We start from the raw sequence: 57,671 nt of genomic DNA, 5'->3' as shown, positions 1-57,671 counted from the left end.
GAAAGTTGATCCCTTCCAGGCAGAAGTCGAGGACCTCTTCGGGCGTGCGGTCGGGGATGAGCGTGGTGAGTTCCAGGATGGGCACGAAGGACACACTCCATGGGTCGATAGATAACCCGGCAAGAGATACCGGAGCGTGAAGCGGATGTCGAAAAAAAATCTACGCTTGGCGCCATCTACAACAGTTTTTGTTGCCAGCCCTGTCGATTTGCCTCGCGGCCATTCGACAAGACAGTGAGTCACTCAATAACAACGGAGAGAACACCATGCGATTCATGATCATCATCAAGGCCAGTGCTGACTCGGAAGCCGGCGTCATGCCCAGCCAGGAACTGCTGACTGCCATGGGCAACTACAACGAAGAACTGGTCAAGGCCGGCGTCATGCTTGCCGGCGAAGGCCTGCACCCCAGCAGCAAAGGCGCCCGTGTAAGGTTTTCGGGGGAGCAACGCTCCGTCATCGACGGCCCCTTCATCGAAACCAAAGAACTGATCGCCGGCTTCTGGTTGTGGAAAGTGAAATCCAGGGAAGAAGCCATCGAATGGGTCAAGCGTTGCCCCAACCCGATGCCGGGCACCGAAGCCGAAATCGAGATTCGCCAGGTGTTCGAGATGGAAGACTTTGGCGCTGAATTCACCCCGGAACTGCGCGAGCAGGAAGAACGGGTGTGGGAGCAGGCGAAGAAAAACTGAATCCCCCTACAGGAGCGAGCTTGCTCGCTCCTGTATCCGAGTTGCGCCTGTCTGCGCTACATGTGTTCGTACCGTAGGGCAGCTGCAGCCGACAACCTGCTGACCGGCATTAACTTTTCAGTACACAGAAAATCCGAGAACTTGCACACAAAACGAAAGAATTAATTCATTCGACTGGCTAACCCGAGGTTAGCTGCTAACTTCATCAGACGCGTACTACATGCTTGATCGGAAAAGGATTACGCAGTAACGGCCTTACATAAAGTGCCAACTAGCCAATGAACCACCAGGGAATCGGGGGAATCATGTTGAAGAAAGCGGAGAGTCTCGCCTTGTTTTTGGCGAGTCTGCGAGCGCCCGACCTTTTTATCCGGACATACCACGACACCCTGTCAAACCTGCTGTCCACCGCCAAGTCTCCAACCGGCACACCCTCCTTTCCTGCATTCCACTTCGTCCGGATTGAATGTCCGCGACATTTTGCATTAGCCGAACCTCACATCAATAAACGGAGTCAGCCACATGATCAGGCCTTTCGTAGTGCGCCCTTTTCTGGCGCTGTGCATGGTCAGCGGTAGCCCGTTGGTCCTGGCAGCCGAGGGTGGTGTCGGGCGGCCGATTACCGGCCAGCAAGTGATCTCCAATGCCGGGATCGTCCCCCCGGGGCCGGGTTGGGTCATGTCCCTGACCAGCATCTGGTACGACGGCGATCTCAAGGGCAGCGCCCAAGTGCCGATCGTGGGTGCCCTGAGTACCGGGCTGGACATGAAAGTGTCCTACACCATGGCCAACTTCACCCATGTCTGGGACACCGGCAAGGGTCGCTGGAATTACGCTTCGGCCATCGGTGTGCCGGTGCAGTACACCGACATCACCGCGAACATCACCGGCCCTCGCGGCAGGACCCTGGGCGCCTCCGACACAGGCACCCAGTTCGCCGACATGCTGGTGACGCCGATTGCCGCCGGCTACCACTTCGACGAACTCAACCACATCTCGTTTTCGCTGCCGATCTATGTGCCCACCGGGGCCTACAACGATGATCGCCTGGCCAACCCCGGGCAGAACAATTACACCTTCATGCCCACCGTGGCGTTCACTCATCTGGATGGCAAGGGTGGCGAATTCACACTGTCGAGCGGCCTGGAGTTCTACACCGAGAACGACGCCACCGATTATCGCAACGGCAACATCTATACCCTCGATGCGCTCTGGACCCACGGCTTTGGCAACGGCTGGAACGCCGGTATCGCCGCCGGTTACATCCAGCAGCTCACCGATGACTCGGGGTCCGGTGCCAACAGCGGCTTCCGCGGCCGTTCCGTGGGTGCTGGCCCGACAGTGGGCTGGACCGGCAAGTTCGCCGACGCAAAAGCCAATTTCAATGCGCGCTGGGTGCCGGAGTTCGACACCAAGAACCGCCCGGAAGGCAATGGTTTTAGTGTCGACATGACCCTGGCGTTTTTCTAGGAGACCCCATGAGCGCACTCAATGACCTCAACGCCCTGCAAGCCAGCATCGCCGAAGCGGTGCTTGGCCAGGACCAGGTGATCCGGCAGATGCTCGTCGGCTTGCTGGCCAACGGGCATTTGCTGCTCGAAAGCTTGCCCGGCCTGGCCAAGACCCGCACGGTCAAGGCACTGGCCAAACACCTGGAGGCGAAGATGAGCCGCATCCAGTTCACCCCGGACTTGCTGCCATCGGACATCACCGGTGCCGAGGTGCTGCATCAGGTCGAAGGCAAGAACGAAATCCGCTTCCAGCCCGGCCCACTGTTCGGCAACCTGATCCTCGCAGACGAAATCAACCGCGCCCCCGCCAAGGTCCAGGCGGCGCTGCTCGAGGCCATGGAAGAACGCCAGATCACCGTGGCCGGCAATAGTCACGCATTGCCCGAGTTGTTCATCGTGGTCGCGACCCAGAACCCGATTGAACAGGAAGGCACCTATCCGCTGCCGGAAGCACAGATGGACCGCTTCCTGATGAAAGTACTGCTCGATTACCCAAGTGCGGACAACGAAAGCCAGGTGCTGCGCCTGCTGCGCGAAGAAGAACAGGCGCTTGGCGCCAGGACCGCAGCGGCGCAGGGCTTTTCATTGTCTCAGGACGTGGTGTTCGCCGCGCGCCGGGAGGTCAGCGCGGTGCACGTATCCCCGGCCATCGACCGTTACCTGGTCGACCTGATCAATGCCACCCGACACCCGGCTGACTACGACGCCGATCTCGGCCGCTGGATCAGCATTGGCGCCAGCCCCCGCGGCGGTATCGGCCTGGACCGCTGCGCCCGGGCCGACGCCTGGCTGCAGGGCCAGGATTTCGTTTCGCCGGACAACGTCCGTGCCGTGGTGCACCCGGTGCTGCGCCATCGCCTGCAACTGAGCTACGACGCGGTGGCCGATGGCGTGAGCACCGATCAGGTGCTCGACCGCCTGCTTGATAAAGTGGCGATTCCCGCGTGAACATCGATGGCCTGGTGTATGTCTCTCTGGCGCAACTGATGGCCCTGGAGTTCAAGGCCCATGACTTGAGTTTTCTGGCACGTCAGCCCCAGGGCAGCATCCTGGCCGGTAACCACGCTTCGCGTTTGCGTGGCCGTGGCTTGAATTTCGATGAGCTTCGCCGCTATCAACCCGGGGACGACTTGCGTCACCTCGACTGGCGCGCGTCCCTGCGCACCGGCAAGCCGGTGGTGCGCACATTCACCGAGGAGCGCGACCGCCCGGCGCTGATCCTCGTTGACCAGCGCATGTCGATGTTCTTTGGCTCGCAACGCAGCTTCAAATCCGCCGTTGCCGCCGAACTCGGCGCCCTGGCGGCGTGGATGGTGTTCAACGCCGGCGACCGCGTCGGTGGGCTGGTATTCAACGATCAACGCATAGACAGCATCGCCCCGCTGCGCAGCCGCAAACGCATCGAAGCGTTTTGCAGTCGCATCGCCCAGCAGAACCAGGCGCTCAATGCCGCCAACCCGGACGCCGAAGGCGAAGACCAGCTCGACAAGGTCTTGCAACACTGCCTGGCCGTGGCGGGTCACGATCACTTGATCTGTATCGTCAGCGACTTCGCCGGGGCCGGCGAACGCACCTTGCAATTGATGCGTCAACTGGCGGCCCATAACGATGTGATCGCCATGCAGGTCTATGACCCGTTGGCGCTCAACCTGCCGAAAAACGGCCGCGTGCTGATCACCCAGGGGCAATTGCAAGTGGAGCTGGCGGTGGAACGACGCCAGGTGCATCAGCCACTGGGCGATTTTCTCAGCGGCCGGCTCAAGGACGTCGCGACATTGCTGCGCCGCAGCCAGGTGCCGCTGATGATGTTCAGCACGGCCACAGAGGCCCACGAACAACTGCGCGCCGAACTGGGCAAGCTCATCGGAGGACGTCGATGAACCCCAATATCCCGAGCATCGATCAACTCAAGGAAATGCCCCTGCCGGAGCCTGTCGGTTATGCGCCGCAAACCTGGGGCTGGTGGGTGTTGCTGGCGCTCTTGATCTTTGCACTGGTGGTGACCGGCGCACGGCGCTACTGGCAATGGCGGCGTGATCGTTATCGACGCGAGGCGTTGATACGTCTGGAGAAATTGCAGCGGCGCAGCAATGACCTGAGTGCGTTGCGCGAACTTCCGGAACTGCTCAAGCGCGTGGCCCTCTCGATGCCCTCCGCATCCCCTGTGGGAGCGGCGGTGCGACGATTCGACTTGCTCGCGAAGAGGACCTTGAATTCAACATCCATGTCGACTGATCGGACGCATTCGCGAGCAAGCCCGCTCCCACAGGGATCTCCGGCGGCGTTGGGGAAAGAGGACTGGCAGGCATTCTTGCAGCAACACAGCAAACAGCCCCTACCCGCCGACTTCAGCCAACAACTCTCGCTGCTGGCCTACGCCCCCGACGCAACTTTGCGGGCCCTGCCCCCTGACCAGCGCCAACAGCTGTTCAGCACCTGCAAAACCTGGGTGGAGCGCCATCATGTGGCAGCTTGATTACCCCTGGCTGTTGATCCTGTTGCCGCTGCCGTGGTTCGGCTATCGCTACCTGCGCGATTACCGCGAAGCGCGCAGCGCCGTGCGTGTACCGTTTTTCGGGGCGATGAGCCGCGCGGTCGGCCAGGCCCCGAGCCAGACCGGCACCCGCAGCAACCGCTGGCAACTATGCCTGAACCTGCTGGTCTGGGCGCTGTTGCTGGTGGCGGCGAGCCGGCCGGTGTTCGTGGAAAAACCCATCGAACGCCAGCAACCCGTGCGCGACCTGATGCTGGCCATCGACATTTCCCAATCGATGGAAACCACCGATTTCACCGACGCCAACGGCCAGAAAATCAATCGCCTGGCGGCAGTCAAGGAGGTGGTGCACGGGTTTATCGACAAGCGTAAAGAAGATCGAATCGGCCTGATCGTGTTCGGCACCGGGGCTTATCCTCAAGCACCGTTGACCCTCGATCACGCCAGCCTGTCGCTGCTGCTGGACGACACCGGCATCGGCATGGCCGGTCCCAATACGGCCATCGGCGACGCCATCGGGTTGAGCCTGAAACTACTGGACCAGGCCCACGAACAGGAAAAAGTGCTAATCCTGCTCACCGACGGCAACGACACCAGCAGCGCCATCACGCCGGACCACGCCGCCTCCATGGCCGCGGCCAAAGGCGTGGTGATCCACACCATCGGTATCGGCGACCCGAATGCCGAAGGCGACGCCAAGGTCAACCTGCAAGGCTTGCAGGACATCGCCCGAGCCACGGGTGGACGTTTCTTCCGCGCCGAAGACCGCAGCGCCCTGGATCAGGTCTACAGCACCCTCGATAAACTCACTCCCCATGAGGTCAAGACCCTCAGCCATCAGCCCAAACGCGATCTGTTCTGGTGGCCGCTGGGCGCTGCCCTCGCCTTTCTATCGATCTATCACCTGGGTGCCCTGCTGCTTCCACGCCTGATGCTCGCGCGCCAACGGCAGGAGGCCTGAGATGGACGTCAACCTCAGCGATTTCCACTTCCTGCGCCCCCTGTGGCTGTTGCTCGCGGTATTCGGTGCGTTACTGCCGTGGCTGTGGCGACGCAACCAGGATCTGCAACGGCGCTTGCGCAACAACATCGCCGCGCATCTGCTGCCGCACCTGCTGATCACTCCGCAAGACCGGCAACGCCTGCGTCCGGTGCACCTGGTGTGTGCACTGCTGGTACTGGGTGCCATCGCTGCCGCAGGGCCGACCTGGGAACAGGATCGCCCGGACTTTCTGGAAAACCGTGCGCCGCTGATCATTGCCGTCGACCTGTCGCCGTCCATGGACGCCGGCGATGTTCCGCCCAGTCGCCTGGAAGCGGTCAAGCACAAGCTCCACGACCTCATCCAGCGCCGTGCCGGTTCGCGCAACGCCTTGATTGCCTACGCCGGCAGCGCGCACCTGGTATTGCCCGCCACCGACGACCCGGCGCTGCTCGACACCTTCATCCAGGCCCTGAGCACTGACCTGATCGGCAAACCGGGGAAAAATCTCAGTGCGGTCATCGATCAGGCCGAGCGTCTGCTCGCCGCCGAGAAAACACCCGGCACCCTGCTGCTGATCACCGATGGCGCCGACACTTCGGCACTGGCCGGGCTGGACAAGCAACTGGCCGACAGTGCGCTGCAAGTGCTGGTATTGGCGGCCGGCAGCACAGACGGCGGGATCATTCGCGATGCCAGCGGCCAGCCGCGCACCGACAGCAACGGTCGCCCGCAAATGGGCAGCTTCGATCAGGACGCCCTCAAGCAACTTGCATCAACGCTGGATGCCCCGTTGGGCAGCCTGACCCTCAACAATGACGACCTGGACTGGATCGAACTGCACGCCGAGCAACACTTCCAGTCCGCCAGTGCCGAGCAGCGCGAATTGCATTGGAAAGATGCCGGCTACTGGCTGTGCTGGCCGCTGCTGCTGATCGCGTTCTTCAGCGTGCGCCGGGGCTGGAGCGTGAACTGGATGGCTGGACTGCTGCTGGCGGCAGGCCTGGGCCTGCAACCGGCACCGGCACAGGCCAACGCACTGACCGATGCCTTCTTCACCCGCGACCAGCAAGGCCGCTGGGCCTTCGAGCATCAGCACTTTCCTCAAGCGGCGGCGCTGTTCGTCGACCCCTACTGGAAAGGCGTGGCTGCCTACAACGCGGCCGATTTCGACCTGGCGCTGGCCAGTTTCGCGCGCCTGGACACAGCGCCGGCCTATTTCTACCTGGGCAACATCTACGTGCGCCGGTTCAAGTTCGACCAGGCCATCGCCGCTTATCGGCAAGCGCTGAAGTTGCAGCCGCAGTTCCCGGAAGCCACCGCCAATCTGGCCCTGGCCATTGCCTTGCAAAAAGACACCGAAAGCGCCGAGAAAAACGCGCCAGAGGTCAAGCCCGACGAAATCAAGATGGACAAGGCGCCTGGTAAAGGCCAAAGCAAAAAGGTGGAGACCCAACAAGCGGCATCGGATGAACAGTGGCTGCAGAACCTGACCACATCACCGGCGAAATTTCTCAAACAGAAGTTCACTTTGCAAGATCAGGCGGGGGCCAAGCCATGATCAGCCTGAAATTCCGTGTCGCGGCCTTCGCGAGCAGGCTCGCTCCCACAGGGGACAAATGTGGGAGCGAGCCTGCTCGCGAAGGCGCCATATCAATCACCACAAAACTGAGCACCCTGCTCATTGCCCTGATCAGCCTCAACGCATTCGCCGACACCCCCCAACTGAAAGTCCAGGCTACCCTGCAACCCGCCGACCCCGTCATGGTCGGCAGCCTGGTCGAGTTGCAGCTCGATATCTTCACCGACTCCTGGTTCACCAGCGCCCCCACCCTGCCCGACCTGAAACTGCCCGGCGCATTGGTGATGCCGCCGGACGGCCATGCCGAACACATCAACCAGACCTTCGACGGCCAATCCTTCAGCGGCATGCGCTACAGCTACCTGATCACCCCGAACCTGGCCCAGGGCTTCGACATTCCGGCACTGACGGTACAAGCCACTCCGGATCAGGCCAGCCACGAACTCAGCGCCCAGAGCCAGCCTTTGCATTTCAACGCCGCGCAACCACCGGGGTTCCAGCCCGGAGAGACGGTACTGGTGGCTCAAGGACTGCGGTTCACCCAGAAGACCATTGATTCGGCCACGCCGTTGAAGGTCGGTGACAGCATCACCCGAGAACTGACCCTACAGGCCGACGGTGCCCTGGCCATGTCACTTCCGACGCCAGCGCTGAACGACATCAAAGGCTTGAGCCGCTACCCGAAAACGCCTCAGGTCCGCACTCTGGATGACGGTCGCGGCAACTTCAATGGCGGCCAGCGCATCGACAGCGTGACCTACCGCATCGACCGGGAAGGCCACTACAGCCTGCCAGCCGTCGAGCTGAAATGGTGGGATGCCAGCAGCCGGAAAACCCGCACGGCCACGGTGCCTGCCGTGACCTTCGACGCGGCGGCCAGCAGCGCCTACAAGCCGGTGTTTTCCATCACCGAGGACCTGAAAAAACTCGGCCAGCAGAATCGCCTGCACCTTTCCGGGCACTGGTTCGGGCTAATGGCACTGGTTGTGGCGGTAGTGCTGCTGGGCTGGTTCAGCCGCCCACTCGTACAACGCGCGCGCCTCAATTGGCAGGCGCGACGCCGCGCCCGACACGCCGCCTGGCTCCAGTCCGCCGACTACGCGTGGCGGCAGATCCCGGCGCAAATCGAGGGCAAACCGGCGCAACTGGGCGCCTTGTACCTGTGGACCCGGCGCAGCCGCCACGGCCTGAAACTGACGAATCTCGGCCCGCGCCTGCAGACCTTCCTGCGTGCCTGTTACGGTCGCGAGCCGACCCAGGATCAGGCGCTGCGCCAAATCGGTGAATCCTTGTCTACGCTGCATAGTCAGGCCGGGCGCAACAGAGAATCAGTCTCTTCTGCACTCCGCCCGCTCAACCCCGTTCACGAGAAGGATTTCCCATGACGAATTCGATATCGCAACGCCATCATCGCGCACTCGGTTTCCTGCTGACTCTGGCCTTGAGTCTGCCGTTGCTGGCGCAGGCGACCGAGCCACTGCCCTCCTGGAACGATGGCCCGTCGAAGAAGCAGATCATCGAATTCGTTCAGGCCGTCACAGACCAAGGCAGCAAGGACTTCGTCAAACCCGAAGAGCGCATCGCCGTGTTCGATAACGACGGCACCTTGTGGAGCGAACAGCCAATGTACTTTGAGGTGCTGTTCGCCCTCGACGAAGTCAAGCGCACCGCGCCGCAGCACCCGGAATGGAAAACCACCCAGCCATTCCAGGCGGTGCTGGAAAACGATCACAAGGCCCTGGCCGCCAGCGGTATGGAAGGCTTGCTGAAAATCGTCGCTGCGACTCACTCCGGCATGACCACCGAAGCCTTCGAGGACTACGCCAGGACCTGGCTGAGCCAGGCCCGCCATCCGAAAACCGGCAAGCCTTACACCGAGATGATTTTCCAGCCGATGCTGGAAATGCTCGACTACCTGCGCGGCCAGGACTTCAAGACCTACATCGTGTCCGGTGGCGACACCGGGTTCATGCGCACCTTCGCCGAGAAGGTCTATGGCATCCCGCCGGAGCAGGTGATCGGCACGACCTTCGTGACCACCTTCGATTACAAGGATGGCAAGGCGTCGATCCTGCGCACGCCGAAACTGGCCCACAACGACGATGGCCCGGGCAAGCCGGTGAGCATCGACGCGGTGATCGGTCGCCGGCCGATCCTCGCCTTCGGCAATTCCGACGGCGACTTGCAAATGCTCCAGTGGACCGCCGCCGGTCCCGGCAAACGCTTCATGGGCCTGGTGCATCACACCGACGCCAAACGCGAATGGGCTTACGACCGGCAATCGCACATCGGCCGCCTGGACAAGGCCCTGGATGAAGCAAACAAACGAGGCTGGACAGTCGTGGATATGGCTGCCGAATGGCAGCGGATCTATCCGTTCGATGCCGCCACACCCGGGCAAGTGCAGTAAAAAAATAGCGTTACGCAGGACCGTAATAAACGTAAGTCGTGCAATACCGCGACTCAAGTTAGCGAAAGGAGCAGTCAGATGACTCGCATACGCAAGTGGCTACCGAAGCTCGCCCTGGTGGCGACGTCGGTCATGGCGATCTCGGCAACCGCCGGGGCCGCCGATAAACCCAACATCCTGGTGATCTTCGGTGATGACATCGGTCAGACCAACATCAGCGCCTATTCCATGGGCGTGGTTGGCTACAAGACCCCGAACATCGACCGGATTGCCAAAGAAGGCATGATGTTCACCGACTACTATGCGGAGAACAGTTGCACGGCCGGACGCTCGACCTTCATTACCGGGCAATCGGCATTGCGCACCGGTCTTTCCAAAGTGGGCATGCCCGGCGTACCGGTCGGCCTGCAGGCCAGAGACGTGACCATTGCCCAGGCGCTCAAGGCCCATGGCTATGCCACGGGTCAATTCGGCAAGAACCACCTGGGGGACAAGGACGAGTACCTGCCCACCAACCACGGTTTCGACGAGTTCTTCGGCAATCTGTACCACCTCAATGCCGAAGAAGAGCCTGAACGTCCGTACTGGCCGAAGAATGATGCCGAGTTCGTCAAGGCCGCCTCTCCGCGCGGTGTGATCCACAGTTTTGCCGACGGCAAGATCGAAGACACCGGCGCACTCACCAAAAAACGCATGGAGACCATCGACGACGAAACCACCGCCGCCGCCCAGGCGTTCATCGAGAAGCAGGCCAAGGCGGACAAACCGTTCTTCGTCTGGATGAACACCACCCGCATGCACGCCTTCACCCATGTTCGTGAATCCATGCAAGGTCAGAGCGGCATGGTCGGTAACGAGTATGCCGACGGCATGCTCGAGCATGACGGTGACGTGGGCAAGTTGTTGAAGACGCTGGACGACCTGAAGCTCACCGACAACACCATCGTCGTCTACACCACCGACAACGGTCCCAACCAGTGGTCCTGGCCGGATGCGGCGACGACACCGTTCCGCAACGAAAAGAACTCCAACTGGGAGGGCGCTTATCGGGTTCCGGCAATGATTCGCTGGCCTGGCAAGATCAAGGCCGATGAAGTGTCCACTCAAATGTTCTCCGGACTGGACTGGTTCCCGACCTTGCTGGCTGCCGTGGGCGACACCGATATCAAGGACCGCCTGCTCAAGGGGACTGACGTCGGCGGGAAAAACTTCAAGGTGCACCTGGACGGCTACAACCAACTGGACTACCTGACCGGCAAAACCGACAAGAGCGCTCGTAGCGAGTTCTACTATTTCAACGATGACGGCGTACTGGTGAGCATGCGCTACAACGATTGGAAGGTGGTCTTTTGCGAGCAGCGTGCACCGGGTGGCTTCAAGGTCTGGAGCGAACCCTTTACCTGCCTGCGCGTGCCCAAGCTCTTCAACTTGCGCATGGACCCCTACGAGCGTGCTGACGTAGTGTCCGATCAATACTACGACTGGCTGGCAAAGAACGACTACCTGCTGTTTGACGGCATCCGCAGATCTGCGAAGTTCCTGCAGACCTTTGTCGACTACCCGCCGAGCCAGCGTCCGGCGAGCTTCAGCATCGACCAGATCCGCGAAGCGGTGGATGCGAAAATCGAAGAAAAAATGAAAGCTGCAAAATAACACCGCTGGACCGCCGCTCGCCCTCACCGGCGAGCGGACTTGTTTTCGACCTGGGACCGCATCGACTTCATTCGCGAGCAGGCTCGCTCCCACATTTGCAATGCAGCCGCTGTGGGAGCGAGCCTGCTCGCGAAGGGGCGGTGCGGTCACAGGCTATATCGAATTGGAAAAAGGCACTCCGCAATGACCTCACGTGTCGCCAGCAAGTCGTCGGCCATACCTGCCCCTCAAGTCGCCTCCCCGGCGCTGTCGATCCCCGCCCTGTTGCTGTTCGTCTCCGGTGCCGCGGCGCTGGTGTACCAGGTGCTGTGGATCAAGCAACTGTCGTTGGTGGTGGGTGTCGAGGTCTACGCCATCACCACCGGGATCAGTGCGTTCTTCGCCGGGCTGGCCCTGGGCGGCTTGCTGTTCGGGCGCTGGGCGGACCGCATGCAGCAACCGGTGCTGTTGTACGCGGGGCTGGAAGTGTTGGTGGCCGTGCTCGGCGTCGGTGCGACCTTCGCCATGGGCCTGGCGGCCAGCCCGTTTGCCTGGCTGGAAGAACAGGTGGGCCTGCTGGCCTGGGTACTGCCATTCGCGCTGGTGGGCATTCCCGCGCTGTTGATGGGCGGTACGTTGCCAGTGCTGGTTCGTTCATTGGCCAGCGCCCCACAGCACCTGGGCAAGGCCGGCGGGCAGCTTTATGCGGCGAACACTGCCGGTGCCATCGCCGGCACCCTGCTCGCTGCGTTCCTGCTGATTGCCACCCTCGGCGTGCGCGGCAGCGCGCTGGCCGCCGCCATGCTCAACCTGCTGGCCGCCGCGGGCGCCTTGTGGTTCCAGCGCCAGCGCGTGGCCGCCGTCGGTGCCCCGGTGAAACATCACAGCGAAAAAGCCCCCGATCGCCTGGCCCTGTGGCTGTACTCCATCGCCGGCGGTGTGGCCCTGGGCTACGAAGTGGTGTGGTCGCAATCGATCGTGCAGTTCATGAGCACCCGTACCTATGCCTTTGCCGTGGTGCTGGCGACCTACCTTACCGGGTTGTTCCTGGGCAGCATGCTGCTGGCCCGCCGGGTCGATCGCCTGCGCGATCCCTGGGGCGTGTTCGGTTTGCTGATCGCCGGGGCCGGGATGGTTGCACTGCTGGAAATCGCCTTGCTGGGGCGCTGGCTGGTACTCGTCCAATCCCTGACCGAATCCTGGGTACTGGCATTGGGCGGCAGTGAACTGGCGGGCATGAGCACACGCTTTGCCGTGGCCGCCTTGAGCATCGTGTTCGTACCGACCCTGCTGCTGGGCGCGGCGTTTCCCCTGGTCCTGCGCTTGAGCGTCGGCGGCGAACAGGTGGGGCGCAACGTCGGCGAAGTCGTCGCATTCAACACCCTTGGCGGGATCATCGGCGTGATGCTCTGCGGCTTCGTCCTGATCCCGATGCTGGGTCTGGTGCGGACCCTGGGCCTGTTGGCGATGATCGCCGCCGGTATTGCCTTTCTCGCTGTGCGCAAGGGTCATGGTGTGAAGAAAGGCCGGCGCCAGGCGGTGGTTGCCATCGGTCTGGTGTCGCTGGCGCTCGCCCTGTTCACGCCGGTCAACAAGCTGGCCAGCCTGTTGCCGGGAGCGCGCAATGGCACACTGACGTTCTATGAGGAAGGCCGTGGCGGTACCGTCGCCGTGGTATCCCAGGGCAAAGGCGAAAGAACCTTCCAGCGCCTGTACATCCAGGGCGTGTCCAATACTGGCGATGCCATGCCCTCCTTGCGCTACATGCGGATTCAGGCGTTGCTGCCCCTGTTGATCCACAACGGCGAGCCGCGCTCGGCGCTGGTGATCGGTTTCGGCACCGGCATCACCGCCGGCGCCCTGACCCGCTACCCCGGCCTGGAACACCGCGTGGTCGCCGAACTGCTGCCGTCGGTGGTCAAGGCGGCGCCGCTGTTCAAGGGCAACTTCAATGCCGGCTCCGATCCAGGTGTCGATGTCCGGCTGCGCGATGGCCGCCAGGAACTGCTGCGCAATCCACAGCGCTACGACCTGATCACCCTCGAACCACCGCCCCCCTCCGCTGCCGGCGTGGTCAACCTGTATTCCCGGGACTTCTACCAACTGGCCGCCAGCCGCCTGCACAAACAGGGCCTGGTCGCCCAATGGCTGCCGCTGCCGACGCAGAACATCGACGACTCGCGCTCACTGGTGCGCAGCTTCCTCGACGTGTTCCCTCACGCGACCCTGTGGACCAGCGAGTTCCACGAGATGCTGCTGGTCGGTTCGATGGAGCCGATCGAGCTGGATGCGGCGAAGATCAACGCGCGCTTCCAGCAGGACAGCGTTCGCAACGCCCTGCAGGATGTGGGCGTAGGCTCGGCCGCCGCGCTGATGGCGACCTGGGTCACGGATCGCGCCGGGCTGGAGCGTTTCGCCGCCGACGCGCTACCGGTGACTGACGATCAACCGCGCATCGAATACGCACCCTGGGTCCGCTCAAAAGAGATCAGCCGTGTGCTCCCGGCCCTGCTGGACCTGCATCAGCCTCCCGCCCTGCTCAACGCCGACGCAGGGTTCACCGAGCGCATGAACGTCCACCAGCAACGCCTGATGCAGTTCTATCGCTCCAGCCTGCATGCCTACGATGGCGACCGTGATGCCTGGGCCAGGGATATTCGCGAGGTCATGCGCGGGGATGCGGGGAATCCGTATTACCGGTGGTTTGTCGGGGAGTGATGCTGCGCCCGAAAGATCGCCATCGCGGGCAAGCCCGCTCCCACAGGTGCGTGTCGATCACAATATTTGGGTACGACATAAACCCTGTGGGAGCGGGCTTGCTCCGGGCGGCGTTCCGACGAAGGGGCCATCAGCATCACAACAACCGTCATTTGACAGACGCCGGCCATCCGGCAAAGCTGCATCGAGCTTCAACGCGCGCCGCAAGGCAATCGCACCCGGACCATGGAAGTCGTAATGTCGAAGCATAAAAATAAAGCTGCAACCCCCAACCCTGATTCGCAATCGACCCTGATCAACCGTTACCTGTTTCCAGTCATCATCGGCATTTTGCTGCTCGCTGTGGCGGGTATTGGCTGGTTTTTGCTGAGCAGCACGCCCGCACCGCTCAAGCCTGCCCCTGTCAGCACGCCTGTGGTTGAACCGGCCAAGCCGCAACCGGTCGCTCTCGCGCCGGCGAAAATGGTCGAGGAGCAACAATGCCAGGGCTGCCACGGCGATCAGGTCAAGGACTGGCAAGGCTCCCATCACCAATTGGCGATGCAGCAAGCCAGCGCCGACACCCTGCTCGGCGACTTCGACAATGTCACCTTCAAGGCCGAAAAGGAGACCACGGTATTCTCGCGCAAAGGTGACGAATTCTGGGTCAATACCCCCGGTATCGACGGCAAGAACGCCGACTTCAAGGTGGCCTATGCCTTCGGCATCGCCCCTTTGCAGCAATACCTGATCGAGGTCGGCGAAGGCCGGTTGCAAGCCCTTGGCATCGCCTGGGATACCGAGAAGCAACGCTGGTTTCACCTGTATCCGGGCCAGGGCGTGAACTTCAAGAACCCGCTGCACTGGAGCAAACCGAGCCAGAACGCCAACTTCATGTGCGTCGAGTGCCACACCACCGGCTTCAAACGCCATTTCGACGCGGCGAAAAACACCTTCGACAGCCACTGGAACAGCCTCGGTGTCGGCTGCCAGGCGTGCCATGGTCCGGCATCCAATCACCTGGAATGGACCGCAAAGAAAACCGACCTGATCCATGCCGGCTTTGCCGTCGACCTCAAGGACAAGAACGCCACCGTTGAAATCGAGACCTGCGCCCGCTGCCACTCGCGCCGAGCACCGCTGGACGACGGTTTTACGGTCGGCAAGCGCCTGATGGACGACTACCTGCCGAGTGTCCTGACCCGCGAGCTGTACGCGCTGGATGGCAAGATCAAGGACGAAGTGTTCGAACACGGCTCCTTTGCCCAGAGCAAAATGTTCGACAAGGGCGTGCGTTGCAGCAACTGCCACAACCCCCACAGCACACAATTGAAAGCGCCAGGCAACGGCGTCTGCCTGCAATGCCACAACACCGCCGGCAAAACCACCGTGGAAGGCGTCGACGGCAAGGGCCTGCAAGCGAAAAACTACGATTCCATCGAGCACACTCGCCACACCCTGGGCCAACCGGGTTCGCAGTGCGTGGATTGCCACATGCCCGGCAAGTTCTACATGGGCAACGACTTCCGGCACGACCACAGCTTCAGCATCCCCAACCCCGTGCGGGCGAAAAAACTGGGGACGCCGGACGCTTGCCTGACCTGCCATCAAGGCAAGGCCGGCGACAAGGTCACCGAACAGTTCAAGCTGTGGAACACCGCCAACGCCAGCGCAATGCAAGCCCCGCGTTACGACGAAAGCCTGTGGCTGATTCGCAACGGTCAGGCCGGTGCTGCCGAGGCACTGTTCGAGCAACTGCAACGCAGCAATCTGCCGGCGATTCAACGGGCGACGCTGCTGGCCGAGTTGCCCGCGTACCCGAGCGAACAGGCGTTGAAACTCGCGACCAGGGACCTCGACAGCCCGGCGCCGCAAGTCCGTGAGAGTGCCCTGCACGCGATCAGTGCATTGCTGCCGCCAACGGAGCGTGCTCCGCTGCTGAGCCCCTTGTTGAATGACCCGGTGAAAGCCGTGCGTATCGCCGCTGCCCGGGATTTGCTCAGTGTCGCGCGCACCGGCCTGGGCACGGCTCAGGACAGCTGGAGTGCTGCCATCGCCGAATACGAGACAGTCCAGAAAAACCTCCTCGAACGCGCCGAAGCGAACCTCAACCTGGCGATGCTCTACCAGGCCAGCGGGCGCAGTGCAGAAGTCGAAGGACTACTGCGCACGGCCCTGCAGCGCGATCCGGACTTCTACCCGGCCCTGGTCACCCTGGTGCAGTGGCTGGAGGCCAACGGTCGCAGCCAGGAAGGCCATGCCCTGCTCGCGCAAAGCCTCAAGGAGCATCCCGACTCGGGCCTGCTGCAACACACCCAGGGCCTGGCGCTGATTCGTGCGGGCCAGGCGGCTCAAGCCATGCCGTACCTGCGCAAGGCTGCGCAACTGGAGCCGCAGAGCGGGCAATTCGGCTATGTGCTGGCGGTGGCTCTGCATGACAGCGGAAACATTGATGAGGCGTGCGAAGAACTGGAGCGGCTGTTGAAGGTGCAACCGTCCAACCGCAATGCCCGCCTGTCGTTGATGCAGTACTACCTGGAAAACGAGCACGAACCCAAGGCGCAAGTGCTGCTGCAAGGCTGGAAGAAAATGAACATGGGGGATCCGGCGTTGAAATGATGTGGGTTCAAAGCGCTGTCTGATCAGCGCTTTCTATTGGCATTACCAACCTCTTCGCGGGCAAGCCCGCTCCCACAGGTTCAGCGGCTGTACGCTACATCTGCGAACTGCCCAAATCACTGTAGGAGCGAGCATGCTCGCGAAGAGGCCGGCACATTCAACATCAATGTCGCTTGACACGCCGCCATCGCGAGCATGCTCGCTCCTACAGGTTCCGTGGCTGTACGCAACATCTGCGAACTGCCCGGATTACTGTAGGAGCGAGCATGCTCGCGAAGAGGCCGCCACATTGACTGACTCAACCAACCTTGGGCGGGCGACGCAGGCGCGCCATGCACAAGGTGTCCACCAGTACGCCGTCACGCACGGCGTAATCACGCAACAAGCCCTCGGTTTCGAAGCCGAACTTGCGATACAGCGCAATGGCCGCTTCGTTATCGGCATACACCGAAAGCTCGACGCGTTGCAGGTTCATCCAGTTGTCGGCGATATCCAGCGCCGTCGCGAGCAGCTTCGAGCCCACGCCCCTGCCTTGCCACTCGACCGCAACGCCCATGCCGAAACTGCCCGCATGGCTGCGACGAATGCGCGAGAACTGCTCCAGGCCAATGTTGCCGATGACCGTGCCCTGATGCAGGGCCACCACTTTCACCAGGCGCTCGTTATCCAGCGCCAGGCGACTGCGCCAGAGTTCGGTGGACTGAAAGGGCATTTGCAGGGTCTGCCGGGCGATAGCGGGATCGTTGTACAGCGCCGTGATGCCTTCGATATGGGATTCGTTGAAGCGTTCGAGGGTGATAACGGGTTCGGTGGCTGGCATGGGTGAATCATCCTTGAAGCAGACATGGCTGTTCACTCTATAACGCGACCTTCGGGTCTGGCGAGAACCAATGTGGGAGCACTCAGATTTCGAACCATTCGCGACGCTCGGCGAAGGTGTCTTCGATCAATTCGACGATCGTCCGCACCTGCGCATCATCCCCGGACCGGGCGTTGACCGCCATCCACACCTGACGCCGCATCGGCTGGTCAAACAAGCCCGGCAAGGCGATCAACCCGCGGTCGAAGTGGCTCATGTAGTGCGGTAGCAGACCGATGCAGGCACCGCTGCGGATCATCTCCAGCATCAGTTCCCAGGCTTGCAGTTGCACTGCGCCGGACAGGCGCTGATCCACCAATGCATTCCATGGCCGCAAGCTTTCAACGTGGCAGTCCTGTCGCCATTGCACCAGGAGAAAATCGGCCAGGTCATCAATGCATTCCGGCCTGGAAGCCACCCGCGAGTAGCGCTTGGCAATGTGAGGCAGGTAATCCAGTTGCGCCAGGCGCCGGGGTTCGGTGGTGGCAAAGCTCGGCCCCGGCAACGGCGTTTCGACCTCGCCCAGCCACACCACTACGTCGGCGCTGACCGCCCGCAATGACAATTCACTGTCGAGCGTGATGATGTCCAGGCGCACGCCGGCGTTGCGCCGCAGCAGCGCCACCAGGTCACGTCCGAGAATGTCATGCAGGATGGAGTCCGCCACGGCCAGCCGAATCAGCGGTTGTTCAATCACCGGCAGACCACGCTCATGGGCCAGGGCGATCAATTGTGCGTGCAAACGCAAGCCATCGCGGCTGAGGCTCAAACCATTGTCGGACGGGTTGAACAACGAACACTGCAACTGCGTTTCCAGCAGCACCAGTTGTCGGCGCAGGCGGGTGGCCTTGATGTTGAGGCTGCGGGCGGCCTGCATGTAACAACCGCAACGGGCACTGGCGGTAAAACACAGTGCCAGTTCGGGGTCGATTGCCGCCGCTAACTGGCGCCAGGACGGGTCCTTGTCGATGGCTGCACGATACTCGGTAGCCCCTTGGTGGGCGCTGGTTTGCATGACTGACATCGCGGACTCCCTGTCGACCGGACTGACAGTTCCATCCTGCTCATCGCTCATGAACCTGGTATGACAACGGCTCAGGCGCTGGGCGCTTGCCGAAAGCTCACGGCCAGGCGATTCCAGCTGTTGATGGTGGTGACCGCGACGGTCAGATCGACCATTTCGCATTCACTGAACTGCTCGCGGGCCTGGGCATAGACTTCATCCGGCACGTGGCTTTCGGAGAGCAAGGTGACCGCCTCGGTCCAGGCCAGCGCGGCTCTTTCCCGCGGATTGAAAAAGTTGCTGTCGCGCCAGACCGCAATGGAATACAGACGCCGGTCGCTTTCGCCCAGGCGCCTTGCATCCACCGAATGCATGTCGGTGCAGAAGGCACAGCCATTGAGTTGAGAAGCACGAATCCTGATCAGGTGCAGCAAGCCCTGCTCGATGCTCAGGCTGCTGGCCAAGGCCTCCATGGCGATCATCGCTTTCATCGCTTTGGGGGAAGCGCTGTAGTAGTCCAGTCGGGGATTCATCGAGCGATCTCGTGCAGCCTTGAAGTCATTTTCAAGGTAGTCGCTCGCGCGACGGCAGGACAGATCCAATTACACGATTTCCCCGTGGACCACCCCTGCCAGACCAATTGACGGTTTTTCCACTGCACAACTTCTGCACGACAAGCGGATAGGGGTAATCTTGCTCGACGCACACGCGCCTCAACCTTCCCGGAGCCTCGCCGGTATGGAACTACATGTTGTCATCAATGGCCGCAAGGACCTCGCCGGCCAGTTGTACAACCAACTGCGCAGCGCCATCGAGTCCGGTCGCCTGGCCGCCGGGACGCAACTGCCGCCCAGCCGTTTGCTGGCCGAACAGCTGGGTATTTCGCGCAAGACCATTTCCGATACCTACGCCCAGCTGACCTATGAAAACTTCCTCACCGGAGTGGTCGGAAAAGGCACTTACGTCAACGCGCGCACTTCAAAGGTGCAGCGTAAACAGAGCCACACCGGGCTTGGCGGCTTTGAGGTGATCGAGTCCTGGCGCAACCTGCCGGTGTTCCTGCGTCATCCGACTCTGGAAGGCTCGCTGCGCTACGACTTCATTGGCGGCGCCACCAGCAAGGGCCAGTTTCCCCAGGATGACTGGCGGCGCTGCACCTCTCACGCACTGCGCCAGATTGCCGGTTCCAAGGGGTTCTACAGCCTGCCCGAAGGCTTGCCGGCCCTGCGCAACGCCATTGCGCAGCACGTCGCGTTCTCCCGCGGGGTCAATTGTCAGGACGAGGATGTCGTGGTGTGCAACGGCGCGCAGCAGGCGCTGGACCTGATTGCCAGGGTGCTGATCAGCCCGGGCAGCCTGGTCGCCATGGAAGACCCCGGCTACCCGCCGGCGCGGCTGTTGTTCGGCACCCATGGCGCCACGGTGATCGGCGTGCCGGTGGACGCCGAAGGCATTGTGGTGGACAGGATTCCTCGCGGCACACGGCTCATCTACGTCACCCCTTCGCACCAGTTTCCGCTGGGCATGCCCATGAGTCAGGCGCGCCGTGTCGCGTTGCTGGCCAAGGCCCATGAGTTGGGCGCGATCATCATCGAGGACGACTACGACAGCGAGTTTCGCTATGAAGGTCGCCCCACCGATTCCCTGCAAAGCATGGACGAACGGGGGATCGTCGCCTATGTCGGGACCTTTTCCAAAACCCTGCTGCCGGAACTGCGACTCGGCTATGGGATCCTGCCGCCGGCGATCCTGGAAGCCGTGCTGCGCGCCAAACAGCTCACCGACCTGCACACCTCGACCCTGCCGCAATGGGCGCTGGCCAAGTTCATCGCCGAAGGCTGCCTGCTCAAGCACATCCGACGCTGCCATACGATCTATGCCGGGCGCCGCGAGCGGATCCTGACGCGCATGGCCGGCGACCTCTCGCCCTGGTTCGAAGCAGTGCCATCCACTGCCGGATTCCACATGGTGGTGATGTGCAAAGTGCCGATGGATGTTCCATTAGTGATCGAATTGGCGAAAAAAGTCGAAGTCGGACTCTATGCCATCGACAGCTTTTTTTATCAGGAGGCGCCCAAGGCCGGGCTTTTCCTTGGTTTTGGCGCCATCGAAACCCTCGACATCGACACCGCGCTTGACCGATTGCGCGACATTTTGCAGCAGGTGGCCTGACGGATTGGCCTGCGACTTTATCGGGCGATTGGCTATTGGCGGTCCCCGGGGGCAGGCCTATCCTGCATAAGCGTTATCCCTCAATGAGCAGGATTCGTCCGGCCTGATTCAGGAGTGTGAGCAATGCCCGACAAAATGATCAATACCGTCAAGGTGCAAGCCGTCACCGGTCGCTCGGACGAACTGGGTAGGCATCTGCAGAAGATTGTCGAAACCCTGCGCGACCTCCCCGGCTGTGAGTCCTATATGGTCGACCGTTGCCCCGAAGACAGTAATCGCTGGACCGTCAGCGCTCATTGGCAATCGGAAGCAGCGATGCAATCGCATTTCAATAGCCCTCAGGCACAGGAGTTCATCGACCTGATCGATTGCCAGCTGGCCAACGCCGTCGACTTCAACAGCTTTCCGGTCCGATAGGAGCGTTATTAAAGATCGCAGCTTTCGGCAGTTTCTACAGGGCAATGGGTACCTCTGTAGAAGTTGCTGGAGGCTGCGATCTTTTTCATTGGCACACTTAAGATTGGTCCCCCGGACTTCCCGGATATTGGCTGTTTGATCACTACCGCTGGCGGACTACTGTTGTTTTCGACAACTCACCCACCGCAGGTAATGAACCATGAACGTGTTGCGCTTCTGTGCTGCCCCCCTTGCCGCCCTTGCCCTGATTTTTTCCGCATCGGCCTTTGCCCATGACCCAGCGGAAAAGGTCACTGTCCTGCAGGACGAAATGCTGAAAAACGTCCCCGGTAAAAAAGCGCTGATGATCGAAGTCGATTACCAGCCCGGCCAGTCGTCCATCTCCCACAAGCACGAAGGCACCACCATGGCGTACGTCCTCTCGGGAGAAATCGTCTCCCAGGTAAAGGGCGAGCCGGCGAAAACCTACAAGGCCGGTGAGTACTGGTATGAAGCGGCCGGATCGGAACACCTGGTATCGAAAAACGCCAGCGCGACCCAGCCCGCGAAGTTGCTGGTATTCATGGTATTGGCCACGGATGAAAAAGTGTTGATCCCATTGGAACACTGATGGCTGACCGTACAGCTATAAATAAAAAGGCTCGAATCACGGATTCGGGACTTTTTATTTCCCGAGGCAATTAACCGAAAACTTTTAAACCAAACAAAACTAGTGATCGCCGGGGAAGTGCAAGCGATGGCTATTTAAATAATTCATCCAGGGTTTAGTCTTGAGTCACCGCCGGTACAGCACCGGCAACTTCAACTTGTGACTGAGTTGTTTCACTGGAGAAACACCATGAAACTTGCGCTTGCCAGTACGTTGACACTAGCGATTGCTTTAACCGGCTGCTCCGTACCCACCGCCCCGAAAGCCGTCACTTCTCTGAACAGTCTCTTCACCGAACCGGTCGGTCGCAGCGGCGCCACCCTCATCACCAACGGCCGTGGTGTTTCCCTGGGCGTCATCTACAGCCAATCCACTCAGACCAATCGTGCCTATCTCCAGGATTACCGGGCCAACGCCGGCACCGGTTTCGGCCAGAGCCTGCTGGTACAGCCGATACATGACGCCTATGTGGCCACTTCCACGCCAGACCTCGCGGTGGATTGGGTCAAGGCCTCCCTGCAACGGCAGTTCGGCTCGGTTATCGTGTATCCGGACATGCAGAGCCTCAAGGCAGCGAAGCCGGATGTCATGGCGGTGGTCAACACCCGCAGCCAACTGATGACGTCGCGCAGTTCGGACATCCAGGCCGATGTCAGTGCGGACTTTTACGACAAGGACTTCAACTACATCGGTACTGCACAAGGCCATGACGCCAAATCGCTTAGTCCGGTATGGGCCGACTATAAACGCAGCGAAGAGATAGTTGCGGACATCAACGAACAACAGAATGTGCAAGTAAGAGCGCTGCAAAAGTTTGACCAGTCGCTCAGCAATTTACTGACCAGCCCGACAAGTAATGTGTCGATGGTTGATACTGAAACAAGTCAGAAGTTGTATTGATCCCACAGGCCTCTTCGCGAGCAAGTCGGATCACTCACCACAAAAACCTGCGGCAAAAAAAACCCGCATCTCTCGATGCGGGTTTTTTTCATTCAACGCCTGATCAGGCCGCCGGTTCCAGCTCGGCGGCGACAGCGGCAGGCACTACTGCCTGACCGCTCAACGCCAGGTCCAGCAGTTCGCGGTTGGCCACCGCGTACATGGCGTAGTCAGTGCCGCTGGCGGCACGGATTTCCACCAGCATGGCGCGCCAGCGTTCGATCATGCTCTCGTGCTGCGTCATCCAGGACGCCAGGCGAGCTTCCACGGAGCCTTCGCCCCGCTGCAGGACCGAGATGGTGATCGCACGTTGCTGCCAATCCACATCATCGCGGAACGCTTCACGGGCCAGGGCCTGCCAGTTGTTTTCAACCGGCAAGGCACTGATCTGTTGCAGGTACCAGGTGATGTCCAGCTTTTCGCCCACTGCGAAGTAAGCCTTGGCGACTTCAGCCGGATCCTGGCCGGTCACATCGGACGCCTCGATGACAGGCAGCAGGGTGTACAGGTGCGACGTACCCGCCACCATGCGTGCCAGCAGCTCAGGCACACCGGCCTGGACGTAAGCCTGATAACGCTTCTGCCAGCCTTCACGGGTCGGACCTTCCAGCAGCTCGTCGAGCTTCAGCCCCAGATCCTTGAGGTGCGGACCGAAGTGAGCGACGTCCCGGGCAGCGTTCTGCTCGTTGCGACGGGTACGCAGGAACCAGCGCGTGGCACGACGGCCCAGGCGCATCAGCTCGTCCATCATCTCCAGCTGCACGTCGGCAGAAACCTTGTAGTCCAGGGCTTCGATCTGGCGGAACCAGTGAGGGAGATGGAAGATATCCCGCACGATCACATAGGCGCCGGCCACGTTCGCCGGGGTCATGCCGGTCGACTCTTTGAGTCGTTGAACGAAGGTGATGCCCATGTGGTTGACCAGATCGTTGGCGATCTGGGTGCTGACGATTTCGCGCTTCAGACGGTGACGACGCATGGCCGCGGAGAACTTGCTCACCAGGGTTGGCGGGAAAGCGGTTTCCATGTCGCGGGTCAGGTAGTCGTCGTCCGGCACCAGGGAGCCCAGCAGTTGCTCCTTGAGGTCGATCTTGCTGTACGAAATCAGCACCGACAGCTCGGCACGGGTCAGGCCATGGCCTGCCGCGACGCGCTCGTTGAGGGCTTCTTCGGCCGGCAGGAACTCGATGGCGCGATCCAGCTTGCCGCGACCTTCCAGATCGTTCATCAGGCGCTTGTACTCGGCAATCCGCGGCAACGCGCGGCGGGCCGCCAGGGACAGGGCCTGAGTCTGCTTGTAGTTGTTGCCCAGTACCAGACCACCGACTTCGTCGGTCATGCTCGCCAGCAACTGGTTGCGTTGCTTGTCGGTCATGTCGCCGGCCTGAACCACTTCGTTCAGCAGGATCTTGATGTTCACTTCGTGGTCGGAGCAGTCCACGCCACCGGCGTTGTCGATGAAGTCGGTGTTGGAACCGCCGCCATTGAGGCCGAATTCGACGCGACCCAGCTGGGTCATGCCCAGGTTACCGCCCTCGCCCACGACTTTGCAGCGCAGCTCGTTGCCGTTCACGCGCAGTGCATCGTTGGCCTTGTCGCCGACATCGGCGTGGCTTTCAGTGCTGGCCTTGACGTAGGTACCGATACCGCCGTTCCACAGCAGATCCACCGGCGCCTTGAGCAAGGCGTTCAGCAGTTCGGTCGGGGTCAGCTTGTCGGCCTCGATGTCGAAGCGCTCTTTCATCTGATCGGAAATCGCGATGCTCTTCGCGCTGCGCGAGAAGATACCGCCGCCTTCGGACATGATGCTGGTGTCGTAGTCCGACCAGGCCGAACGCGGCAGGTCGAACAGGCGCTGACGCTCGGCGAAGCTCGATGCCGGCTCAGGATTCGGGTCGATGAAGATGTGCAGGTGGTTGAAGGCTGCGACCAGTTGCAGCTTGTCGGACATCAGCAAGCCGTTACCGAACACGTCACCGGCCATGTCGCCGACACCGACCACGGTGATGCTGTCTTCCTGGACATTGATGCCGCGCTCGCGGAAGTGGCGCTGTACGCCAACCCACGCGCCCTTGGCGGTGATGCCCATTTTCTTGTGGTCGTAACCGGCCGAACCGCCGGACGCAAACGCGTCGCCCAGCCAGAAGCCGTAGTCGATGGCGATGCCGTTGGCGATGTCGGAGAAGGTCGCAGTGCCCTTGTCCGCCGCCACGACCAGGTACGGGTCATCGTCGTCATGGCGCACGACGTTGGCCGGTGGCACCAGGGCGCCGTCCTTCAGGTTGTCGGTGATGTCCAGCAGGCCGGAAATGAAAATGCGGTAGCAGGCGATGCCCTCGGCCGCGATCTCGTCACGGCTGCCGCCCAGCGGCAGGCGACGCGGCAGGAAGCCGCCCTTCGCACCCACCGGCACGATCACCGAGTTCTTCACTTGCTGGGCTTTCACCAGGCCCAGGACTTCGGTACGGAAGTCTTCTTCACGGTCGGACCAGCGCAGGCCGCCACGCGCCACGTTGCCGAAGCGCAGGTGCACACCTTCGACGCGCGGCGAGTACACGAAGATTTCGAACTTCGGTACTGGCTTGGGCAGCTCAGGAATCAAGTGCGGGTTGAACTTGAAGCTGAAGTACGACTTGTTATGGCCGTTGGCATCGGTCTGGTAGAAGTTGGTCCGCAGGGTGGCCTTGATCAGGTCCAGGTAGCGACGCAGGATGCGGTCTTCGTTGAGCACCTGAACGTCGTCCAGGGCGCTGTGAATCGCGTGTTCCAGGCGTTGCTGCTTGTCTTCCAGATCGTCGCCGGACAGCTTGCGCGCCAGGTAGAAACGGGTCTTGAACAACCGGGTCAGCTCGCGAGCGATGTCGGTGTGGTTGTTCAGGGTGCTGGCGATGTAGCCCAGGTCGAAGCCCAGACGAACCTGCTTCATGTAGCGGGCATAGGCACGCAGCAGTGCCACGTCGCGCCATGGCAGGCCGGCAGTCAGCACCAGGCGGTTGAACGCGTCGTTCTCGGCTTCGCCACGCACGATGTGGACAAAGGCGTCCTGCAGCGTGTCGTTGAGTTGCTGGATGTCGAGTTCCAGGCCTTCGCCGGCAGTGAACGCGAAATCGTGAATCCAGAACTCGCGACCGCTGTTGTGGCGCAGGCGGTACGGGAACTCACCCAGCACGCGCAGGCCGAGGTTTTCCAGGATCGGAAGGACGTCGGACAACGCCAGCGGGGTATCGGCGTGGTACAGCTTGCAGTGCAGCATGCGCTGGCCGGAAACCTGGCCCAGCGGCTGGTAGAAGCTCATCACCAGCGGATTTTTTTCGTTCAGGCTAAGCAGGTGCTGCATGTCGACCACAGCCGAGTGGGCTGCGAAACGCTCGCGGTAACCGGCCGGGAAGCCTTTCGGGAAGTCGGCCAGCACGTTGGTGCCGTGGGCTTCGCCGAAGCTTTCGACGGTCAGGGTGGCGTAGTCGTCCTGCCAGCTGCGGCAGGCTTGCACCACTTCTTTTTCCAGCAGCAGCGGATCGATGTCGATGCGGTTTTTCGGGTCGACGCGCAGGATCAGTTGCACGCGGGCCAGCACGGACTCGGAGAAGAAGGTCCAGAATTCGCAATCGGTCGCTTTCAGGCGGTCCATCAGCACTTGCTGGATCTTCTGGCGCACTTCGGTGGAGTAGATGTCACGCGGCACGTAGGCCAGGCAGTAGCAGAAGCGGCCGTACGGGTCCTTGCGCAGGAACACGCGAATCTTGTTGCGTTCCTGGATCTGCACGATCGACATCACGGTGCTGAACAGCTCGTCCACCGGGGTCTGGAACAGATCGTCGCGCGGCAGCACTTCGAGCACCTGCGCCAGTTCCTTGCCCAGGTGAGCCTTGGCCTGGAAGCCGGAACGGCGTTCGATTTCCTCGACCTTGCGGCGGATGTACGGGATCACCCGCACGCTCTCGCCATACACCGACGAGGTGTACAGGCCCATGAAACGGCATTCCTTGATGACCTTGCCGTTGGCATCGATTTCGCGGATCGATACGTAGTCCGGGTAAGCCGGACGATGCACACGGCTTGGGTGCGCGGCCTTGGCGAACGACAGCAGGGTCGGTTCGCGCAGGTAGTTCACGGCGTAGTCTTCGATGCGCAGGTCATCGTAGGTCAGGCCGGCACGCAGCAGCTTGGTCAGGCCAAGGAAGGACTCCTTGTCGTAGACGATGTGGCCGCCGTCGGCCTCATCGCTGACCACGAACTCTTCGTAGCCGAGGAAGGTGAAGTGGTTGCCCACCAGCCATTCCAGGAAGCCTTTGATTTCGCTCTTCTCGTCGGCGTCGACGGCGAACTGGCTGTTGTCCAGCTTGGTCAGGATGTCCTGGACCTTGGCTTTCATCGGCTCGAAATCACCCACGGCAACGCGGACTTCACCGAGCACCTGCTCCAGCTCCTTGCTCAGCACGTTGAGCTCGGCGGTGTTGGCGCAGCGGTCGATTTCCAGGTACATCAGCGACTCTTGCTGAATGCCTTCACCCTGGGTGCCCTTTGGCAGGATTTCCAGCAACTCGTCCTTGCTGCCACGACGCACGCTCAGCACGGTGGTTTGCAGGGTATGGATGCTGTAGCCGCGGCGGTTCAGCTCGGTACGCACCGAGTCCACCAGGAATGGCAGGTCGTGGTGCAGCACTTCGACCGCGGTGTGGGTCGACTGCCAGCCGTGACGTTCGTAATCGGGGTTGAAGACACGTACTTGCGGTTGCGCGTGATCGAAGCGCTCAAGCAGGCGCCATGCAGAAAGGGTGCAGCCAGCAAGGTCGGACAACCGACGCTGGGTCAGCTCGTCAAGGGAAATGATGCCGAAGAATTGTTCAGCGAACAGCGCCACTTGTGGCAGTGCCTGTTCACTGATGTGCTGCGCCAGTGCCGCTTGCAGTTGGTGCTGGAAGTCGGCTTTGCTGGCTGCGGTGAAGAACGCCATCTGTGGTACTCCGCTTGGGCTTGTTATTGATGAAAGCGTCGCGTGCAAAACCCCTTTCGGGGTGGTCCGTCACCCGGCTCCTGATTCTCGGGCAGAGGAAACAGGGTGACAGGTGGGTGAAGCTGGACGAGACACTCAGGTCACATTCACCTTCCGTGAATGGGCATCTGCAAAAACGACTGGGCCGGGTACAGCGCAATGTCTTTACGGGTGCTCATCCGTTGCGCAGCTTAACGAGTGCGGCAAGGCCCATTCTTGCGGTGCTGCGACATATTCGGTCATCGGCACGCAGCTCAAGGCATGCGCCTCGAACAACACTAGCACTCGCACAGAAAAATGACGGATTTCCATCGGGTTTTGCGGGACATGCGTACCAGAAATGACCAGTAACACTCTGGCCGTTCACGACACGGCCTCGGGCACTCGGATGAGCAGCCTGGGGAGGGAAACAGCATCTGACCGACCGCTTTGGGAGCGGTGGCGAACGATGCAGTGTTTTACGATGAACCGATCAAGCTTGCTGGCGGGGCCGCTGATTGTTTGGCGCTCCCGCCCGTTCAAGATTTCGCCATAGACGACAACGCCTATTCGCCCATTACCTTGTCATGGACAATCAACCCCGAGCTGCCACTCTTTGCCATATGCAGCTGAATGGAGGTCCGGTTGCTTGTCGAGGTTGTAGAAGTTCTGCTTGTATTTCTTGCCCTTGTACGCCACCTCTTCTGCGTAGACTGCATAGACTTTAGCGGCATCCCACGCCGGGACATCACCACACTCGCCCCCACCGACAGGCGCTTTGATCGTGACCTGCTCCGCCAGATTAATGGTATGAGTGCCGTCGGAAACATCTACGGAAAGCGTGCCTGTGGTATCGGCAGTGACTGTTGGCGCTGTGAACGACATCGACTCCGCACTGCCTGCCGGTGGCACAAATCCGGTGGCGGTCCAACGATAAGTCAGTGGCTTGTTTGAGGGCGACTGCGCATAGACATGTGCGCTGAACGTCTCGCCCGATCGTACTTCCCCCGGCAAGGCCAGCCGTCCTGTAGGTGGTTTGTCGGCTCCGTCCGCCAGCATTTTCTTGATGGCGGCATCCATATCGGGCTGAACCCCGATTTCTGTCCGATTGCCATTGATCTGCGGGTAGCCCGTTTCGACAAGGATTTCACGAAGTACTTTCGGTGGAATATTGCCCAGGCCGTTGGCCCGGGCCACACCTTGCATGGAGGCAAGCACCCCCGCAATGATCGGGTTGGCTGACGACGTGCCGCCATACGTATGGGTATAGCCTGTAGTCGGGTTGCTCGCACTCCATGTTGTCGTGGTGACATTAGCCCCCCAACTAAATAGATCGACACGACTTCCATATTCGGAAAAATAAGCTCTGAGGCCGGTCATAGGATCAACGGCACCCGCGTAAATTGCACCCGTATCGTAAAGAGCACGATCAAAATAACCTTTGAAATACGGATGATCCAAATTGATATTGCCATTGGCCGCAGCCAACACTGTATGTACACCCTTCTCCTGGACGAGGTAAGAAATAATGTCGCGCACTGGCCTGAAATACTCCAATGGCATATAGCAATTTGTCGTGCACCCCACTTCCTCAAAAGGCGTGTAATTATAGTGCACACCCAATTGCACCACGTCCCCCTCTTGCACCATCTCCGCCAATTGAAGCAACCTGTCAGAGCCCCACTGCATGTAGCCCAACTTTGCGGACGACGCTATACCGGTAGTACCAAAACCATTTTCCCTTGAAACAATAGTGCCTGCGCTGGCTGTATCGTGGGAGCCGGTTACGGCTCCGACGGTAATTTCCAAATAGGGTTTTGGTAAATCTACATGATCATATGACCAGTGATCTATTTCGACAGAGACCACCTGCATATCCTGGCCCTTTCCCCCCGAAACCTTCCAGGCTTCAACTGCGTTAACGCCACCTATCTTATAGGGCGGGACCACAGTCTGGCCTTGCAGATAATTTTGTCGCCCCGTGTAGTCAGGAATATTCTTGCTCGCGACTTTCTTGACAGGTTTACCATTATCTCCATGCATCCCATCCACACGGGGTTCAAATTGAGCTTCTTCGACCAATGGGTTCTGTTTCAATTGCTGAATCAATGACTCTGCCCGTTTCGTCGTCAGCGCGTGAGTATCAACCATGAAATAACGATTCAAACGATGCCTTTGCAGCGCCTGCTGTTCAGCCTTGGTTTTAGTATCGAAAGCAGGCACTAACGGCCTCATGTTCGGCACAAGGGTTTTGAGTGCCTTTAACGCCTGTTGGCGGTCCGGAATATTTTTCTGGCTATCAGAAATAGTAATTTCTTCTTTCAGCAAAAAAATCAGATGCGAGTAATCTGGCGTAGCCGCGCTCGCTAAAAAAGGCAGCAAAGACAACCAGAAAAGTATAAAGCTTGTCCATTTGCTCATCGGTCTCATACTGACACCCCTGGTTAACACCTTCGGCGTTATCGAACATTCCCACTCGCAATAATTCTGGTTCGAACAGAAAGAAACCCGATCAACACCAAATTGCACGCATTGCAGTTAATGCTTTAAACCAAGGCACGGCCACTGTCAGAAATTACAGTGCCGACGACTGGTCGAGTGTTTCTACAACTTGTAGCCAGTTGAATTTTTCAGGTAGCCAGCCCTCTCGCCGTGACAGCGCAAAATGCTCCCGTGACCGAGCAGAAAACTTAAAAGGCTGGCAAAATCACGTCCTGTTTATCTTCACCACGCCCGCCGAGCCAGGAATTTCCCATGCAAATGAAAACCGCCCTCTTGATCGTCAACCCTTGCGACGACGAGGAAGACAACATGGCCATGCTCTGCTGCCACAGCGACAAGGGCGAAATGTTCCTGATGACCCGCTACCCGGATGAAGACGAACTGGAAATCACCCTTGATAACGAGCCTTCGACCCTGGACGGTGTGAAAGTCACCTTGAGCCCTTCCCTGTTGAAGATCGAAATTGCCGCAGCCGATGCCGATGCGCTGAATGGGGATGATGTGCTGGAAATCACCTTTGACGCCGATATGACAGACCTGGCTGAAGTGGAAGAAACCTTGCAAAACATCCTGAAGGGAACTGGAACCTATATCGGCCAGCTCTGATAGCGTCCGGGCGGGCCTCATCGCGAGCAGGCCGCAAGCGGGCTCCCGCTCCTACAGGGGATCTCCAGCGGGCGCACAACCTGCATCCGGTACTCCCCCAATGTGGGAGCGAGCCTGCTCGCGAAAGCCACTGCAAGAACAGCGCTACTCTCTCGCCCTGTAAAATTCAACCAACTTCCCCCAAACATTCCGCTACATTGCGCAAAATGCCGTTAGTCGGCGCCCCTCGCGATGGATTAAAGTAACGCCCCCGGCCCTGGCGTATTTCGAACGTCCTCGGCCACCCATTTGCAGGAACAGTCATCGATGGAACATCGTGAAGCGCTACTCGCGCTGCGAACCTTTCTCTCCGCTCAGATTCTCGGCCAGGAAAAGCTCATCGAACGCTTGCTCATCGCCCTGCTCGCCGACGGCCACATGCTGGTCGAGGGCGCACCGGGCCTGGCCAAGACCAAGGCCATCAAAGAACTCGCCGAAGGCATCGAAGCTCAGTTCCACCGTATCCAGTTCACCCCCGACCTGTTGCCGGCCGACATTACCGGTACGGAAATCTATCGCCCGGAAACGGGCAGTTTCGTGTTCCAGCAAGGCCCGATCTTCCACAACCTGGTACTGGCCGACGAAATCAACCGCGCCCCGGCCAAGGTACAATCGGCGCTGCTCGAAGCCATGGCCGAGCGCCAGGTCAGTGTCGGGCGCAGCACCTATGAACTGTCGCCCCTGTTTCTGGTGATGGCCACGCAGAACCCGATCGAGCAGGAAGGCACTTACCCGCTGCCCGAAGCCCAACTCGACCGCTTCCTGATGCACGTGAAGATCGGCTTCCCGGACGCCACCGTTGAACGCAAGATCCTGCAACAGGCCCGTGGCGAAGCGCTCAACGGCGAAACCAAGCCCGAGCGCCGGGTCAGTCAGCAAGCCATTTTTGCCGCACGCAAGGAAATCCTCGGCCTGTACATGGCCGACGCCGTGGAGGAATACCTGGTGCAGTTGGTCATGGCCACCCGCGTCCCGGCCAAGTTCGATCCGGAAATGGCCGAGTGGATCGCCTATGGCGCCAGCCCGCGCGGTTCGATCGCCCTGGACCGCTGCGCCCGCGCCCACGCCTGGCTGGCCGGTCGCGACTTCGTCAGCCCTGAAGACATCCAGGCCGTACTGTTCGACGTGCTGCGCCATCGCATCATTCTCTCCTTTGAAGCCGAAGCCGCTGGCATCGATCAGGACCGGGTGGTCCAGCGGATTCTCGACGTCGTAGCTGTCGCTTGACCCCGATGAACGCCAGCCTGCCGCCCGAGCCGGGCATTCGTGTCAGCCTCGCCGAACTGATCGAGATGCGCCATCGCGTGCGCGAAGTGCAGCTGTTTTCCACGCCGAGCCAGCGCAGCCCGCTGATCGGCCTGCACCATTCGAAATTGCGCGGCAGAGGCGTGGACTTCGATCAGGTGCGGGTCTATCAGGCCGGCGACGATGTACGCACCATCGATTGGCGTGTCACCGCGCGGACGCAGGAACCCCACACCAAGCTCTTCCATGAGGAACGCGAGCGACCGATCTTCATCATGGTCGAACAAAGCCGCCGGCTGTTTTTCGGCTCCGGCCTGATGTTCAAGTCGGTACTCGCCGCGCAGGCTGCGAGCCTGATCGGTTGGGCTGCCCTGGGGCACAACGACCGGGTCGGCGGGCTGGTCTATGGCGACAACGAGCACTACGAAATCAAGCCCCGGCGCAGCAAGCAAAGCCTGCTGCAGTTGCTCAACCGGCTGGTGCGGGTCAACCAGTCGCTCAATACCGAGAGCGAACCGGCCCGCGACGCCTTTGGCATTGCCTTGCGCCGTGCCCGGGAAGTGTCCCGCCCGGGTAGCCTGGTGATCGTGATCTGCGACGAACGCGCACTGTCAGACAGTGCCGAGCAACAACTGAGCCTGTTATCGCGCCATTGCGACCTGCTGCTGTTGCCGGTGTCCGACCCACTGGACCACGCCCTGCCCGCCGCGGGCCTTTTACGTTTCGCCGAGCGTGGCGCGCAGTTGGAACTCGACACACTGAATTTCGATCTGCGCCAGACTTACCGGGCCCAGGCCGAAGCACGCATCGCCCGCTGGGAGTTGCTGGCGCAGAAACTACGGGTACTGATGATGCCGTTGAGTACTCAGAGCGAGATGGTCGAGCAATTGCGCGAATACCTGAACCCACAGAATGCGGGGGCAGGTCGATGAGCAGCCTGGATCAACTGCAACCGCTGATCTCCCCGCCACCGGTGGAGTTCTGGCCTCCGGCACCGGGTTGGTGGCTGCTGCTTTTAGTGGTGCCGCTGATCGGTCTGGGCCTGTGGAAGCTGCGTCGTTTTATTCCGAGCAAGCGCCCCGTGGTACGTGCCGAGCAGCCGCTTGACCCGGTGCGCCTTGCCGCCCTGGCGGAGCTGGCGCTGATGCCCAAGCCTTACGATGGCGCACCGGCCGGTGCCTGGCTGCAACAACTCAACGGTTTGCTCAAGCGTTTGTGCCGCAACCACTACCCCTACAGCCAGAGCCATACCCTCAACGGCCGCAAGTGGCTGGCGTTTCTCGACAATCGCTGCCCGGCAGCCGGCCTGACCCGCTGGATGGTGCTGGTCGAAGGCGCCTACAAACCCGAATGCAAACTCGACGACAAGGCCATCGCCGGCCTGACCCAGGCCGTCGACACATGGATTCGCAAGCATGTTTGAATTCGCCTGGCCGTGGATTTTTGCCCTGTTGCCGCTGCCGTGGCTGATGCGCATCATTCTGCCGGTAGCCGACAGTGGTGAACCGGCCCTCAAGGTCAGCTTCCTCAGTGACCTCGAAGGCCTGGCCGGACGTCGCGCCCGGGCCAACTTGCCGGCCTGGCGCCAGCAGGCACCGTTCATTCTGCTGTGGCTGTTGCTGCTGGTCGCGGCGGCGCGTCCGCAGTGGCTCGGCGACCCCTTGCCGATAGCCGCCAGCGGCCGCGATCTGCTGGTGGCGGTGGACGTTTCCGGTTCCATGGATTTCCCTGACATGCAGTGGCAGGACGAAGACGTGAGTCGTCTTTCGCTGGTCCAGCATCTGCTCGGGGACTTTCTCGAAAGTCGCGAAGGTGATCGTGTCGGCCTGATCCTGTTCGGCAGCCAGGCCTATGTGCAGGCACCGCTGACATTCGACCGGCACACCGTGCGCGTCTGGCTCGACGAAGCGCGCATCGGCATCGCCGGCAAAAACACCGCCATCGGCGATGCTATCGGCCTGGCCCTCAAACGCCTGCGTTTGCGTCCGGCCACAAGTCGCGTGCTGATACTGGTGACCGACGGTGCCAACAATGGCGGCGAAATCGACCCGCTCACCGCTGCACGGTTGGCAGCCAGGGAAGGCGTGCGAGTCTACCCGATCGGCATCGGTGCCGATCCGGAGCAAAGTGGCACGGTCGGTTTTCTCGGCGTCAATCCAAGCCTGGACCTGGACGAACCGTCCCTGCGCGCCATTGCCGAGGCCACCGGAGGCCAGTACTTCCGTGCTCACGACGGCAAGGAACTGCAGGCAATCAAGGACACCCTTGATCAACTGGAGCCAGTAGCCCAGCAACCCACCCAGGCCCGCCCGACTCAGGCGTTGTACCACTGGCCACTGGCCCTGGCGCTGTGCTTGAGCATGCTGCTGGTGTCCCCCGTACTCTGGCCGGACAATCCCTTGCAACGCCTGTTTACCAAGGATCTGTTTTTGCAAAACCAACTGCTGCCTGACTGGCGCCAGCGCCTCAAACGCCTGCGCCTGCGGAGGCGTCGATGAGTGCGCTGTGGCCCTACTGGTTCCGTCCCTGGTGGCTGCTGTTGTTGCCGTTGCTGGGCTGGTTGCTTTGGCAACTGTGGCACCGCAAGAAACGCGCCGGGCGCTGGCAGATGATTCTGCCGCCGGCCTTTCACGCGGCACTGCTCAGCGGTGGCAGTGGACGTGACAGCAAATTGCCCTGGGTCGCCCTCGGTCTCGCCTGGCTGTTGACCGTGCTCGCCCTGCTGGGTCCGAGCTGGCAGCGTGTCGAGCAGACCAGTCAAAAGCCCGCCGACCCTCTGGTGGTGATTCTCGAGCTGACCCCGCAAATGCTCGCCACCGACGTCATGCCCAACCGACTGGAACAGGCGCGACGCAAGTTGTTCGATCTGCTGCAGATTCGCAGCGACGCGCAAACCGCCATTGTCGTCTACGCGGGCAGTGCCCATACGCTGGTGCCGCTGTCGGACGATCTTTCCACCAGCCGCAATCTGCTGGATGCACTGAAACCGTCGTTGATGCCAGAGGCCGGTCATCGCGCCGACCTGGCTGTGATCAAGGCCCTGGCGCTGCTCGATCAGGCCGCTCTGGGCGACGGCAGGATCCTGCTGATGGGCTCGTCCCTGACCGAACAGGAACGGCTGGGCATCCGTCACGCGCTGGGCGGCAAATCGACGCAATTCCTGATGCTCGGCATCGGCACCGCCGAAGGCTCGCCCATCACCCAGGAGGACGGCAGTTTCCTCAAGGATGACCAAGGCGCCATTCTCGTGCCGCGCCTCGACGAGCCAGGCTTGAAAAGCTTTGCCAGTGACCTGGATGGACGCTTTCGCCAGGCGCGCCTGGACGATAGTGACCTGCACGCCCTTGGCCTGTTCGACGGCCCACGCAACTTGCGCAACGACGGTCAGACCCTGCGCCTGGACACCTGGGCCGATCAAGGTTATTGGCTGTTGCTGCCCCTGCTGTTGCTCGCGGCCTGCGCGGGACGTCGCGGCTGGCTGCTCTGCCTGCCGCTGCTATTGGCGCTGCCGCAACCGGGCTACGCCTTCGACCTCGCAGACCTGTGGCTGCGCCCTGATCAACAAGGCCTGCACTTGCTCAGACAAAACCGCCCGGCCGAAGCCGCTCGACGTTTCGAAGACCATCAGTGGCAAGGGGTGGCGCTCTATGAAGCAGGAAACTACGCCGGTGCCGCCGAGCGGTTTGCCGAAGGCAACGATGCCCACGCCCACTACAATCGAGGCAATGCCCTGGCCAAAGGCGGTGAGTTGGAGGCCGCCCTGGACGCCTACGAACAGGCTCTGGAGCGGCAACCGGATTTGCGCCCGGCGCTGACCAACAAAGCGCTGGTGGAACGTCTGCTCAAGGAAAAAAACACTCCTCCCCCTGCCGAGCCAGACAAAGCCGCCGACACCCGGCCGCAAGCGCAGGAACCGCCGCCCGGTGCCGCTGCCCAACCCGAGAGCAGCGGCGATCCGAAAACCAGTGAGCAACCGGCCAGGCCGGACCAGGAGCCAGCGCCCACCAAAACGCCAAAACCGGGGACCAACGAAGTACCGGGCAGCGAATTGGGTGACGAACAGCACACTACACCGCCCTTGCGCCCGGCCACCGACAGCATCGAAGGGGAGCAGCGCCAGGCACTGGAACAATGGCTGCGGCAAATACCGGATGACCCTGGCGAATTGCTGCGGCGCAAATTCTGGTACGAACAGCAACAACATCAGGATCAGGAAGAAACACGATGACCCGCTTCACCGTTTTATTGCTCGCGCTGCTGCATGGCCTGTTGTTCTGCACCGCTCAAGCGCAGGCGGCAGAGCTGGTCGCCAGTGTGGACCGCAGTCGCCTGAGTTCGGGCGAGACGGTCGAACTGACCCTGGAATCCACCGATGTCACACAGTTCGGCAAACCTGACCTGACGCCGCTGGAGCCGCTGTTCGAAGTGCGCGGCACGCGCCAGGTCAACCAGTTGAACACCCTCGGCGGGGATAACCAGGCCGCCACGCGCTGGATCGTCACACTCCTGCCGCGGCAAAACGGCAGCGTGGTGATTCCGCCCCTGCAACTGGGCGAACTGCAGAGCCAGCCGATCACCCTGCAAGTGGTCGAGAGCGAAACACCGGACAACCCGAACAAACGCGCCCCGGTGTTCATCGATGCCAGCCTCGATCAAACCAGTGTGTATGTTCAGGCTCAGGCCGTCCTGACCTTGCGCATCTACCATTCGGTGTCGCTGTACGACGACAGCAGCCTGCCACCCTTGCAGATCCCCGATGCGCGCATCGAACAATTGGGCGACTCACGCACCTACGAAAAAGACATCGATGGCGTGCGCCACGGTGTGATCGAAATGCGCTACGCGATCTACCCGCAACACAGTGGCGAACTGATCATTCCGGCGCAGGTCTTCAACGCCGCGCTGGTTGATGCGCAGCCGGCACAGGATGCCGTCCAGGGGCCGAAAACCGGCAAGCTGATGCCTGTCACCTCGAGCGAACTGATGCTGACAGTCAAGGCCAAACCCATTACCTATCCGGCCGACGCGCCCTGGCTGCCTGCGCGCAGCCTGACCCTGAGCGAGAGCTGGAGCCCGGAGCCGGATCACGCCCAGGTCGGCGATTCATTGACCCGCAGCCTGACGGTGCAGGCCGAAGGCTTGTCCAGCAGCCAACTGCCGCCACTGCCCGGCACCGATGTCGGCGGTCTGCGCCGCTACCCGGATCAACCGGTGCTCGGCAACCAGAACAGCGAACGCGGTCTGGTGGGCAGTCGTGAAGACCGCGAGGCTCTGGTGCCGACACGAACCGGCGCCATCGAGTTGCCGACCGTCGACGTGGTCTGGTGGAACACCTTCGAAGACCATCTGGAACACAGCACCCTGCCCGCCCGCACGCTGCATGTGTCGGCCAACCCGAGCCTGGTGGTCGACACCCCGGCCGGTGCCTTGTCGGTCGATACCGGCACCGAAAGCGAAGCACTCTGGCGCTGGAAGCTCAGCACCCTGATTCTCGCCTGCACCACCCTGCTCGGCTTCGGCCTCTGGTGGCGCGGCCGCTGGCAACCGGCGGTGGCGCGTGTCGCGCAAACCGGCCCGAGCCCGCGCACCGTGCTCGACGATCTCAAGCGTGCCTGCCAGGCCAACGATTCCCACGCCACCCGCCAGGCCCTCGACGCCTGGGCCCGGCAGCAACCGGAAACCCTGGCCGACATGGCCGCCCGCTTCGTGCCCCTGTCCGACGCCCTCGACGGCCTGAACGGCGCGCTCTACAGCGAAACCGGCCAACACTGGCAAGGTGACGAACTGTGGCGGGTGATCAAGGCGATTCCGATGGCCGAACGGACTCAGGATCCGGTCGGTGAGAGTGGGTTGCCGCCGCTTTATCCCAAGTAATCAACAAAGCCACGGACGTGCCTCGCACGAACGTGGCTTCTGTATGGAAATTGTCATGCGTCTGTTTCACACCTCCGACTGGCACCTCGGGCAGAACCTGCACGGCCAGGATCGCGATTTCGAACACGGCTGTTTTCTCGAGTGGCTGTTGCGCCAGTTGAAACTGGATCAACCGGACGTGCTGTTGATCGCCGGCGATATCTTCGACACGGTCAACCCGCCGGTCAAAGCCCAGGAACGCCTCTACGACTTCATCGTCAGCGCCCACGAACAGCAGCCCTCGCTGACCATCGTGATGATCGCCGGCAACCACGACTCCGGCTCGCGGATCGAACTGCCCGCGCCCTTGATGCGGCGTTTGCGTACTCATGCCCTCGGTCGCGTGCTGTGGCTGGATGACGGGCAACTGGACGCCGAGCGCCTGTTGCTGCCGCTGCCTGACGCCAGCGGCGCGATTGCCGGTTGGTGCCTGGCGCTGCCATTCCTGCGTCCGGCGGAAGTCACTGGCGCGCACTTGGGCGACAACTACCTGCGCGGGATCGGTCAGGTACACGAGTGGCTGATCGAAGCCGCCAACGCCAAGCGCCAACCGGGTCAGGCACTGATCGCCATCAGCCACGCGCACATGGCGGGCGGCTCGGTGTCGGAAGATTCCGAGCGCAGCCTGATCATCGGCAACGCCGAGGCCCTGCCCGCCAGCCTGTTCGGGCCGAGCATCAGCTACGTGGCCCTCGGTCACCTGCACAAGCCGCAGAAGGTCAACGGCGAGGAGCGCATTCGCTACAGCGGCTCGCCGATTCCGTTGTCATTCTCCGAAATCAGCTATCAGCACCAGATTCTCGACATCAGACTCGACGGCGAAACCCTGGTCAGCGTCGAGCCGAAATTGATCCCCCGCGCCGTCAACCTGCAACGCATCGGCCCGGCGCCATTGAGCGAGATCCTGCTGCAGCTGGCGGATCTGCCGAACATCGACCTGTTGGCCGACATCCAGCGTCAGCCATGGCTGGAGGTGCGGGTGCGCCTCGACGAACCGCAACCCGACCTGCGCAATCAAGTGGAAACCGCCCTGCAAGGCAAGGCCGTGCGTCTGGTGCGCATTGCCGCCGAGTACGCCGGCAACGGCAATCGTGACGGCAGCGACGATGGCAACCCATTGATCGAACTGGACCAGCTCACGCCTCAGGAACTGTTCAGCCGTGCCTGGCAGGACAACTACGGCGGCGAGGTCGACGAGCAGACCCTCAAGGACTTTGCCGAGCTGTTGCAAGACGTGCAGATGGAGAGCGAACAACCATGAAAATCCTCGCGATCCGCCTGAAAAACCTTGCCTCGCTGGCCGGGCCGTTTGAAATCGACTTCACCGCCGAACCCCTGGCCAGTACCGGACTGTTCGCCATTACCGGCCCTACCGGTGCCGGTAAAAGCACCCTGCTCGATGCCCTGTGCCTGGCGCTGTTTGGCGCCGTACCACGCCTGAACAACACCGGCCGCGACGCCAAGGTGCCGGACGCCGACGGCGAAATCGCCACCGGCGACCCGCGCACCCTGCTGCGTCGCGGCACGGGCGAAGGCTATGCGGAAGTGGATTTCGTCGGTGTCGACGGCCGTCGTTACCGCGCCCGCTGGGAAGCCAATCGCGCCCGGGACAAGGCCGCCGGCAAGCTGCAGGCCAGCCGCCAGAGCCTGCGTGACATCGATCAGGATCAATTGCTCGCCAGCCAGAAAGGCGAATACAAGACCCAGCTCGAAGCCGCGCTGGGACTGAATTTCGAACAGTTCACCCGCGCCGTGCTGCTGGCGCAAAGCGAGTTCAGCGCGTTCCTCAAGGCCGACGACAACGACCGCAGCGAACTGCTGGAAAAGCTCACCGACACGGCGCTCTATACCCGCCTCGGTCGTCGGGCCTTCGACAAGACCAAGGAGGCCCGCGAGGCTCACAAGCTGTTGCAGGATCAGGCCAGTGGCGTGACGCCGCTTTCGCCCCAGGACCGTGCGGAACTGGATGAGCGTTTCAACCAGGCGCAGCAGCAACTCAAGACCCAACAGGCGCAACTCAAGCAGCTTGAGCGGCAGGACACCTGGCTCAAGGACCTGCATCGATTGCAGGACGAGCATCTGGCCGCGACCGAGCAACAGCAATCGGCCCAGACCCATTGGCAAGCCCTCGCCAGCGAGCGTTTGAAGTTCAGCCGCCTGGAACAACTGGCCCCGCAACGCCATCAGTTCGAGCGTAAAGCCGAGGTCGATGGGCTGCTGGCACCCTTGGCGGCGCACATTGCCCTGCATACGCAGCAACAGGGCGAACTCGGTGAGCGTCAAGCCCGGCTTGAGCAACAACTCAATGCCGCCCGGATCGCGCTGAGTGAAACCCAACAGCGCCAAGCCGACAGCACGCCGTTGCTGCGTCAGGCCTTCGAAGCGCAAAGCACCCTCGCCCGTCTGGCCAAGGATGCCGCCCTCAGTGCCGAAACCAGGCAACAGGCGCAGCAGGCCTGCACCCAGGGCCAGAACACGATTCAAACCTTGCTCGACCAGCAGGCCCGTGGCGCCGGGAATCTGCAACGCATCGCCACCGAGCTGGAGCAAAGTACTCATCTGGCACCCTTGAGCGATGCCTGGAATGCCTACCGTGATCGCCTGCAACAGTTGATGTTGATTGGCAACCGCCTGAATCAGGGCCAGGCCGAACTGGCCAGCCTCGAGCAAAACGCCGCCAGCGCCGAACAAACCCTCGGCGCGCAGAAGCAGCAACTGGAGGTGCTGTTCAAGGAAGCCAGCGCCGAACCGGATGCCGTCGCCGAGCAGATCGGCATCCTCGGCAGTCTGTTGCAGGACAACCGTAAACAACTGCGCGCCGTCGAAGACCTGACGCGCTTGTGGGCCAGCCGGCAGGAACTGGACCAGCGCGGCGCCGAGCTGCAACAGCGCCAGCTCACCGCGCAGCAGGAGCGTGAGCGCCTGACCCAGGACGGGGTCAAGGCCAAGGCTGATCTGAGCCTTGCCGAACAGACCCTCAACGTCACTCGCGAACTGCTGGAGCGCCAGCGTCTGGCGCGCAGTGCCAGTGTCGAAGAGCTGCGCGCGCAGTTGCAGGACGATCAACCATGCCCGGTCTGTGGAAGCAACGAGCATCCCTATCATCAGCCGGAGGCACTGCTGCAAAGCCTCGGCCGTTTTGATGAAAGCGAACAGGCCAACGCGCAGAAAGCCGTCGACCTGCTCAAGGAAAAACTCACCGACCTGCGTGCCGAAGTCGGCGGTCTGATCGCCCAGCAAAAGGAACTGCTGCAACAGCAGGAGCAACTGGCGACCCGCCAGCAAGCCCTCGCCCCAAGCCTGGACGCTCATCCGCTGGCTACCCAACTGCTGAATCAGGACGCCGACAAACGCGACGCCTGGCTCAACCAGCAAAACAGTCAGCTCAACCAGAGCATCAGCCAGGACGAGCAACGGCAGAACGCCCTGCTCACCCTGCAACAGGATGCCGCGCGCCTGACCCAGCAACTGCGTCAGGCCGAAACCGCGTACCAGCAGGCGGCCCAGCACCTGAGCGAGCAACAGCGCGAGTTGGGTAACGACCGCCAGCGCCTGGACGATGAGCTCAATGCATTCGCCAATCTGCTGCCGGCCGAGACCCTGCAAGCGCTGCGCGTCGAACCGGCCGCGACCTTCATGCAGCTCGACCGGCAGATCGCCGAGCGCCTGACGCAAGTCGAACAACAAAAGGAAGAACTGGCCGAGCAGCAACAGCGCCAGCAAAACCTGCAAATAGAGCAGGATCGCCAACAAAGCCGCGCGCAGCAATTGCAGGCCGCTGAACAGCGGTTCACCGAATTGGCCGAGCAGCAACAGACTTGCCAGCAAACGCTCGGGCAATTACTCGGCGAACACAGCAGCGCCGAGCATTGGCAGCAACAACTGGAACAGGCTGTGGAACAGGCGCGCAGCGCCGAAGCCAGCACCGCACAGACGTTGCAAAGCGTCCTCACGCAGTCAGTGCAACTCGCCACCGAACTCAAGGCGCAGCAGGAGCGCCTGGACGCAATGCAAAGCGAAGAACGCGAACTCGCCGGCAAGATCGGCGACTGGCGTGCCCGTCATCCCGAACTGGATGACGGCGGCCTCGAAGATCTGCTGCGTGTCGACGATGCCCAGGTCAGCGAGCTGCGCCAACGCTTGCAGCACAGCGAGAAAGCCATCGAACAGGCCAACGTACTGGTGCAGGAGCGCAACAAACACCTGCTCAATCATCAGGCTCAACACAACGGCCACCTTGATGCCGAGCAGTTGGCCACGGCGCTGGTCGACCTGCAAAACCTCGCCGCCACCAGCGAGCAACACTGCGCCGAACTGCGCGCCGAACAGGCCGAGGACCAGCGCCGGCAGAACGCCAACCAGGCCCTGGCGCAGCAGATTGCCGCTGCTTACAACGAGTATCAACGCTGGGCACGCTTGAATGCATTGATCGGCTCCGCCACCGGCGACACTTTCCGCAAGATCGCCCAGGCCTACAACCTCGACCTGCTGGTGCACCACGCCAACGTGCAATTGCGTCAACTGGTGCGCCGCTATCGCCTCAAGCGCGGCGGCAGCATGCTCGGGTTGCTGGTGATGGACACCGAAATGGGCGACGAACTGCGTTCGGTGCATTCGCTGTCCGGTGGCGAAACCTTCCTGGTCTCGCTGGCGTTGGCTCTGGGCCTGGCGTCGATGGCGTCGAGCACGCTGAAAATCGAGTCGCTGTTCATCGACGAAGGCTTCGGCAGCCTCGATCCGCAATCCCTGCAACTGGCCATGGACGCCCTCGACGGCCTGCAGGCCCAGGGCCGCAAGGTCGCGGTGATTTCCCACGTACAGGAAATGCATGAACGGATTCCGGTGCAGATCCAGGTCCGCCGCCAGGGCAATGGCCTGAGCACCCTGGAGGTGAAATGAACACGTTGTATTCCTTCCGCCGCTGCCCCTACGCCATGCGCGCACGCATGGCCTTGCGCTACGCGGGCGTCGCCGTGGACATCGTTGAAGTCAGCCTCAAGGCCAAGCCCGCCGAGATGCTGGCGCTGTCGAGCAAGGGCACCGTGCCGGTGCTGAGCGTCGACGGCCAGGTGATCGATGAAAGCCTGGAAATCATGCGTTGGGCCCTGGCGCAGAACGATCCCCAGGACTGGCTGCTCAAGGATGACCCTGACGCAGCAGCGCACATCGCCCCGCTGATCGAGCAGAATGATCAGGTGTTCAAGGTGCACTTGAATCGCTACAAGTACGCCGAGCGTTACCCCGAGCAGCCGATGGAGGTGTATCGCGGTGAAGGCGAAGTGATTCTGCAAAGACTGGATGAGTTGCTGGAGGGACGCGACTATTTGCTGGCCGATCATCCAAGCCTGGCCGATGTGGCGTTGCTGCCCTTCGTGCGCCAGTTCGCCCACGTCGACCGCGAATGGTTCGCGCAGACGCCTTATCTGCGCTTGCAGGTGTGGCTACAGCGGCTTTTGGAGTCGGACCTGTTCACATCAATCATGAAGAAGTAACCGCATCCGCTTCCTGTAGGAGCGAGCATGCTCGCGATGGTCGTCAACGATAACGCGGGCAGTCTGATTCCCCGCGGTGTCTGGGCCGCCATCGCGAGCATGCTCGCTCCTACAGGGGTTGTGTATTTCACATCAACACTTCACACATCCCGATCGCCGAGCAATCAACGGTGAATGGGCCGAGAAATCCGCTATCGGATTTGCTCGGCGGATTGCCGGCCAGCATCCCCATGGCCTTGGCTGTCTCGATGTTGCGCGCGATGTTGTGATTGGCCTCCATCGCCCGCGCCACTCCACCTATCGAACCTTGCCCGATCCCCAGTATGGAAAATCCGTTGGTGATGAATGCAAGGAAGGCGATGACCAACAGTTTGCAACGGTTCATGCTCCGTCGACTCCCGCGAAGTCAGCCTGATCTGCCAGCGCCTGATTGGCACGGTGTTCAAACTGGATACCGGGATGGGCGACCTGGATCGGTGCTTCGAAGGTGGATTGCGACTGGGCCGAAAGGCTGACCAACAGCACCATGGCAAGGTAAAGACCGATCGCTACATAAGCGCCATGTTTGGCAGAAGTGAGAATAGTGCTGGCCATGATGCTCTCCACAGGCATGTTTCAATGCCCACAGAATCGATCAAAAAAGCCTGGGTAACCACTCAGCGTTTTCCATAGTGACTATCAGCTTCGTTGATCATTAAGCCAGGCTATTTCAGCCTTCAATAAAACTCATCAAGCACAACGTTGAAAGTAAATTGATACTGTCAAAAATGCGTTATGCAGGAGCGACATCACTCTGATCGTTTTCGACACTCGGTTTTCACTACCGGGGTCTTCGATCATCAGTGACTTCGCTCCTGCATAAAGGCAGGGCTGAACGCTCAGGCTTGGGTTTTGTGATCCAGCGCAGCGTAGAAGTTGGCGCTCTGTTGCAGGTATTTCTGGGTGTAGCTCTGGGTGTGGGATTTCTTGTCGCTGATTTCAACGTTGGCGCTGGCAGGCAGGGCAACGGAAGCCGAGATGGCGGAAGCGGCGATTACGGAGAAGAGATTGAAATTCATGGGGTGTTCCTCGAAGTCAGTTGGCTTACTTGCCCGGTGGGGCCGTGAAGCAAACTTAACCCTCGAGGGTTCACGCCTTGAAATGCTTTGTAGCAGTACCAGATATCAGCGTCATTGATAAAAGCAGGCAGGCCCCATGAACCGGGGCCTGTGGCTTATTGACGCAGCAAAAACCTGAGGTCGCTCGGGGCGTCCATCGGCAGTTTTTGCACAGTCTTGCCCAGCAGACCGGTCCTGGCGTCACGTTCGACGACGACAATCTGGTTGCTCTTCTGGTTGGCGATCAACAGGAATTTGCCGCTCGGATCGAGGCTGAATTCCCGTGGGTGATCACCCTCCACGGCCCGACGTTGCAGTTCACTGAGGTGGCCCGTCGCCGGATCGATGGCAAACACCAACAGTTGATTGGCCGTACCGCGGTTGCTGACGTAGAGGAATTTGCCATCAGCCGAGGCATGCAAAGCCGCCGCTGCCTTGTCTGAGACGGGTTGCCCGGCAGCCAGATCGACCATCTGCGTTTGCACGAGTTGACCATCGTGGTAATCGAACACCGCTACTTGCGCGCTCATTTCCATGGTCAGCCAGGCATGTTTGCCATCGGCGCTGAACAGCAGGTGGCGCGGCCCGCTGCCGGGTGGCAACTGCACGAATGCAGGGGTGGACGCGGTCAACGGCAGTTCCGGGTTGGCCTTGGGGTCGAAGCGGTAGGCAAACACCTTGTCGGCGCCCAGGTCATTGGAGAACACGAACTTGCCGTCCGGTGAAGGGACCGTCGAATGCACATGCGCCGACATCTGCCGTTCGGCATTGACCCAACTGGCCGGATGACTGCTCATCTGCACCACCGGTTTCAATGTGCCATCGGCGCTCACCGGCAACACGGCCAGGGTGCCACCGGGGTCTTCGGCCACCGAGTAATTGCTGACGAACAAATGGCTGCCATCGACGCTGAGACTGGAATGGGTCGGCTCGTTGCCCAGGCTTTGCACCTGGCTGATCAGGCTCAACGCATGGGTCTTGGGATCGATGGCGTAACTGCTGACCCGCCCGACCGGATCAGTCTGGCCCGGGCCGTTCTCGTTGACCACGAACAGGTGTCGCTGATCTTGTGACAGGGTCAGCCAGGACGGATTTTCGCTTTTGATCACTTGCAGCGGCTTGGGACCGATCTGCCCGGTGGAGCTGTCGAAAATCAGGCGATAGATGCCCTGGCTTTGCCCGGCGGTGTAGGAACCGACGAGCAATTGCCAGTCTTCGGCGGCTGCCGCCTGAATCCCCATCGCACCGATGCTGCCGGCGATCAACAGGGGCCAGAGGTTACGCATCGTCCTGGTCGTCGTCTTCGTTGTCACCGCTGATGACATCGCCCAGGCACACCAAACGGTGTTCGCCCGAGTCACCGGTGATCAACCAGCTTTGCAGAGTGACATCGTAGGTTGCGGCGTCGACCTGTGCCGGGGTGAACTCCCAGTGTTTGGCCGCTCGGCCGTCCATGCACTCGATATGCAGGTTGTCGTCGACATCGAGGGCGAATTCGAAGGCATGCAGTCCGTCGATTTCCACCATTCCGCAATGTTCGAGGGCGTGGAGCAAGGTATCGCTTACAGCAGTCATGGCAGTCAATCTTTGAATGGGGAAAACCCAATGATAGCTCAATGCGCCTCACTCCCCCGATTCCTGTAGGAGCGAGCAAGCTCGCGATGGGCGCAAGAGCGCCGCGGGGAATCAGATGCCCGGCGTTATCGTTGACGACCATCGCGAGCATGCTCGCTCCTACAGTGTGTGTGGGTCGCGGTTAGAGCGCGTCGCGCGACGGCTTGCCGTCCACCAGGCGCTGGATGCGCAGCGGGTTGGCGTTTTTCAGTGCGTCCGGCAACAGACTGTCGGGGTAGTTCTGGAAACACACCGGGCGCAGGAAGCGGTCGATGGCCAGGGTGCCGACCGAGGTACCGCGCGCATCGGACGTTGCCGGGTAAGGCCCGCCATGGACCATCGAATCGCAGACCTCCACGCCAGTCGGATAGCCATTGAGCAGGATCCGCCCGACCTTCTGTTCCAGCAACGCCGTCAGCCCGGCGAACTGCTCGAAGTCCTCCGGCTCGCCAACGAGGGTGGCGGTCAACTGGCCGCGCAGGCCGCTCAAGGCGGCCGTGAGCTGTGCATGGTCATCCACTTCAATCACCACCGTGGCCGGACCGAACACCTCCTCTTGCAGCACCTCATCGCCGTCGATCAACAAGCCCGCCTCGGCCTTGAACAGCTGCGGCTGTGCCTGATTGCCCTGCTGCGCATTCCCGGCCAGGTGCTTGATGCCCGGATGCGCGAGGAGCTTTTGCAAACCCTGGCCATAACTGCTCAAGGTGCCGGCGTTGAGCATGGTTTGCGCCGGCTGATCTGCCATCAACCCGGCCACTTGCTGTACAAAGGCGCTGAATGACGGCGAGCGAATGCCGATGACCAAACCGGGATTGGTGCAGAACTGTCCGCAGCCCTGTACCACCGACGCCGTCAAATCCCGAGCGACCGTCTCGGCCCGCACCTGCAACGCCTGCGGCAAGACGATCACCGGGTTGATGCTCGACATCTCGGCGAACACCGGTATCGGCTGCGCACGGGCCGCGGCCATGTCGCACAAGGCTCGACCGCCCTTGAGCGAACCGGTGAAACCCACGGCCTGAATGGCCGGATGCTTGACCAGTGCTGCGCCGACGCCACCACCATAGATCATGTTGAATACACCGGCCGGCATCGCGGTTTTTTCGGCTGCGCGAATGATTGCATCGGCCACTTGCTCGGCCGTGGCCATGTGTCCGCTGTGGGCCTTGAACACCACCGGGCACCCGGCGGCGAGCGCCGACGCGGTGTCGCCGCCGGCCGTGGAGAACGCCAACGGGAAGTTGCTGGCGCCAAACACCGCCACAGGTCCCAGGCCGATGCGGTACTGACGCAAATCCGGGCGCGGTAACGGCTGACGCTCAGGCAATGCCCGGTCGATTCGCGCGCCGTAGAAATCACCACGCCGCAACACGTGGGCAAACAGGCGCATCTGCCCGCTGGTACGTCCACGCTCGCCTTGAATCCGCCCTGCGGGCAACGCCGTTTCGCGGCAGACCACAGCGACAAAATCATCACCGAGGGCATCCAGCTCATCGGCAATGGCATCGAGAAACTGCGCCCGCCGCTCTGCGCTCAGGTTGCGATAGGTCGGATAAGCGGCCGCTGCCGCGCTGGCCGCCGCATCGACTTCCTGCACTGTCGCCTGGGAAAAATCGTGGGGCAAGGCCTCGCCCGACGTCGCATCGACACTCTGCAACTTGACGCTGCCAGCGGCGCTGCGCTGGCCGCCGATATAGTTGTGACCAAGAATCCGGATCATGGGTAATGCCTCACAGTGTGCCGACGCTGCCGGGTTGGAAAGACGCTGCGACCGGTGCGATGCCGTTGATCAATGGCGCGCCGAATTCGGCCTGGGTGATCTCGAACACATCCCCCGGTTGGGTGCGAATGCCATCGGCGAAGGACAGGGTCGCGGTACCGAAAAAGTGGATGTGCACATCCCCCGGGCGCAGGAACTGGCTGTACTTGAAATGATGGAACTCCAGGTTGGCGAGGCTGTGGCACATGTTCGCCTCGCCACTGAGGAACTCGTTCTGCCACAACACTTCGCCGTCGCGCAGGATGCGGCTGGTACCGGCCAGATGCTGCGGCAGTTCGCCGATTCGCAATTCCGGGCCGTAGCTGCAACTGCGCAGTTTCGAGTGAGCCAGATACAGGTAGTTCTTGCGCTCCATGACGTGATCGGAGAATTCGTTGCCCACGGCAAAGCCCAGTCGGTACGGCTTGCCATCGTGACCGACCACGTACAGGCCAGCGATCTCCGGTTCTTCGCCGGCATCTTCGGCAAACGGCGGCAGCGCAAACGGCTGGCCTGGTCTGACGACGATGCTGCCATCGCCTTTATAGAACCATTCCGGTTGCACACCGGCTTCATCCGCCGCCGGCTTGCCCCCCTCCACACCCCATTTGAAGATGCGCATGGTGTCAGTCATCGCGGTTTCGTCGCCACTTTGCTGGTGCATCTTGTCCCGGGCCGACGCGCTGCCCAGATGGGTCAGGCCCGTGCCGCTGACCAGCATGTGCGCCGGGTCCGGATGATCCAGCGGTGGCAGGATGCGCCGTTGCGTCAACAGTTCGGCATAGTCGTGACTGATGCCCAGGCCGAAACCCTGCACCTGTTGCTCAAGGCTTGCCCCCGCCTCGATGGCGGCCAGCGCCAGATCGCGAACGGTGCGCACGTCCTGCACTTCACGGACCAGGCCTGCTTCGACAACTCCAACACGGCGTTCGCCGTTACTCAATTCGAACTGAACCAAACGCATGAAATTTCTCCTTTAAGCAAAACTTGAAATCACCGCAGATCTCCTGTGGGAGCGAGCCTGCTCGCGAAAGCGGTGTACCAGCCAACATCAGTGTTGAATGTTCAATCGCATTCGCGAGCGGGCTTGCTCCCACAGTTGATCCGGGGTGACCCTTGGATTCAGGTACGGGACACCCCACGCGCACTCGCCGCAAACTCATTTGCCGGCAACACGTGCTTGCGCTCCAGCAGGCGATAGACGACGCCAGTCAGAATCAGCCCGAACACCATCACGCAAGACAGGAAGTACAACCCCGAAGCCAGGTTGCCGGTGTATTCCTTGAGTGCGCCGATCACGAACGGGCCGAGGTAGCCACCGAGGTTGCCCACCGAGTTGATCAAGGCGATCCCCGCCGCCGCACTGGCGCCGGCAAAGAAGCGGCCCGGCAAGGTCCAGAACACCGCCGTGCAGGAAAACAGTGCGAACGCCACCAGGCACAGCGCCGCCAGTTGCAGCAGCGGTACCGACAGCCAGGCGCTGAGAAACAGGCCAATCGCACCCAGCACGTAAAGCACGGCGAGGTGGCCGTAGCGGTCATTCAATCGGTCGGAACTGCGTGGAATGATCAGCAGGCCGATGATCCCGAAGATGTACGGCACCGCTGAGACAAAACCGGTCACCAGGTCGCTGCCGCCGAACTGTTTGATCAAGGTCGGCAGCCACAAACCCAGGCCGTAGATGCTCAGGGTCACAGGCAGGTAGAACAGCGCCAGCAGCAGGACACGCTTGTCCTTGAGGGCGTGCAACGGATTGCCATGACGGGTCTGGCCATAGGCGTCCAGATCCTTTTTCAGCTCGCCACTGAGCCAGTCCTTTTCCGCCTGGTCCATCCACTTCACCTGTTGCGGACCGTCTGGCAACCAGCGCAGTACCGGCCAGGTCAGCAGGATCGCCGGACTGCCAATGACAATGAACAGCCACTGCCAGCCGTGCAGCCCCAACACGCCGTCCATGCCCAGCAAGCCACCGGACACCGGGCCGGTGACCATCATCGCGATGGGTTGGGACAGGATGAACAGCCCGAGGATCTTGCCGCGATGGCGCACCGGGAACCATTGGGTGATGTAGTACAGAACGCCCGGGAAGAACCCGGCCTCGGCGGCGCCGAGCAAAAAGCGCATGACATAGAAGCTGTTCGGCCCCTGGACGAAGGCCATGCCGATGGTGATGGCGCCCCAGGTGATCATGATCCGTGCGAACCAGCGCCGTGCGCCGAAGCGGTCGAGCATCAGGTTGCTGGGGATTTCCAGCAGGAAGTAGCCAATGAAGAACAGCCCGGCACCGAGACCGTAGGCGGCATCGCCCAGGCCGATGTCTGCGCCCATGTGCAATTTGGCGAAGCCCACCGCGGAACGGTCCACGTAGGCAATCAGGTACAGCAGGATCAGGAAGGGAATCAGTTTCAGCGTGATGCGACGGATAAGCCGCAGTTCCTGGCTCATGAGATCGGTCTCCGATTGTTGTTGTTATGGAACCTCGGGGGCCGCCTCTCGCGAAACTTTCGCTAGGGCCATCCCTCCGTTTGAGCCGACTATATAGTAATACTATTTATCCAGCAACACTTCCAAACGTTGCAATTTGCGCTTATGTTACGCCTCACCTCGAACAAAATAGTCATACAATAAGAGAATCGATCATGTCTGATAAGAAACCCACCCTGCGCTCCGCCCAATGGTTTGGCACCGCCGACAAGAACGGTTTCATGTACCGCAGCTGGATGAAGAATCAGGGCATCGCCGACCACCAGTTCCATGGCAAGCCGATCATCGGCATTTGCAACACCTGGTCGGAACTGACCCCGTGCAACGCGCATTTCCGCCAGATTGCCGAGCACGTCAAACGCGGCGTGATCGAGGCTGGCGGCTTCCCGGTAGAGTTTCCGGTGTTCTCCAACGGCGAGTCGAACCTGCGCCCTACCGCCATGCTCACCCGCAACCTGGCGAGCATGGACGTTGAAGAAGCCATTCGCGGCAACCCGATCGATGGCGTGGTGCTGCTGACCGGTTGCGACAAAACCACTCCCGCGCTTCTGATGGGCGCCGCCAGTTGCGATGTTCCGGCGATCGTCGTCACCGGCGGGCCGATGCTCAACGGCAAGCACAAGGGCAAGGACATCGGCTCCGGCACCGTGGTCTGGCAGCTCAGCGAGCAGGTCAAGGCCGGCACCATCAGCATCGATGACTTCCTCGCGGCCGAGGGCGGCATGTCCCGCTCGGCCGGTACCTGCAACACCATGGGCACCGCCTCGACCATGGCCTGCATGGCTGAAGCGCTCGGCACTTCCCTGCCCCACAACGCGGCGATCCCGGCCGTGGACGCGCGCCGCTATGTGCTGGCACACATGTCCGGCATGCGCGCCGTGGAGATGGTGCGTGAAGACCTGAAGCTGTCGAAGATCCTCACCAGGGAAGCCTTCGAAAACGCCATTCGCGTCAACGCCGCCATCGGCGGCTCGACCAACGCGGTGATCCACCTGAAAGCCATCGCCGGGCGCATTGGCGTGGAGCTGGACCTGGATGACTGGACCCGCATCGGTCGCGGCATGCCGACCATTGTCGACCTGCAACCGTCGGGGCGCTTCCTGATGGAAGAGTTCTATTACGCCGGCGGCTTGCCGGCGGTGCTGCGCCGCCTCGGTGAAGCCGACCTGATCCCGAACCCGAACGCCCTGACCGTCAACGGCAAGTCCATCGGCGAGAACACCAGGGACGCGCCGATCTATGGCGAGGACGAGGTGATCCGTACCCTCGACAACCCGATCCGCGCCGATGGCGGTATCTGCGTGTTACGCGGCAACCTGGCACCACTGGGGGCGGTGCTCAAGCCTTCCGCCGCTACACCTGAGTTGATGCAACATCGCGGCCGTGCGGTGGTGTTCGAGAACTTCGACATGTACAAGGCCCGGATCAACGACCCGGAACTGGATGTGGATGCCAACTCGATCCTGGTGATGAAAAACTGCGGGCCGAAGGGTTATCCAGGCATGGCCGAAGTCGGCAACATGGGCCTGCCGGCCAAACTGCTGGCCCAGGGCGTGACCGACATGGTGCGCATTTCCGATGCGCGCATGAGCGGAACGGCCTACGGCACCGTTGTCCTGCACGTCGCCCCTGAAGCCGCCGCCGGCGGGCCGTTGGCGGCCGTGAAAGAAGGTGACTGGATCGAACTCGATTGTGCCAGCGGCCGCTTGCACCTGGACATCCCGGACGCCGAACTGGCGGCGCGCATGGCCGACCTGCAGCCACCCCGACCATTGTTGGCGGGGGGTTATCGCCAGTTGTACATCGACCATGTATTGCAAGCGGACCAGGGTTGCGACTTCGACTTCCTGGTCGGCTGCCGTGGAGCTGAAGTGCCGCGCCATTCTCACTGACTCACACCGTAAATCACTGTGGGAGCGAGCTTGCTCGCGAAGGCGGCCTGGCATTCAACATCCATGTTGACTGACACTCCGCCTTCGCGAGCAAGCCCGCTCCCACAATTGTTTTGCACCTGCCTCAAGATTGTGTCGCGCCTGCTATCATGCGCGACACCTATTCGCACAGGATCGCGTCGTTTCCCATGGATTACCGCAAACCCTCCGACCGCAAAAGCATGCACTCGCGCATCGTCCAGGAACTGGGCATGCAGATCGTCTCGGGACGCTTCCTGCCAGACGACAAACTGCCTGCCGAAGCGCTGTTGTGCGAAGAATATGCGGTCAGCCGGCCGGTGCTGCGCGAAGCCACCCGGGTACTGGTTGCCAAGGGCCTGGTGTACTCCCGTCCGCGGGTCGGCACTGTGGTCAAGCCGCGAAAGGACTGGCACATGCTCGACCCGGACGTGCTGCACTGGTTGATGCAAAGCAGTCCGCAGAATCAGTTTTTCGACCTGCTGACCAGCGTACGCAGCATCATCGAACCGGCCGCAGCCGCCCTCGCCGCGCAATTCGCCACTGAGGCGGATATTGCCTCCATTGGTGAAGCCTACCAGCGCATGGAAGCCGCCCCGACGCCGGAGGCGCTATTGCAGCCGGACCTGGATTTCCACAGTCGCATTGCCGATGCAACGCACAACGATTTGCTCGCCAACCTGTGCAACATGCTCTCGGTGGCCATCGCCGAAGCCTTGAAGCACTCGAACCAGCGGCCGAACCTGCACGAACTGGCGCTGCCCCGGCACAAGGCGATCCTGACCGCCATCGAAAACCGCGACGCCCTGGGCGCACGACATGCGACCCTGGTGCAACTCGATGATGCGCGCAGTGCGCTGAATGTGGTGCTGGGCAGCGATCCTTCCTGACCTTTGAACACCCCATGTGGGAGCGAGCCTGCTCGCGAATGCGGTCTGCCAGCCAAATCCCTGTCGACTGACACTCCGCTTTCGCGAGCAGGCTCGCTCCCACAAAGGGTTGGAGTGAAATTCGAGGTATAAAAAAAGCCGCAACCCGAGTTGCGGCTTTGTTGTTCTAGCGGTCTATCAGTGGGCGAACAACGAATTGCCCTTCTGCCCCGCCAACTTCTCCGGCTTGATCAGGAACCGTGCCAGTGCCGGCAACAGCCACAGCGCACCGAACATGTTCCACAACAGCATGAAGGTCAGCATCAGCCCCATGTCGGCCTGGAACTTGATGGCCGAGAAGATCCAGGTGCACACACCGATGGCCAGGCACAGACCGGTAAACAGTACCGCCTTGCCGGTGGACTTCAGGGTCTGGTAGTACGCCTCTTGCAGCGGCAGGCCGGCACGCAGGAAGCTTTCCAGACGACTGTAGATGTAGATGCCGTAGTCCACGCCAATCCCCACGCCAAGTGCCACGACCGGCAGGGTCGCCACTTTCACGCCAATGCCCATGAAGGCCATCAGGGCGTTGCCAAGTACCGATGTCAGCACCAGCGGCAGCACGATGCACAAGGTCGCCGCCCACGAGCGGAAGGTGATCATGCACATCACCGCGACGCAGATGTACACCAGGATCAGGATGGTCAGCTCGGACTTCTTGATCACTTCGTTGGTGGCGGCTTCGATCCCGGCGTTACCGGCAGCGAGGATGAACTCCAGGCCTTCCTTGTTGTTTTCCCTGGCGAACTCCTGCACCGCATGCGCCGCGCGATCCAGGGTCTCGGCCTTGTGATCGTTGAGGAACACCAGCACCGGCGCCAGGGAGCAGCTGTTGTTGTACAGGCCGTCAGCGCGGGCGATGGAGTTGTTCAGCACATCAGGGTTACGCGACAGGGTTTCCCATTTCAGGTTGCCCTCGTTCATGCCCTTGATCATTTGCTTGGACACCGTCACCAGGGATATCGCCGACTGCACGCCCTCGGTGTTCTGCATCTTCCACATCAACTCGTCGATCGGCGCCATGGCTTCGTAGCGCGAGCACCCCTCGGACCTGGTCTTGACCATCACCACCAGCACATCGGAACTGGTCGAGTAGTTGTTGATGATGAAGTTGTTGTCCTTGTTGTAGCGCGAGTCCGGACGCAGCTCCGGGGCACCCTGGTCGAGGTCGCCGATCTTCAGGTTCTGGCTGTACCAGAGGCCGCCGCCAAAGGCGATCAGCGCCAGCAGAATGGAAACCGGTGCAACCTTGGCGCTGGCGAAGTTCGCCAGCAGGCGCCAGAACGGATGTTCACGGGTTGCATCTTTCTTGCTGCGGGCCACGGCACGCTTGCTGATGCCGACATAGGAAATCGCCACTGGCAGCAGGATCAGGTTGGTGAACACGATCACCGCCACACCGATGGACGCACCGATGGCCAGCTCACGAATCACGCCGATATCAATGATCAGCAGCGTGATGAAACCCACGGCATCGGCGAGGATCGCGATCATCCCCGGCAGGAACAATTGACGGAAAGTGCGACGCGCCGCCGTCAAGGCGTTGTCCGCCTCGCTCGATTGCAGGGCGATCCCGTTGATTTTCTGCACACCGTGGGAAATACCGATGGCGAAGATCAGGAACGGTACCAGCATCGAGTAAGGATCGAGCCCGAAACCGAAGAAGTGCATCAAGCCCAGTTGCCAGATCACCGCCACCAGCGTCGTGCTCAACACCGCGACGGTACTGCGCAGGCAGTTGGTGAACCACAGCAGGAGGATCAGGGTGATGACAAAGGCAATGCCGAAGAACATCACCACCATCACCAGGCCGTCGATCAGGTCACCGACTTTCTTGGCGAATCCGACGATGTGGATTTTCACATTCGGGTTCTGTGTTTCGAACTTGGTGCGGATCTTGTCTTCAAGCTCGTGGGAGAACTGGCGATAGTCCAGCGCCAGCAGCTTGCCCTGGTCTTGCGGGTCCGGGTAGGACTCCAGCAATGGGATATCGACGATGCTCGACTTGAAGTCGTTGGACACCAGGCGCCCGACCTGACCGGACTTGAGCACGTTGTTGCGCAGCAAATCGAGGCTGGCCTGGGAGCCGTTGTAGCTTTGCGGGATCACCTCACCGCCGGCGAAGCCCTCTTCCGTCACTTCGGTCCAGCGCACGCTCGGGCTCCACAGCGACTTGAGGCCGGAACGGTCGACACCGGAGATGTAGAACACTTCGTCGTTGATCTGGCGCAGGGTCTCCATGTACTCCTTGGAGAATATGTCGCCATCGGTGGCTTCCACCGAGATCCGCACGGTGTTGCCCAGGTTCGCCAGATCGTTGCGGTGCTCCATCATCTTCTGGATGAAGGGATGCTCCAGCGGGATCATTTTTTCGAAACTGGTGGACGGACGAATCAGCGTCGCCTGCCAGAACAGGAAGATACTGACCAGCAGGCAGATCGTGATCACTGCCGGGCGGTTGTTGAAGATCAGGCGCTCGAGGAACGTCGCCTTGTCCTGGTGATGAGTACTCAAGGAAGTCATAGCCCCGCCTTCTTATTATTGACCCGGCTCATTTGCCCGCTTTTATTTGCCAAGCTCAGTGCCGCTCGACGAGGTGACGCGAACGCCACCCTGCCCGGCCAGAACCAGATTGCCATTGCCTGCCGCCGTCACCGCCGAGACCGAAATACGGTCCGGACGGTTGACCACCTTGAAGGTTTCGCCATTGTCGCTGCTGCGGATCACCGAACCGCCGTTGCCGACGATCACGATCGAACCATCGTCGAGCAGCGTGCCACCGGACAAGCCGAACTCCAGGTCGCCACGTTCAGCCTTGAGCTCGACCTGCTCCCAGGTACTGCCGAAGTCGGTGGAACGATAGAGGTTGCCGCGCAGACCGTAGGCCAGCAGCGTATTGGGCTGTGCCGTGCCGATCACGCCAAACAGCGAGCCTTCGTACGGACCTTCGAGTTTTTCCCAGGTCTGGCCCCAGTCGGCGGAGCGGAACATGCTGCCCTGCTCGCCGACAACGAACAGCCCGGCGTCCTTGACCGCGGCAATCGCGTTCAGGTGGTACTGGTCTTCGTTATCGAGGCGGTCGCTGGCATCTTCCCAGTGCTTGCCGCCGTCGCTGGTTTCCATCAGCGAGCCATAGGCGCCCACGGCAAAGCCCGTGTCGACGTCCTTGAACCAGACATCGAGCAGCGGCGATTCGCGTTTCAGGTCTTCGAACTGTTTGGCCCAGGTGCTGCCGCCGTCCTCGCTGGCGAGGATCTGTGCGTCATGACCAACTGCCCAGCCGTGCTTGTCGTCGACGAAAAACACCGACGTCAGCAAGGCCCGGGTCGGCACCTTGGCCTGGGTCCAGGTAGCGCCCTGGTCATCGGAATACAGGATGTGCCCACGATCCCCGACCGCCACCAGGCGCTTGCCGGCGTGGACGACATCGAGCATCAGGCTTTTGGAAGCCTTGGCAGATTCAATGGAATAAACAACGTCGGATGCTGGCGCCGCCGCGGCCAACGCAGGTGCCGACAGCATGGCAGAGCCCAACAGCGAGAGCGCTGTGGCCAGCAACGCGAATTTGCGCAATGCCGGCGGGCGGCAGATACCCACACCCATGACAGGCTCACTCATAGACCTTCCCCCATTATTATTGTTAGGTCGTTAAACCTTGCTGGGCGCCGCAAGGGTGCGTGTCTGGACCGGCTGTTCCAGAGCATAGTCCTGAAACCCGCAATCCAGAGCCCCTTCGGAAGCTGGCCTATCCTATCGGTGTTTTTTAATGTCTGACAATCGACGCCACGTTATGTTTTGTTAACCGGAGGGGCGATGGGGGGCTTGTTCTGGATGGTTGGGTATCAGGTGGGGTGATTACGTGTTTGGTGTACAGATCCGTTGCTACGGTAACCGCGGCTGACGGATTCGCTCTTAAAGCGAGTCCCTTTTTTCAAACGTGCACCCTCGCCAGTGCTCGGCCTGCGAGGCTCGTTTCCCTGTAGGAGCGAGCATGCTCGCGAGGGACGTCAACGATAACGCTTGCTGCCTGAATGCCCGCGTTGTGCTGGTGTTTTTCGCGAGCATGCTCGCTCCTACAGAAGAGCAGCGCAGAGGCAGGGTCGCGTCCCCTCTGAGCGAGGGACCGTAAAGGCGAAACCGCCAGCCGCCGTTACCGCAAAAACGGATATGTACTCAATCCCCAAACGACCTGGCCGGCCCGAAGGCCGCCAAGTTCAAAAGCCAGGATCAAGCCAAACTCTTGCTGACCACCTCAAACACATCACTGGACAACTGCCCCGAAGCCCGAATCCGCTCCAGCTCCCCTTTCATCAAAGCCTGACGAGCGCTGTCGTACTTGCGCCAGCGAGTCAAAGGCGCCAACTGGCGAGAAGCGATCTGCGGATTGAAGCCATTCAACTCGATCACCAGATCGGCCAGGAAGCGATACCCGGAACCATCGGCGGCAT

45 protein-coding genes (2 of these 45 cut by a window edge) are annotated in these 57,671 nt (G+C 61.1%); 28 read left to right on the top strand and 17 right to left on the bottom strand.

Features of this window, described 5'->3' with window-relative positions; translation table 11 throughout:
- Positions 1–85, bottom strand: partial view of a polyketide cyclase gene (locus tag CAG47_RS12740; protein ID WP_085725209.1) — the start only. 359 nt of this gene lie to the left of the window's left edge; 85 of the gene's 444 nt are visible here — the first part of the coding sequence; its start codon is at positions 83–85; the stop codon falls past the left edge of the window.
- A gap of 181 nt (positions 86–266) precedes the next feature.
- Between CAG47_RS12740 and CAG47_RS12735 the strand changes: the two genes are divergently transcribed.
- From CAG47_RS12735 to CAG47_RS12680, 12 genes are all read left to right on the top strand, one after another.
- Positions 267–692 carry a YciI family protein gene (locus CAG47_RS12735; protein WP_085725208.1) on the top strand — a complete coding sequence of 142 codons (426 nt, stop codon included), beginning with the start codon at positions 267–269 and terminating at the stop codon, positions 690–692.
- A 522-nt stretch (positions 693–1,214) separates the two neighbouring features.
- Entirely contained in the window at positions 1,215–2,162 is a 948-nt protein-coding gene (locus CAG47_RS12730; RefSeq protein ID WP_085725207.1) for a transporter, read from the top strand.
- 8 nt (positions 2,163–2,170) lie between these two features.
- A complete protein-coding gene (locus CAG47_RS12725) occupies positions 2,171–3,151 on the top strand; it encodes a MoxR family ATPase (RefSeq protein ID WP_085725206.1) in 981 nt (326 codons plus the stop codon).
- Positions 3,148–4,083, top strand: a complete 936-nt coding sequence (locus CAG47_RS12720) for a DUF58 domain-containing protein (protein ID WP_085725205.1) — start codon at positions 3,148–3,150, stop codon at positions 4,081–4,083. Before CAG47_RS12725 ends, CAG47_RS12720 begins: the two co-directional genes overlap by 4 nt.
- Positions 4,080–4,679 (top strand): DUF4381 domain-containing protein, encoded by a 600-nt coding sequence (locus CAG47_RS12715; protein ID WP_085725204.1) that lies wholly within the window; start codon positions 4,080–4,082, stop codon positions 4,677–4,679. Before CAG47_RS12720 ends, CAG47_RS12715 begins: the two co-directional genes overlap by 4 nt.
- Positions 4,666–5,658, top strand: a complete 993-nt coding sequence (locus CAG47_RS12710) for a VWA domain-containing protein (protein WP_085725203.1) — start codon at positions 4,666–4,668, stop codon at positions 5,656–5,658. The genes CAG47_RS12715 and CAG47_RS12710 overlap by 14 nt, the downstream gene beginning before the upstream one ends.
- A gap of 1 nt (position 5,659) precedes the next feature.
- Positions 5,660–7,240: a VWA domain-containing protein gene (locus tag CAG47_RS12705; protein WP_085725202.1), complete on the top strand. Its 1,581-nt coding sequence runs from the start codon at positions 5,660–5,662 to the stop codon at positions 7,238–7,240.
- Positions 7,237–8,646, top strand: a complete 1,410-nt coding sequence (locus tag CAG47_RS12700; protein ID WP_085725201.1) for a BatD family protein — start codon at positions 7,237–7,239, stop codon at positions 8,644–8,646. Before CAG47_RS12705 ends, CAG47_RS12700 begins: the two co-directional genes overlap by 4 nt.
- The gene (locus CAG47_RS12695; RefSeq protein WP_085725200.1) at positions 8,643–9,671 is read left to right on the top strand and encodes an HAD family phosphatase; all 1,029 of its coding nucleotides are present in this window, start codon (positions 8,643–8,645) and stop codon (positions 9,669–9,671) included. Before CAG47_RS12700 ends, CAG47_RS12695 begins: the two co-directional genes overlap by 4 nt.
- A gap of 78 nt (positions 9,672–9,749) precedes the next feature.
- Complete coding sequence (locus CAG47_RS12690; protein ID WP_085725199.1) at positions 9,750–11,324, top strand: arylsulfatase; 1,575 nt, start codon at positions 9,750–9,752, stop codon at positions 11,322–11,324.
- 183 nt (positions 11,325–11,507) lie between these two features.
- Positions 11,508–14,021: a fused MFS/spermidine synthase gene (locus CAG47_RS12685; RefSeq protein ID WP_085725198.1), complete on the top strand. Its 2,514-nt coding sequence runs from the start codon at positions 11,508–11,510 to the stop codon at positions 14,019–14,021.
- 237 nt (positions 14,022–14,258) lie between these two features.
- Positions 14,259–16,619: a tetratricopeptide repeat protein gene (locus tag CAG47_RS12680; protein ID WP_085725197.1), complete on the top strand. Its 2,361-nt coding sequence runs from the start codon at positions 14,259–14,261 to the stop codon at positions 16,617–16,619.
- Positions 16,620–16,917: 298 nt separating this feature from the next.
- On the opposite strand, the gene CAG47_RS12675 is transcribed toward CAG47_RS12680, so the two are convergent.
- The 3 genes from CAG47_RS12675 to CAG47_RS12665 form a co-directional block, all read right to left on the bottom strand.
- Positions 16,918–17,439 (bottom strand): GNAT family N-acetyltransferase, encoded by a 522-nt coding sequence (locus CAG47_RS12675; RefSeq protein WP_085725196.1) that lies wholly within the window; start codon positions 17,437–17,439, stop codon positions 16,918–16,920.
- Between the two features lie 82 nt (positions 17,440–17,521).
- Positions 17,522–18,502, bottom strand: a complete 981-nt coding sequence (locus tag CAG47_RS12670; RefSeq protein WP_085725195.1) for a LysR family transcriptional regulator — start codon at positions 18,500–18,502, stop codon at positions 17,522–17,524.
- A gap of 71 nt (positions 18,503–18,573) precedes the next feature.
- The gene (locus CAG47_RS12665) at positions 18,574–19,014 is read right to left on the bottom strand and encodes a carboxymuconolactone decarboxylase family protein (protein ID WP_085725194.1); all 441 of its coding nucleotides are present in this window, start codon (positions 19,012–19,014) and stop codon (positions 18,574–18,576) included.
- A 205-nt stretch (positions 19,015–19,219) separates the two neighbouring features.
- Here CAG47_RS12665 and CAG47_RS12660 point away from each other — a divergent pair, with 205 nt between their 5' ends.
- The 4 genes from CAG47_RS12660 (at position 19,220) to CAG47_RS12645 (ending at position 22,619) form a co-directional block, all read left to right on the top strand.
- On the top strand, positions 19,220–20,653 hold the full coding sequence (locus CAG47_RS12660; protein ID WP_085725193.1) for a PLP-dependent aminotransferase family protein: 1,434 nt from the start codon (positions 19,220–19,222) through the stop codon (positions 20,651–20,653).
- A gap of 123 nt (positions 20,654–20,776) precedes the next feature.
- Positions 20,777–21,070 carry an antibiotic biosynthesis monooxygenase family protein gene (locus CAG47_RS12655; RefSeq protein WP_085725192.1) on the top strand — a complete coding sequence of 98 codons (294 nt, stop codon included), beginning with the start codon at positions 20,777–20,779 and terminating at the stop codon, positions 21,068–21,070.
- Positions 21,071–21,269: 199 nt separating this feature from the next.
- Positions 21,270–21,680, top strand: a complete 411-nt coding sequence (locus CAG47_RS12650) for a cupin domain-containing protein (RefSeq protein WP_085725191.1) — start codon at positions 21,270–21,272, stop codon at positions 21,678–21,680.
- A 228-nt stretch (positions 21,681–21,908) separates the two neighbouring features.
- Positions 21,909–22,619, top strand: coding sequence for an ATPase (locus tag CAG47_RS12645; RefSeq protein ID WP_085725190.1), 711 nt, complete (start codon positions 21,909–21,911; stop codon positions 22,617–22,619).
- Positions 22,620–22,722: 103 nt separating this feature from the next.
- On the opposite strand, the gene CAG47_RS12640 is transcribed toward CAG47_RS12645, so the two are convergent.
- The gene (locus CAG47_RS12640) at positions 22,723–27,612 is read right to left on the bottom strand and encodes an NAD-glutamate dehydrogenase (protein ID WP_085725189.1); all 4,890 of its coding nucleotides are present in this window, start codon (positions 27,610–27,612) and stop codon (positions 22,723–22,725) included.
- Between the two features lie 603 nt (positions 27,613–28,215).
- A complete protein-coding gene (locus CAG47_RS12635) occupies positions 28,216–30,051 on the bottom strand; it encodes a S8 family serine peptidase (RefSeq protein WP_158091312.1) in 1,836 nt (611 codons plus the stop codon).
- 333 nt (positions 30,052–30,384) lie between these two features.
- Here CAG47_RS12635 and CAG47_RS12630 point away from each other — a divergent pair, with 333 nt between their 5' ends.
- The 10 genes from CAG47_RS12630 to CAG47_RS12585 all read left to right on the top strand — a co-directional run bounded on the left by CAG47_RS12630 (position 30,385) and on the right by CAG47_RS12585 (position 43,427).
- Positions 30,385–30,738, top strand: a complete 354-nt coding sequence (locus tag CAG47_RS12630; RefSeq protein ID WP_085725187.1) for a hypothetical protein — start codon at positions 30,385–30,387, stop codon at positions 30,736–30,738.
- 306 nt (positions 30,739–31,044) lie between these two features.
- Positions 31,045–32,004: a MoxR family ATPase gene (locus CAG47_RS12625; RefSeq protein WP_085725186.1), complete on the top strand. Its 960-nt coding sequence runs from the start codon at positions 31,045–31,047 to the stop codon at positions 32,002–32,004.
- 5 nt (positions 32,005–32,009) lie between these two features.
- The gene (locus CAG47_RS12620) at positions 32,010–32,954 is read left to right on the top strand and encodes a DUF58 domain-containing protein (protein ID WP_085725185.1); all 945 of its coding nucleotides are present in this window, start codon (positions 32,010–32,012) and stop codon (positions 32,952–32,954) included.
- On the top strand, positions 32,951–33,445 hold the full coding sequence (locus CAG47_RS12615) for a DUF4381 domain-containing protein (RefSeq protein ID WP_085725184.1): 495 nt from the start codon (positions 32,951–32,953) through the stop codon (positions 33,443–33,445). The genes CAG47_RS12620 and CAG47_RS12615 overlap by 4 nt, the downstream gene beginning before the upstream one ends.
- Positions 33,438–34,520: a VWA domain-containing protein gene (locus tag CAG47_RS12610; RefSeq protein WP_085725183.1), complete on the top strand. Its 1,083-nt coding sequence runs from the start codon at positions 33,438–33,440 to the stop codon at positions 34,518–34,520. Before CAG47_RS12615 ends, CAG47_RS12610 begins: the two co-directional genes overlap by 8 nt.
- Entirely contained in the window at positions 34,517–36,250 is a 1,734-nt protein-coding gene (locus CAG47_RS12605) for a tetratricopeptide repeat protein (protein ID WP_085725182.1), read from the top strand. The genes CAG47_RS12610 and CAG47_RS12605 overlap by 4 nt, the downstream gene beginning before the upstream one ends.
- Positions 36,247–37,896 carry a BatD family protein gene (locus tag CAG47_RS12600; RefSeq protein WP_085725181.1) on the top strand — a complete coding sequence of 550 codons (1,650 nt, stop codon included), beginning with the start codon at positions 36,247–36,249 and terminating at the stop codon, positions 37,894–37,896. Before CAG47_RS12605 ends, CAG47_RS12600 begins: the two co-directional genes overlap by 4 nt.
- A 55-nt stretch (positions 37,897–37,951) precedes the next feature.
- The gene (locus tag CAG47_RS12595) at positions 37,952–39,196 is read left to right on the top strand and encodes an exonuclease SbcCD subunit D C-terminal domain-containing protein (RefSeq protein WP_085725180.1); all 1,245 of its coding nucleotides are present in this window, start codon (positions 37,952–37,954) and stop codon (positions 39,194–39,196) included.
- Complete coding sequence (locus CAG47_RS12590) at positions 39,193–42,834, top strand: AAA family ATPase (protein WP_085725179.1); 3,642 nt, start codon at positions 39,193–39,195, stop codon at positions 42,832–42,834. The genes CAG47_RS12595 and CAG47_RS12590 overlap by 4 nt, the downstream gene beginning before the upstream one ends.
- Positions 42,831–43,427, top strand: a complete 597-nt coding sequence (locus tag CAG47_RS12585; RefSeq protein WP_085725178.1) for a glutathione S-transferase — start codon at positions 42,831–42,833, stop codon at positions 43,425–43,427. Before CAG47_RS12590 ends, CAG47_RS12585 begins: the two co-directional genes overlap by 4 nt.
- A gap of 127 nt (positions 43,428–43,554) precedes the next feature.
- Here CAG47_RS12585 and CAG47_RS12580 read toward each other — a convergent pair whose 3' ends face one another.
- From CAG47_RS12580 to CAG47_RS12545, 8 genes are all read right to left on the bottom strand, one after another.
- Positions 43,555–43,812, bottom strand: a complete 258-nt coding sequence (locus CAG47_RS12580; protein WP_085725177.1) for a hypothetical protein — start codon at positions 43,810–43,812, stop codon at positions 43,555–43,557.
- Positions 43,809–44,021 carry a hypothetical protein gene (locus CAG47_RS12575; protein ID WP_085725176.1) on the bottom strand — a complete coding sequence of 71 codons (213 nt, stop codon included), beginning with the start codon at positions 44,019–44,021 and terminating at the stop codon, positions 43,809–43,811. The genes CAG47_RS12580 and CAG47_RS12575 overlap by 4 nt, the downstream gene beginning before the upstream one ends.
- 284 nt (positions 44,022–44,305) lie before the next feature.
- Positions 44,306–44,485: a hypothetical protein gene (locus tag CAG47_RS12570; RefSeq protein WP_085725175.1), complete on the bottom strand. Its 180-nt coding sequence runs from the start codon at positions 44,483–44,485 to the stop codon at positions 44,306–44,308.
- 155 nt (positions 44,486–44,640) lie between these two features.
- Positions 44,641–45,810 carry a lactonase family protein gene (locus CAG47_RS12565; RefSeq protein ID WP_085725174.1) on the bottom strand — a complete coding sequence of 390 codons (1,170 nt, stop codon included), beginning with the start codon at positions 45,808–45,810 and terminating at the stop codon, positions 44,641–44,643.
- Positions 45,803–46,099 carry a DUF5629 family protein gene (locus CAG47_RS12560; protein ID WP_085725173.1) on the bottom strand — a complete coding sequence of 99 codons (297 nt, stop codon included), beginning with the start codon at positions 46,097–46,099 and terminating at the stop codon, positions 45,803–45,805. Before CAG47_RS12560 ends, CAG47_RS12565 begins: the two co-directional genes overlap by 8 nt.
- 181 nt (positions 46,100–46,280) lie before the next feature.
- The gene (locus tag CAG47_RS12555; protein WP_085725172.1) at positions 46,281–47,861 is read right to left on the bottom strand and encodes an aldehyde dehydrogenase (NADP(+)); all 1,581 of its coding nucleotides are present in this window, start codon (positions 47,859–47,861) and stop codon (positions 46,281–46,283) included.
- Positions 47,862–47,871: 10 nt separating this feature from the next.
- The gene (gene araD1, locus CAG47_RS12550) at positions 47,872–48,864 is read right to left on the bottom strand and encodes an AraD1 family protein (RefSeq protein WP_085725171.1); all 993 of its coding nucleotides are present in this window, start codon (positions 48,862–48,864) and stop codon (positions 47,872–47,874) included.
- 158 nt (positions 48,865–49,022) lie between these two features.
- Positions 49,023–50,345 carry an MFS transporter gene (locus tag CAG47_RS12545; protein ID WP_085725170.1) on the bottom strand — a complete coding sequence of 441 codons (1,323 nt, stop codon included), beginning with the start codon at positions 50,343–50,345 and terminating at the stop codon, positions 49,023–49,025.
- 194 nt (positions 50,346–50,539) lie between these two features.
- On the opposite strand from CAG47_RS12545, the gene CAG47_RS12540 reads away from it, so the two are divergent.
- Together CAG47_RS12540 and CAG47_RS12535 are read left to right on the top strand one after the other, a co-directional pair.
- Entirely contained in the window at positions 50,540–52,276 is a 1,737-nt protein-coding gene (locus CAG47_RS12540; protein WP_085725169.1) for an IlvD/Edd family dehydratase, read from the top strand.
- Between the two features lie 188 nt (positions 52,277–52,464).
- Entirely contained in the window at positions 52,465–53,184 is a 720-nt protein-coding gene (locus CAG47_RS12535) for a FadR/GntR family transcriptional regulator (protein ID WP_156385876.1), read from the top strand.
- Between the two features lie 177 nt (positions 53,185–53,361).
- Here CAG47_RS12535 and CAG47_RS12530 read toward each other — a convergent pair whose 3' ends face one another.
- From CAG47_RS12530 to pepN, 3 genes are all read right to left on the bottom strand, one after another.
- Complete coding sequence (locus CAG47_RS12530; RefSeq protein WP_085725167.1) at positions 53,362–55,746, bottom strand: RND family transporter; 2,385 nt, start codon at positions 55,744–55,746, stop codon at positions 53,362–53,364.
- A 42-nt stretch (positions 55,747–55,788) separates the two neighbouring features.
- Positions 55,789–56,841 (bottom strand): YCF48-related protein, encoded by a 1,053-nt coding sequence (locus CAG47_RS12525; RefSeq protein WP_085725166.1) that lies wholly within the window; start codon positions 56,839–56,841, stop codon positions 55,789–55,791.
- Positions 56,842–57,450: 609 nt separating this feature from the next.
- Positions 57,451–57,671 carry the 3' portion of an aminopeptidase N gene (gene pepN / locus CAG47_RS12520; protein WP_085725165.1) on the bottom strand. The gene runs 2,437 nt beyond the window's last position, so 221 of the gene's 2,658 nt are visible here — the last part of the coding sequence; the start codon falls outside the window, past its right edge; it ends in the stop codon at positions 57,451–57,453.

The organism is Pseudomonas sp. R37(2017) (assembly GCF_002113375.1).
Classification (GTDB): Bacteria; Pseudomonadota; Gammaproteobacteria; order Pseudomonadales; family Pseudomonadaceae; genus Aquipseudomonas.
The sequence above is the reverse complement of the archived record's forward strand: the minus strand, read 5'-3'. Positions and strand labels throughout refer to the sequence as shown.

Coding starts and splice junctions, on each gene's coding strand:
- CAG47_RS12735 (WP_085725208.1), top strand. CDS start 267: ATGCGATTCATGATCATCATCAAGGCCAGTGCTGACTCGGAAGCCGGC.
- CAG47_RS12730 (WP_085725207.1), top strand. CDS start 1,215: ATGATCAGGCCTTTCGTAGTGCGCCCTTTTCTGGCGCTGTGCATGGTC.
- CAG47_RS12725 (WP_085725206.1), top strand. CDS start 2,171: ATGAGCGCACTCAATGACCTCAACGCCCTGCAAGCCAGCATCGCCGAA.
- CAG47_RS12715 (WP_085725204.1), top strand. CDS start 4,080: ATGAACCCCAATATCCCGAGCATCGATCAACTCAAGGAAATGCCCCTG.
- CAG47_RS12710 (WP_085725203.1), top strand. CDS start 4,666: ATGTGGCAGCTTGATTACCCCTGGCTGTTGATCCTGTTGCCGCTGCCG.
- CAG47_RS12705 (WP_085725202.1), top strand. CDS start 5,660: ATGGACGTCAACCTCAGCGATTTCCACTTCCTGCGCCCCCTGTGGCTG.
- CAG47_RS12700 (WP_085725201.1), top strand. CDS start 7,237: ATGATCAGCCTGAAATTCCGTGTCGCGGCCTTCGCGAGCAGGCTCGCT.
- CAG47_RS12695 (WP_085725200.1), top strand. CDS start 8,643: ATGACGAATTCGATATCGCAACGCCATCATCGCGCACTCGGTTTCCTG.
- CAG47_RS12690 (WP_085725199.1), top strand. CDS start 9,750: ATGACTCGCATACGCAAGTGGCTACCGAAGCTCGCCCTGGTGGCGACG.
- CAG47_RS12685 (WP_085725198.1), top strand. CDS start 11,508: ATGACCTCACGTGTCGCCAGCAAGTCGTCGGCCATACCTGCCCCTCAA.
- CAG47_RS12680 (WP_085725197.1), top strand. CDS start 14,259: ATGTCGAAGCATAAAAATAAAGCTGCAACCCCCAACCCTGATTCGCAA.
- CAG47_RS12675 (WP_085725196.1), bottom strand. CDS start 17,439: ATGCCAGCCACCGAACCCGTTATCACCCTCGAACGCTTCAACGAATCC.
- CAG47_RS12670 (WP_085725195.1), bottom strand. CDS start 18,502: ATGTCAGTCATGCAAACCAGCGCCCACCAAGGGGCTACCGAGTATCGT.
- CAG47_RS12665 (WP_085725194.1), bottom strand. CDS start 19,014: ATGAATCCCCGACTGGACTACTACAGCGCTTCCCCCAAAGCGATGAAA.
- CAG47_RS12660 (WP_085725193.1), top strand. CDS start 19,220: ATGGAACTACATGTTGTCATCAATGGCCGCAAGGACCTCGCCGGCCAG.
- CAG47_RS12655 (WP_085725192.1), top strand. CDS start 20,777: ATGCCCGACAAAATGATCAATACCGTCAAGGTGCAAGCCGTCACCGGT.
- CAG47_RS12650 (WP_085725191.1), top strand. CDS start 21,270: ATGAACGTGTTGCGCTTCTGTGCTGCCCCCCTTGCCGCCCTTGCCCTG.
- CAG47_RS12645 (WP_085725190.1), top strand. CDS start 21,909: ATGAAACTTGCGCTTGCCAGTACGTTGACACTAGCGATTGCTTTAACC.
- CAG47_RS12640 (WP_085725189.1), bottom strand. CDS start 27,612: ATGGCGTTCTTCACCGCAGCCAGCAAAGCCGACTTCCAGCACCAACTG.
- CAG47_RS12635 (WP_158091312.1), bottom strand. CDS start 30,051: ATGAGCAAATGGACAAGCTTTATACTTTTCTGGTTGTCTTTGCTGCCT.
- CAG47_RS12630 (WP_085725187.1), top strand. CDS start 30,385: ATGCAAATGAAAACCGCCCTCTTGATCGTCAACCCTTGCGACGACGAG.
- CAG47_RS12625 (WP_085725186.1), top strand. CDS start 31,045: ATGGAACATCGTGAAGCGCTACTCGCGCTGCGAACCTTTCTCTCCGCT.
- CAG47_RS12620 (WP_085725185.1), top strand. CDS start 32,010: ATGAACGCCAGCCTGCCGCCCGAGCCGGGCATTCGTGTCAGCCTCGCC.
- CAG47_RS12615 (WP_085725184.1), top strand. CDS start 32,951: ATGAGCAGCCTGGATCAACTGCAACCGCTGATCTCCCCGCCACCGGTG.
- CAG47_RS12610 (WP_085725183.1), top strand. CDS start 33,438: ATGTTTGAATTCGCCTGGCCGTGGATTTTTGCCCTGTTGCCGCTGCCG.
- CAG47_RS12605 (WP_085725182.1), top strand. CDS start 34,517: ATGAGTGCGCTGTGGCCCTACTGGTTCCGTCCCTGGTGGCTGCTGTTG.
- CAG47_RS12600 (WP_085725181.1), top strand. CDS start 36,247: ATGACCCGCTTCACCGTTTTATTGCTCGCGCTGCTGCATGGCCTGTTG.
- CAG47_RS12595 (WP_085725180.1), top strand. CDS start 37,952: ATGCGTCTGTTTCACACCTCCGACTGGCACCTCGGGCAGAACCTGCAC.
- CAG47_RS12590 (WP_085725179.1), top strand. CDS start 39,193: ATGAAAATCCTCGCGATCCGCCTGAAAAACCTTGCCTCGCTGGCCGGG.
- CAG47_RS12585 (WP_085725178.1), top strand. CDS start 42,831: ATGAACACGTTGTATTCCTTCCGCCGCTGCCCCTACGCCATGCGCGCA.
- CAG47_RS12580 (WP_085725177.1), bottom strand. CDS start 43,812: ATGAACCGTTGCAAACTGTTGGTCATCGCCTTCCTTGCATTCATCACC.
- CAG47_RS12575 (WP_085725176.1), bottom strand. CDS start 44,021: ATGGCCAGCACTATTCTCACTTCTGCCAAACATGGCGCTTATGTAGCG.
- CAG47_RS12570 (WP_085725175.1), bottom strand. CDS start 44,485: ATGAATTTCAATCTCTTCTCCGTAATCGCCGCTTCCGCCATCTCGGCT.
- CAG47_RS12565 (WP_085725174.1), bottom strand. CDS start 45,810: ATGCGTAACCTCTGGCCCCTGTTGATCGCCGGCAGCATCGGTGCGATG.
- CAG47_RS12560 (WP_085725173.1), bottom strand. CDS start 46,099: ATGACTGCTGTAAGCGATACCTTGCTCCACGCCCTCGAACATTGCGGA.
- CAG47_RS12555 (WP_085725172.1), bottom strand. CDS start 47,861: ATGATCCGGATTCTTGGTCACAACTATATCGGCGGCCAGCGCAGCGCC.
- araD1 (WP_085725171.1), bottom strand. CDS start 48,864: ATGCGTTTGGTTCAGTTCGAATTGAGTAACGGCGAACGCCGTGTTGGA.
- CAG47_RS12545 (WP_085725170.1), bottom strand. CDS start 50,345: ATGAGCCAGGAACTGCGGCTTATCCGTCGCATCACGCTGAAACTGATT.
- CAG47_RS12540 (WP_085725169.1), top strand. CDS start 50,540: ATGTCTGATAAGAAACCCACCCTGCGCTCCGCCCAATGGTTTGGCACC.
- CAG47_RS12535 (WP_156385876.1), top strand. CDS start 52,465: ATGGATTACCGCAAACCCTCCGACCGCAAAAGCATGCACTCGCGCATC.
- CAG47_RS12530 (WP_085725167.1), bottom strand. CDS start 55,746: ATGACTTCCTTGAGTACTCATCACCAGGACAAGGCGACGTTCCTCGAG.
- CAG47_RS12525 (WP_085725166.1), bottom strand. CDS start 56,841: ATGAGTGAGCCTGTCATGGGTGTGGGTATCTGCCGCCCGCCGGCATTG.